The organism is Pacificoceanicola niger (assembly GCF_048553275.1).
Taxonomy (GTDB): domain Bacteria; phylum Pseudomonadota; class Alphaproteobacteria; order Rhodobacterales; family Rhodobacteraceae; genus Pacificoceanicola.
This window is the reverse complement of sequence record NZ_JBLZMW010000007.1, coordinates 57,378-112,401: the sequence shown is the minus strand read 5'-3', so window position 1 is coordinate 112,401 and position 55,024 is coordinate 57,378. Positions and strand designations below refer to the sequence as shown.

Below are 55,024 nucleotides of genomic sequence, written 5' to 3'. Positions count from 1 at the left end.
GCGGATCTGCGCGCCCCGGTGGTGCTTGATCCGGTGCTGAGGTCCAGCTCCGGCGGGACGCTCATGGCGGGGGCCTTGCCGTGCGCCTTGTTGGCGCTGAGCCGTGTGATCACGCCGAACCTGCCGGAGGCGGCCGCGCTCTCGGGGGGCGGCGCGGCGCGGGGTGACGCGCAGATCGCGCGTCAGGCGAATTGGTTCTTGGCCCGGGGGGCGCAGGCGGTGCTGATCAAGGGCGGGCATGCGTGTGGGGCGCGGGCGTCCGATCACCTGTTCGATCCCGGCGGGGCTGGCCGGCAGGTCTTTCACGCGGCGCGGCTTGGGGTGCAGCGGCGCGGCACCGGCTGCGCGCTGGCCACCGCGATTGCCTGCGGTCTTGCGGATACTGATTGTCTTTCGGTGGCCTGTCAGGCGGCGAAGGGCTTTGTTCAGCGCTGGCTGCGGGAGGGGGTTGCGGGGGCCGCCGGTTGATCCGCGCCGACATTCCGTAGGGCGGGGTTTTACCCCGCACTCCCCAAGGCATATGTCCGCGCCTTGGTCAGATCGTCGATCGCCCGCAGCCCTTCCAGGATCTGCCCGAGCCGTTGCACCGGCACCATGTTCGGCCCGTCGGAGGGAGCGTTGTCCGGGTCTTCATGCGTCTCCATGAACACCGCGCCACAGCCGATGGCCAGCGCCGCGCGGGCCAGCGGTTCGACATATTCACGCTTGCCGCCCGAGGAGGTGCCCTGACCGCCGGGCATCTGCACCGAGTGGGTCGCGTCAAACACCACCGGGCGGCCGGTTTCGGCCATGATCGGCAGCGACCGCATGTCCGAGACAAGCATGTTGTAGCCGAAGGAGGTGCCGCGCTCGCAGAGCAGGATATTCTCGTTGCCGGTGCTGGCGATCTTGTCCGCGACGTTGGCCATGTCCCACGGAGCGAGGAACTGGCCTTTCTTGACGTTCACCGCCTTGCCGGTCTCTCCGGCGGCCAGCAGCAGGTCGGTCTGGCGGCAGAGGAAGGCGGGGATCTGTAGCACGTCGACGACCTCGGCCACCGGGCCGCATTGGTGGGCGTCATGCACATCGGTGAGCACCGGCACGCCGAATTCGGCGCGGATGGTGGCGAGGATTTTCAGCCCCTCGTCCATGCCAAGCCCGCGCTTGCCTTTCAGGGAGGAGCGGTTTGCCTTGTCGTAGCTGGCCTTGAAGATCCACTGTGTGCCTGCGGCGGCGGCGGCCATGGCGATGCGCTCGGCGAGCATGCGGGCGTGATCGAGGCTTTCAAGCTGGCACGGCCCCGCGATCAGCGCGAAGGGTCGGTCGTTGGCGATGGTCACATCGCGTATGGTGACGGCGTTCATGCGATGCCTTCCTTTTTCAGAACGCCTTCGATGCGGCGCACGTCCACGGGGTTGTTCAGTTCCCAGAACACCCGGCCCTTGCCTTCGACCGGCACGCAGGTCACGTCCATGCCGTTCTCCAGAAAGCGCAGCTGTTCCAGCCCTTCGGCGCGTTCGATCGGCCCCTCGTCCCAGCCCATGTAGGACCGCAGCGCGGCGGGGCGGTAGGCGTAGACGCCGACATGGTGCCAGACCTCCGGCGGGGTTTCGAGATTGCCGACGTAGGGCAGCACTTCCTTGGAGAAGTAGATCGCCTTGCCGTCCCGGCGCATCACCGCCGTGGTGCCGCCGACGCGTCCGGCGTGGCGGTCGGAGACAAAGTTGGACAGGGTGTCCTTGTCACATTTCAGCACCGGCGTGGCCATGTGGACGCCGGGGTCCGCCATCGCGGCGATCAGGTCCTCGACGAACCACGACGGCGTCAGCGGCGCGTCGCCCTGCAGGTTGACCACCACGTCCGGCTCCGTGTCCAGCTGGGCTACGCCCTCGGCGCAGCGTTCGGTGCCGTTGCGGGCGTCCGAGGATGTCATGATCACATCCGCACCAAAGCCGCGCGCCGCCTCGGCGATGCGGTCGTCGTCGGTGAGGACATAGACCGCATCGGCGCCCTTCACGGTACAGGCCGCCTCCCAGCTGCGCTGGATCAGCGATTTGGCTACGCCGGTGGCGCCGGTCAGTTCGACCAGCGGCTTGCCCGGATAGCGCGACGAGGCGTAACGGGCGGGGATGAAGATGACCGCGCTCATGCCACACCCGCCCGCAGCGCGTCGTGGATATGCAGCAGGCCCACCAGCGTGTGATCGTCCTCGACCACCAGCAAAACCGTCCGTTTCGACATGTTCATGACTCCCAAGGCTTCGGTCAGTAGCGTATCGGGGCGGGTGACCAGCGGCGTGCGCGTGGCGACCTCGCCCGCGGTGCGGTCCATCAACCCGTCCATGTTGCGGCGCAGATCGCCGTCCGTGATGATCCCTTCGAGCCGCCTGCCCGCGACCAGCGCCGCGACGCCAAAGCCCTTCTGGCTCATGGTCAGCAGCACCTCGCTCATCGGCGTCTCGGCCTGCACCAGCGGCAGTTCGTCGCCGCTGTGCATCACCGCCCGCACGTGCAGCAATTGCGCGCCGAGGGTGCCGCCGGGGTGGAAGGCGGCGAAACTCTCGCGGCCAAAGCCCCGGTGCCGCATCATCGCCACCGCCAGCGCATCGCCAAGCGCCATGGCCATGGTGGTCGAGGTGGTTGGCGCCATGCCGATCGCGCAGGCCTCGGGCGCATCGGGCAGCAGCAGCACGTGGGCGGCGGCCTCGGCCAGCGTACTTTCGGCCCTTTTGGTCATCGCGATCAGCGGAATGGCAAAGCGGGTACAATGGGCGATCATATCGGCCAGCTCGCGGGTTTCGCCGGAGTTGGAGATCAGGATCACCGCGTCGTTGCGCGTGATCATGCCCAGATCGCCATGGCTTGCCTCGCCCGGATGCACCGTTTGCGCAGGCGTGCCGGTGGAGGCGAAGGTGGCGGCGATCTTGCCCGCGACATGGCCGGATTTGCCCATGCCGGAGACGATCACCCGCCCCTGCACGGCCAGAAGCTGCGCGATCACGGCGTCGAAACTGCCGGGCAGCTCGCTGCGCAGTCGGTCAAGCGCGGCGCTTTCGGTGCTCAGCACCTCGCGGGCGATGTCGGACGGGGTCACACTCATGGGGGCGCTCTCAAGCCTCGGATTGCAGCCTGTTACCGCGCCTTGGCCTCCGTGTCCAATGGCTGCGAGACACCGGGACCTCTGGCCGCGCGGCAGTTTTCCCGTGGAAGCTGTATGAGTTGTGTCCGATCTGCAACGCGCTGCCCCGTCAACCGCGTCCCGGTCCGCAGGGCGCGGGCAAGAATATTTCAAACGCGCCGTCCGTGGGTTAAGGTTTCTTAAAAGACTATTACAATTAAAGAGCAGGCATACAGGCATGGGAACGGGCTATCGGGGCACGTTCGTCATCTCCTGGTCACAGACGGAAATAGACGGCCTTAAGGCTGCGGCTCCGTCCTCTCTGACTGTCGGGGCAACGTGGTCCTGGCAGGGGGATGTTGTGCGGGTCGACGGTCCTTCGTCGATCCTCCAGCTTGATCAGGCGACGGGCGAGGCGCAATTGCGCAAACGCGCCGCACGGATGGTGCGGCGGCTGGTCGGTGCGGCCATCACGCAGACATCGGATCTGGATCCGGATCAGGCCGCGGTCGATCACCCGCTCGCCGACAGCAGTTTTGTCGTCACGGACGGCACCCGCAGCTTCAGCGTGACCGTGATCGACGTGAACACCGGCGCGCCGCCGCTGCTGATGTTCCTGAACGAGATGCCACCCGCGGGGCGCGATCTGTGGATCGTGCACCACAGCATGCAGCGGATGCGCGATCCGACCTCGGGCGAGCAGGCGGGCGGCGTGATCTGCTTTACCCCCGGCACATGGATCGCCACGCCCGCCGGCGCACGCCTTGTCGAGTCGCTGCGCGAGGGTGATCTGGTGCAGACCAAGGACAGCGGGCCGCAACCGGTCGAATGGATCGGCAGCCGGTTCATGACCGGCGCGCGGCTCTTTGCCATGCCGGCGCTGCGGCCGATCCGCATCCGCGCGGGCGCCTTCGGGATCGACCGGCCGGAAGAGGCGTTCCTTGTCTCGCCGGAGCATCGCATGGTCGTCAAGGGCGCGGTGGCGCGGGCGCTGTTCAACACGCCGGAGGTGCTGGTCTCGGCGCGGGATCTTGTGAATGGCGGCAGCATCAGCGTGGATACGACGGTGCGCGCGGTGACCTATGTGCATCTGATGTTGCCCCGGCACGAGATCGTCTTTGCCAACGGCATCGAGACCGAGAGCTTTCACCCGGCAAACACCGCGTTGACCACGTTGTCGGAGGGCGATCGCGCCCGTTTGTTGCAGCTGGAGCCGCGCCTGCGGGACAATCCGCACCTCTACGGCAGCTATGCCCGGCGCAACCTGTCGAAATCGGAAGCCGCGATCCTGCTGCATGATGCGGCGTGACGGGTGGCCATAAGCCGGGCTTTTGAAGGGCCGCTGCGGGTGCTTGACGCCCGTGTTCCGCGTTCGAAGCGCGTTAAATGACGGCGTCGGACAATTGGGACTGGCCAAAAAAGGGGCCCGCCGAAGTGGGCCCCAGTCTGCCGATCAACACGGATACGCAAGGTCAGTGAATGAGCGAGCCGCCGTTCACGTCGACTTCGGAGCCGGTGACATAGGCCGCGAGGTCCGACGCGAGGAAGAGGCAGCAGCCCGCCACGTCGGAGGCTTCGCCGGCGCGGCCCATTGGAATGCCTTCGAGGATCTGCACCATCATGTCGTCGGTGAGCATCCCGCCGGTGATGTCCGTGGCGATGAAGCCGGGGCAGACGGCGTTTGAGCGGATGCCGTCCGGGGCCAGCTCGCGCGCCATCGCCTTGGTCAGGCCAAGGATGCCCGCCTTGGCCGCCGAATAATGCGGCCCGCCGAAGATGCCGCCGCCGCGCTGGGCCGACACGGAGGAGATGTTGACGAAGGCGCCGGTCTTGCGCCCGCGCATGTGGGGGATGACCGCCTGGCTCATGTAAAGCGTGCCGCGCAGGTTCACGTCGAGCACCGCGTCGTAGTTCGCCGGTTCGATCGCCATCAGCTTCAGCGGCTGGGTGATCCCGGCGTTGTTAACCACGATGTCGATCTGGCCGAAGGTGCCGATCACCGCGTCCGCGGCGGTCTGACAGGCGGCTTTGTCCGTCACGTTGCAGGCCAGGCCGATGTGGCCCTCCCCCGGCAGATCGGCGGCCGCCGCTGCCGCCTGATCCGCGTCCAGATCGAGGATCGCCACGCGCGCGCCGTGTTCGGCAAAAAGCCTGGCGGTGGATTTGCCAAGCCCGCGCGGGCTGGCGCCACCGGTGATGATGGCGGTTTTGTCTTTCAAAAGCATCGCTTTACTCTCCGTCGGTGCATTTTGTGGCGTATCCGGTCAGGGCCTCGTAGGCACGGATGACGCAGGAATCGTCCAGTTTGCCAAAGCCCATCGCGCTGGCGGCCAGCATCATCTGATGGGCGGCGGCGCTGAGGGGCAGGGGGGTGGCACAGTCGCGTCCGGTCTGCAGCACAAGGCCCAGATCCTTGACGAAGATGTCCACCGAGGAGGTTGGCGTGGTCTCTCCGGCGAGGATGCGCGGTACACGGTCCTCGAACATCCAGCTTTGCCCGGCGCTGGTGCTGACGATCTCGAACAGCTTTTCAGGATCGCAGCCCGCGCGCGCGCCAAGGGCCATGACCTCAGCGGCGGCAACAAGATGGACCCCGGCGGCGAGCTGATGGACCACCTTGTAGGTCGCGCCGAGCCCGGGCGCATCGCCCAGCCGGTGAACCGTGCCCGCGATGGCATTCAGCACCGGCTCGGCCCGATCGTAGGCGGCCTCCGCGCCGGAGGTCATCAGCGTCAGCGTGCCCGCCTCCGCGCCGACCTGCCCGCCGGACACCGGGGCATCGAGCAGCCGGTGCCCGGCCTTCTCCAGATCTGCGGCCAGCGCGCGGACATCATCCGGCGCCACGGTGCTGCAGAGCATGACCGTACTGCCCGCCCCAAGCGCCTGCACCACGCCGCTGTCGAAGAGCGCGGCGCGGGCCTGTGCGGCGTTGACCACCATCAGGATCAGCAGATCACAGCCAGCGGCCGCCTCCGCTGCACTGTCGAAGGCGCGGCCCCCGGCCTCGGTAAAGCGCGCCCGCGCCTGCGGGGAGAGATCAGAGCCGCGCAGGTCCACGCCCGCCTTGAGGATGTTGCGGGCCATGCCAAGGCCCATGGCGCCAAGGCCGATCAGACAGGTCTCACTCATCGAGCCACTCCTTTACCTGCGCCGTGATGCGCGGAACGCTCAGGCCGTATTGGTCATGCAACGTCGGCAGCGCGCCGGCGTCGAGGAATTCGTCGGGCAGGGCGATCTGTCGGAACCGGGCCTGTACGCCCGCGCGCATCAGGCTGGCGCCGACCGCCTCGCCAAGGCCGCCGATGATCGTGTGGTTCTCCGCCGTCACGATCAGCCGACCGGTTCTGGCGGCCTCGGCGCGGATCGTCGCCTCGTCCAGCGGCTTGATCGTCGGCACATGCAGCACCGCGCAATCAATGCCGTCGTCCTTCAGCGCCTTGGCCGCGTCGATCGTGCGCATGGTCATGAAGCCCGAGGAGATGAACAGAACATCGGCGCCGTCGTGGATCAGCTTGGCCCGGCCCAGCTTGAACTCATAGCCGTATTCGCCCAGCACATTCGGAACCTTGCCGCGCAGCAGGCGCATGTAGGCGGGGCCGGGCGTGGCGCTCAGGGCATGGGTCGCCTGCATTGTCTCCAGCGCGTCGCAGGGATCGACAATGGTCAGGTTCGGCATGCCGCGAAAGATCGCGAGGTCCTCGGTTGCCTGATGGCTGGGGCCGTAGCCTGTCGTCAAACCGGGCAGGGCGCAGGCGATCTTGACCGGCAGGTTTTCCTCAGCGATGGCCATGCAGATGAAATCATAGGCGCGGCGCGAGGCAAAGACCGCGTAGGTCGTGGCCCAGGGCGTGAAGCCCTCCCGCGCCAGTCCGGCGGCGGCGGAGATCAGCACCTGCTCGGCCATGCCCATCTGATAAAAGCGGTCCGGGTATTTGGCCGCGAAGACATGCAGGTCGGTGTATTTTGAAAGATCGGCGGAGAGGCCGACGATGTCGTCTCTCTGGCTTGCCAACGCGCACAGCGCCTCTCCGAATGGGGCGGCGATGGTGTCGCGGCCCTCCGCGTCGAGGGAGGCGATCATGGCGCTTGTCGCCCGTTTCTCGTCCGGGACCGCGCGCGCGGCGTATTTCGATTTGCGGCGGGAATTGGGGCCGAAGGGGACGTCTTTCATTTTGAAGCTCCTTCCTGCGTGGGCCGGGTGTTTCTGGATATTTCTGCAGAGAAGAAGCAGGGGCGTGGTGTGCGGATCATGCGGGAATCTCCTGATCCAGATGAGCCAGCGCCTTGGCCCATTCCTCGGGTTCGACGCGGATGAAATGGGTCTTTTCGCGGGATTCGAGGAAGGGGACGCCCTTGCACATCGTTGTGTTGCAGATGATCACGCGGGGCTGTGGCCCGGTGTGGGTGCGGGCGACGTCGAAGGCGGCGCGCACGGCGTCGATGTCGTTGCCATCGACCTCCTGCGCGTGCCAGCCGAAGGCCTGCCATTTCGGGACCTCGGGTGTGGTGGCCAGCGCGTCGCGGCTTGGGCCGTCGGCCTGCTGATTGTTGAAGTCGACGACGCAGACCAGGTTGTCGAGCTTGTGCTGCGCGGCGGACATGACCGCCTCCCAGGTGGAGCCTTCGCCAAGCTCGCCGTCGGACATGAGATTGTAAACAAAAGCGGGGTTCTGCTTGCGCTTGAGGCCCATGGCGGCGCCCACGGCGATGCCGAGACCATGGCCCAGTGAGCCGCCGGTGATTTCCATTCCCGGCGTGTAGCTGGCCATGCCGGACATGGGCATGCGGCTGTCGTCCATGCCGTAGGTTTCAATCTCGTCCTCTGGCAGGATGCCTGCCTCGATCATCGCGGCATAGAGCGCGATGGCATAGTGGCCGATCGACAGGTAGAAGCGGTCGCGTCCGTCCCAGTCCGGATCGTCCGGGCGGTAGGACGTCGCGTGGAAATAGCTGACCGCCAGAACGTCCGCGACGCCGAGCGCCTGTCCGATGTAGCCTTGTCCCTGCACCTCGCCCATGCGCAGGGCGTGGCGGCGGATGGCCCAGGCGCGGCGCGCGAGGCTGACGTTCGATGCGGCAAAGGGGCTGTGATCGGGCATGACTCTCCTCCCAGATAGTCGATGCCCTTTTCTACCTGCCTCGCTCGGCCAGACAATTGAGTTTTACTAATTGATTTGTTTAGCACGGCTTATGCGTAAAGCCGCCGGAGCAGGATCGGGGTGAGGTACATCGGCAGTTGGTAGCAGCCTATGAAGGGCAGCACCTGGGCGGTGATGTCCGGCGGCAGCGAGACGAGGAACAGCGCGATATTGCGGTTTCCGGCGATGAAGGAAAGGGCGAGCGCTTCGTCCCTTGGCTGGCCTTTGGTGAAGGCCCGCGCCAGCGCCTGTGCCCCGAAGTTGGCGCCGAAGGCAATGGCCAGCCAGAACGCCAGAAGACCCCAGGAGTTCCGCGCGATCTCGACCACCGCCGGCATCAGCGCGACGACCACGACCACCAGGGCGATGGCGGAGGCCCCCTGCAGCCGGTCAAGAACCACCGGCCCCGGTTTCGGGAAGAGCATCCGCCGCGTCACCATCGCCGCCGCCGAGGTCAGCAGGATTGTCAGCAGAAGGCTCAGCGCGGCCAGAACCACGTCCCACACTCCGCTCAGCATCGGCGACAGGGCAAAGACCGGGATAACGGTCAGGGGCAGCAGCAGCGTGCCCGCCACCATCAGGCGCAAGGCCGGGTCAGGCGAGGCCCCCATGATCATCACCACGTTCGGGCTGCCGACGATGGAGGGCGCGGCGCTGACGAGGATGAGCGACAAGGCCACGGGGCTTGTCAGGGTGCCCGTGATCCACGCCACCGCCAGCACGACCAGCGGCACCGCCAATTGCATGAGCGCGACGGTGGGCAGCATCCGCGGCACCTCGCGCAGCGCCGCCAGCATTCCGGCTACGGACATGCGCAGCAGAGACACGTAAAGCAGCCCGATCACCAGCCAGGGCAGCCACGGCTTCAGCCCGGTGGCCAGCCCGGGCAACAGCAGGCCGAGAACCAGCCCGAAGGCCAGAACCCATTGCCCATGCCGTGCGATGAAACGAAGCGGATCTGTCACGAAGGCCTTTGCCGGATATTGTCGGGCAGCCATGTGGCCAGGTCCGGGAAGGCGATGAGCACGAAGACCATGACCACCATGATCAGGAACATCGGGATCGCGGCGCGGGCGATAAAGCCCATCTGATGTTCGGTCATGCCCTGCAGGACGAAGAGGTTGAAGCCGATGGGCGGCGTGATCTGGGCCATTTCGACGACCACCACGATGAAGATCCCGAACCAGATCAGGTCGATGCCTGCTTCACGGATCATCGGTTCGACCACCGCCATGGTCAGCACCACGCTGGAAATGCCATCAAGGAAACAGCCGAGGACGATGTAGAAGACCAGCAGCGCCATGAGCAGTTCGAAGCGCGACAGATCCCAGCTTGCGATCAGATCCGCGAGGCCCCGGGGCAGGCCGGTGAACCCCATCGACAGCGACAGGAAGGCCGCGCCCGCAAGGATCAGGGCGATCATCGCGCTGGTGCGCACCGCGCCCATGAGGCTCTCGCTGAAGGTGCTCCACGACAGCGAGCCCTGCGCCGCAGCCAGCACCAGCGCGCCGATCACGCCGAAGGCGGCCGCCTCTGTTGCGGTGGCGAAGCCGAGGTACATGGAGCCGATCACGACGAGGATCAGCAGCATCACGGGGATCAGGAACCGCGAATTCCTGACCTTTTCCATGAAGGTCATCTCGGGGTCCGGCGTCGGGTTCCATGTCTTCGAGGTGAAGGAATACACCGCGACATAGGCCATGAACATCAGCGCCAGCACAAGGCCGGGCAGGATGCCGGCAAAGAACAGCTTGGTGATGCTTTCATTGATCGTCACGCCATAGACGATCAGCGTCAGCGAGGGGGGGATCATCAGGCCAAGCGTCGCAGCCCCGGCCAGCGTGCCGATGACCATCGGTTCGGGGTAATTGCGTTTGCGCAGCTCCGGAATGGACATCTTGCCCACGGTGGTCAGGGTCGCGGCGCTCGATCCGGAGACGGCGGCAAAGACCGTACAGCCGACGATGTTGGTGTGTACGAGGCCGCCGGGCAGTTTGGCCATCCATGGGCTGAGTCCGCGAAACATGTCTTCGGAGAGCCGCGTTCGGAACAGGATTTCCCCCATCCAGATGAACAGCGGCAGCGCCGTCAGCGTCCATGACGAGGAGGAGCGCCAGACCACGGTGATCATGGCATCGCCCGCCGGACGCATGGTAAACAGCTCCATGCCGACCCAGGCCACGCCCATCAACGCAAGGCCAACCCAGACGCCGCTGCCGAGCAGGGCAAAGAGCACGAAGAGGAAGATGATGATCGGGGCGAATTGTTCCATGATCCGTTACTCCGCGTGGCTCTGGTCCACGAGATCATCGCGGACGTTGGTGCTGCCCGTGACGAGCAGTCGGATCAGGTTGTCCCAGAAGGCAATGGCCAAAAGGATGGCGCCGACGACCATGACGATCTGCGGAATCCACAGCGGCGTGGCGTCCTGCCCCTGGCTCACATCCTTGAATTTGTAGCTTTGCATCATGTACTTCCACGCATAGCGCGCCACAAAGGTGGTGACTGCCGCGCCCACGGCAAAGCAGAACGTCTCGCCCCAGCGCCGGTATTTGCCCATGGCGGAGAGTGCGAGCGTCACCCGGATGTGCGCCCCGTGGTTCAGCGCATAGGCGAAGGCGAAAAAGCTGGCCCCGGCCATGCAATATCCGGCGTAATCGGCGGCGCCGGGGAATGTCATCCCGGTCCAGCGCGCCAGCATCTGCGCCACGATGATCAGCAGGATCAACACGGTGAAGACGGCGGCAATCACACCCCCGGCCAAGTATAGCGTATCGAGCACGCGGCGGATCGCGGTCATGGGTCAGCCCTGCTTTGGAGAACGGTAAAAACGGCCCGCCACACTGGGGGCGGGCCGTGAAAGGAGCCTGACCTCATGCTAAGGTCAGGCGCGGCGTCACTGCATCGCCTTGTAGTCGTCGACGATGGCCTTGCCCTGGTCACCCGCGCTTTCGAGCCACTCGGCAGTCATCGTCTCGCCGATCTCTTTCAGCTCACCAACCAGCGTATCGCTGGCCGGACCGACTTCCATGCCGCCCTCTCTCAGACCATCCAGCGTCAGCTGCGTGTAGTCCTTGGACATCTGCAGGCCGCGGGTCTTGGCCTCTGTGGCGCAGTCGGTCATGGCCGCCTGCTGCGCCTCATCCAGCGCGTCCCAGGCGTCCTTGTTGGCAAAGATGATGTTGCGCGGCAGCCAAGCGTCGACTTCGTAGAAATGCGTCAGATGCTCCCAGACCTTGCGGTCATAGCCCGTCGCCCCGGATGAGATGAAGCTCTCCGCCACACCAGTCGCCAAGGCCTGCGAGAGTTCCGCCGCCTCGACCTGTACCGGCAGCATCCCGGTCAGCTCCGCCATGCGCGCCGTCGCGGTCGAGTAGGAGCGGAACTTGATGCCTTCCATATCGGCAACGCTCTCCACCGGCTTCTTGAAGTACAGACCCTGCGGCGGCCACGGCACGGAGTAGAGATAGACAAGGTTCTGATCCGCCAGCACCTCTGCGATCTTCGGCCCGGCCACCTCCCACAGCTTTTCATGCGCGTCGAAGGAGGTCGCGAGGAAGGGAATGCTGTCGATCCCGAACAGCGGGTTTTCGTTCTGATGTGCCGAAATCAGGCGCTCGCCGACCGGAGCCTGACCGGTCTGAACCGCGCGCTTGATGTCGTTGCCCGCAAACAGCGAACCGGACGGATGGGTGACCATCTCGATCGCGCCATCGGTGGCGGCGGTCACGCACTCAGCGAACTGTGCGGCATTCTCGGAATGGAAGTTGGTCGCCGAATAGGCCAGCGGCATGTCCCACTTGTCCGCCATTGCGGCGCTTGCGGAGACGGCGGTCAGCGCCGTCGCGGCCAGAAATTTCGTCATGTTTTTCATTTTCTTCACTTCCCTTGTTGGTTTTTTGGAATCGCGCTGCGGTTGGCCCGCGGCTTTTTATGCCTGTTTTGCAAAGCGTGACGGAGAATAGGGGCTCACGTCAATGTTCGGACTGCGTCCGCCAATCATCTGGGCCAACAAACGCCCGGTTTTCGGCCCCCCGGTCAGCCCGACGTGGTGATGGCCAAAGCCAAGCCACGCGCCGCGCACCCCCGGAGCCTCGCCGATCGCCGGGATGCTGTCCGCCGGAGCCGGGCGATGGCCCATCCATTCGACCTCGCGCTGCCACGTCAGGCCGGGCATCGCCGCCTTGATGTTCTCGCGCAGCAGATCGAAGGGCGCGCTGGACGGCGGCGCCTTCAGCCCGCCGAATTCGACGATCCCGGCCAGCCGGATGCGCCCGTCCATCGGCGTGGCGACGAACTTGCCGCTGGCAACCATCACCGGCGCCTTGGGCATGATGTTCGGCTCCCACAACTCAAGGTGATAGCCGCGCTCGCTCTCCAACGGCACATCCAGACCAAGGCTGTCGGCCAGACCTTTGGACCATGCACCCATGGCCAGAACCGCCGCGTCGCAGGCAATCGTCTCGCCCCCGGCGCGCACCCCGGTGACCCGGCCTCCGGACTGCACCAGCCCGGACACTTCGGCCTTCAAAATCTGACCGCCCTGCGCCTCCACGTGCCGGGCGAGAGCCTTTACATAGGCACCGGGATCGGTGATCCGGCCATGATTGCCAAAGCGCGCGGCAAAGCCGATGGCCTCGGAAAACGCGCCATCGTAGGCCTGCCATGCTGGCCCCTCCAGCTCATCCCAGTCAAAGCCCATCTCGCGGCGCACGGCCCAGCCAAAGGCATCCGCCTCATAGGCGGCGCGATCCTTGTAGAGATAGACATAATCGGAGGGCACCACGTAACGCTCCGCCCCGGTTCCGGCGCTGAGCGCCTGATGATCGGCAAGGCTGTCGCCGATGACGCCGGTCAGCGCGGCAGCGATCCGCCTGACATCCTCCGCATTGCCATGGCGCAGGTATTTCACCAACCACGGGGCCAGCTTTGGCAGGTAGCCCCACTTCAGGAACAACGGCTGTTTCGGATCGAACAGCATCTTCGGCGCCTTCGCCAGAAGACCGGGCACCGTCACCGGCACCACCGAACAGCTCGCCAGAACGCCGCCGTTGCCATGGCTGGCGCCCTCTCCGGGGTCCAGCCGGTCGATCACGATGACCTTGTGCCCGTCCCGTTGAAGCCAGAGCGCGGTCGAGACACCGACGATCCCAGCCCCGACAATGGCGATGGTCTTGCTCATTTGATGCAATGCTCCCGAGGTTTCAATGACCCTGCCGTGCGCGACACATCATTTCAAATACAAAAAATTGAAGAATTCATCACTTCAGGTTATGCCATTGGAAATGTCCTTGCGATTCCGACAACTTCAGGCCTTTCATGCCATCATCGAAACCGGCACGGTCACCGCAGCCGCCGCGCAACTGGGCATTTCCCAGCCCGGACTCTCCAATCTTCTGGCCCAGCTTGAGCGCGAGGTCCGCTTCCGCCTCTTCGAACGACAGCGCGGCCGACTCGTGCCGACGCCGGAGGCACAGATGCTCTACCGCGAGGTCGAGACCGTGGTTCGTGGCCTCGACCACGTGCAGCAGGCGGTCACCGACCTGCAGAACAAACAGGCAGGCCAGCTTCAGATCGCCTCACAACACTCGATCAGCTTTACCTATCTGCCGCGCCTCATCGCGCGCTTCGCCAAGGATCGTCCGGACATGGCGATCACCTTCCAATCGCAGTATTCGTCCAAGATCCAGGAATGGATCGCCTCCGGCCTGTTTGAAATCGGCATCTGCGAACGCCCGATCCTGCAGGATTCCTTCAACATCCACCCCTTCCACTTCGAGACCCGGATCGCATTGCCCCTGGGCGATCCTTTGGCGCGGCACGCGGTTCTCACCCCGGATTTGCTCGACAACCACCCGTTCATCGTCATGGGGCCGGATCACATGACCCATCGCCGCCTGCGCGCCGCCTTTGCCGAGGCGGGGGCGAGGCTGAACACGCGGGTGCACTCGCATCTTTTCCGCAACCTTTTGGGGTTCGTGCGCGAGGGCATGGGCGTGGCGCTGCTCGATCCCTTTGCCCTCGAAGAGGAAACCCGGGGTGGTTTCGTCTCCCGTCCGTTCCTGCCGCGGATCGAGATGGACATGGTAGTCATCACCTCCCGCGCCCGGCCGCTGTCCTCGGTCGGCAGTGCCTTTCTCGACAGCCTGCTGGAAGACCTCGGCAAGATTGCGGTCAATCGCCCGCTCTGAGCCGGGCGATGTGCTGTCGTTGCCTTTCAGGGGCGAATGCCGCTGAAGTCCTGACGGGCCGCCGTAGGCGTCTGCGGTGGCGAGTCCTGAACGGTTTCGGCAAAGAATCGTACCAAACGCCGGATCAGGCCCCGAGCGGGCGTCCTGCGCTTATCCCATCCACCGCATGACAGGGGCATCACTTTCTTCAAGCGCCTGGCACATGACATCAATCAGCGTCGGCCCCTCATGCGCCAGCGCCGCTTGCAACACCCGCTCCAGATCCGCCGGGTCCTCCACGGTCCAGGATTTCACTCCGAACCCCTCAGCCACCTTGGCGTTGTCGGTCCGGCCGAAGTCCACGTTGTAATACCGCCCGCCCTTGTCGTCCTTCTGACTGGCCTTGATCCAACCATAGCTGGCGTTGCTCAAGACGATGAAGGTCACCGGAACGTTATACCGAACGGCGGTCTCCAACTCTCCGCAGGTAAAGCCGAAACTGCCGTCGCCCATCATCGCGACGACCTTTGCGTCCGGTCGCCCGAACCATGCGCCGATGGAGGCGCCGAGTGCATAGCCAAGCGCCCCATGCGCGCGGTTGGTGATAAAGCTGCGCCCCGCCTTGGGCCGATGTCCAAAGGCGTTGTAATAGGGACAGGACGTGCCGGGATCGCTGACAACCACGGATTGCTCCGGGAGCAACCGGTTCAAGGCATCAATCAGCCGCTCTGGCCGCATCGGGGTCTCGGCACTTGAGGCAAGCTTCTGAAACCGGGCGAATTTCCGCGCCTTTATCCCGGCGACGCGCGCCGCGCCGCCAAATTGCGGAAGGTCGGCCTTGCCGTCCAGAACAGCGTTCATCGCGTCCAGAGCCAGCCGCAGATCGCCAACCACGCCGACCTCCGTCGGGTAGTTCGCGCCGATCACCATCGGGTCGCTGTCGATATGCAGCACCCGCGTTCCCGGTTTGGGCGCGGTCCAGCGCGAAGTCGTCGTGGACCCGGCGCGACAGCCAAGAAACAGAACAAGGTCCGCGTCCTGCATCATCTCCCAGGTCTCAGGCGTGCCGCCGTTCGACCCCACCACCCCGAGGCTTTGCGGGTGGTCGTCAGAGAGCGATCCCTTGCCGGAAATCGACGTGGCCACGGCGATGTCCAGCCGGTCCGCAATTCGGGCCAGCGCCGCGCAGGCGCCGGAAATGATCACCCCGCCGCCGCAGACGATCAAAGGCCGCTCCGCCGTCAAGAGCGCCTCTGTCGCCGCCGCGACGCGGGCGGCTTCCGGCGCGCCGGGATGGGCCGGATAGGCGGAAAAAACCATGTCGCCCCAGACGTCTGACGGATCGACGGAATCGTATTGGATGTCATAGGGCAGGCCCAGATGCGCCGCGCCCGCACGCCCCGAGGTCATCGCCCGAAACGCGGCGCGGACCATGCGCGGGATATGGGCGGCCTGCTTGATCACCGTGTTGTATTTGGTCAGCGGGCGCATCAGGGCGTCCTGATCCACCTCCGTCAGCGGGAACTTTCCATAAGATCCAACGGAAATATCCGTGGTGATCGCCAGCACCGCATAAGAGCTTTCGTTCGCCTCGATCAGCCCCGGCAGGATATAGGTCGCGCCGCCGCCCGATGGCCCCTCGCAAACACCCACACGGCCGGTCACGCGGGAAAACCCGTCGGCCATATAGGCCGCCGCGCGTTCGTCCCGGGTCAATACATGGGTGATGCCATGATCCAGACCCCGCATGGCGTCATAAAACGGCAGGGTGGTGTCGCCGCAGAGGCCGAAGATATGGGTAACCCCCTGCGCCTCCAGCATTCGGACCATCGCTTCGGCGCCGTTCATTTGATTGTCTTGAGCCATGCCAATCCCCTTTGCAGCGCCACCATTCGTTGGCAGAGTGAATCCGAAATCAGTCGAATTGCAAGGTGAACGGGCGATGACACACACGGATTGGATCGCGCAGGGCGGCAAATCCATCTACGGCGCCTCCGTGGGCATCCTGATGCTTGACGCCGAATTTCCGCGCATTCCCGGCGACATGGGCAATGCCCTGACGTGGGATTTTCCGGTGCTGTACCGAATCGTGCGCAAGGCTTCGCCGGACCGGGTGGTGCGTGGCGGGGCGCAGGGCTTGCTGCCTGCCTTCCTTGATGCGGCGCGTGATCTGGTCAGGGACGGGGTGGATGGGATCACCACGAACTGCGGATTTCTCTCGCTTTTTCAGGAGGATCTGGCGCGGGCGCTGCCGGTGCCGGTTCTCACCTCCTCGCTGATGCAGGTGGAGATGGTCAACCGCATCCTGCCGCATGGCAAGCGCGCCGGGGTTCTGACGATTTCCGCCTCGACGCTGACGGAGGCGCATCTGCGCGGCGCGCGGGTGCCGGAGGGCACGCCCATTGGCACCACCGAAGGCGGAACGGAATTCACCCGCGCGATCCTGGGCAACGAGCGCCAGCTCAACGTCGATCTGGCGCGGCAGGACAATGTCGATGCGGCCCTGGCGCTTCAGGCGGCGCACCCGGATTTGGGGGCCTTCGTGCTGGAGTGCACCAACATGTGCCCCTATGCCGCCGATATAACGGCGGCCACGGGCCTGCCGTGCTACAGCATTGTCAGCCTTGTTTCGTGGTTTCAGTCCGGCCTGGTGCCGCGCGTATATCCACAATAAATCAAGCCCGGCGCGGAAAAACCACGCCGGGCAAGACAGGGAAACGCCTTTGGATTGGGTCAGGCCACGTGTTCGAGTTTGACCTCGGGTGTAACGCCAAGGGCAAAGCACACGTCACGGGTCAGTTCGGGGCGGTTGAGCGTGTAGAAGTGCAGCTTGTCGACGCCGCCCTCGATCAGATCGGAGCACAGCTCGGTGCAAATGGCGGTGGCGAGCAGGTCCTCGCGGCCATCACGCTCGGCCTTTTCAAAGGCTTCGATAACCCAGGCCGGGATCTTCGTCCCGGTGGCCTCGGCAAAGCGGCGGGCGCCTTTCCAGTTTTCGATCGGCAGGATGCCCGGCACGATCGGCGCGTCGATCCCGGCCTTTTCGCAGGCGTCGCGGAAGCGGAAGAAGGTTTCCGCCTCGAAGAAAAACTGGGTCAGAGCCTCGGTCGCGCCGGCGTCGATCTTGTATTTGAGCCATTCCACGTCGGATTGCAGGTTCGGCGCTTCGGGGTGCTGATCGGGGTAGGCGCCAACGCGGATGGTGAAATCGCCGGTTTCCGCAAGCGCTTCGATCAGCTCGATAGAATTGGCGAAACCTCCGGGGTGCTGCTGGAAGCCGTTGGACCCCTTGGGCGGATCACCGCGCAGCGCGACGATGTCGGTCACCCCTGCGGCGGCGAAATCGCGGGCGATGTCCATCGTTTCTTCGCGCGTGGCGTTGACGCATGTCAGATGCGCGGCGGTGCGCAGGCCGGAATGTTTGTGAATGGCAGAGACCGCATCGCGGGTCAGTTCGCGCGTCGTGCCGCCGGCACCGTACGTGACAGAGACAAACCGCGGGTCGAGCGGTGAGAGCACCTGAACGGTGTCCCAAAGGCGGAATGTCGCCTCGATGTTGCGGGGCGGAAAGAATTCGAAGGAAACGTCAGGGCGGATCATCGCAGCATACCTCGTTGAGTTGTCCCCTTGTCGCATGTTCAGCATTGTGAGACAAACTCATAAATCTCATCAACGTTATGAGCCGGACATGCATATCGAGTTTCGTCACCTGCGTACGATCAAGGCCATCCACGATTGTGGCGGGTTGGCGCGGGCCGCTGATCAGCTTCACATCACGCAATCCGCCCTGTCGCATCAGATCAAGGGTCTGGAAGATCAGGCGGGGGTCGAACTCTTTATCCGTCGCTCCAAGCCGATGCGGCTTTCGGCGGCGGGGCTGCGGCTGTTGCGGCTGGCCGAGCAGGTGCTGCCGCAGGTGGAGGCGCTTCAGGATGAATTCATCGGGCTGCGCGACGGAAAATCCGGCAGGCTGCACATCGCCATCGAATGCCACGCCTGTTTCGAATGGCTGTTTCCTGTGCTGGAGAGCTTTCGCAAGACATGGCCCGATGTGGATGTGGACATTCGCCCCGGCCTTGCCTTCGACGCGCTGCCCGCGTTGATGAAGGAGGATGTGGATGTAGTGATCTCGTCGGATCCGGAGAACCTGCCCGGGGTGACTTTCACGCCGCTTTTCGATTACAGCCCGGTTTTTGTCGCCGCCGCCTCTCATCCGCTTGCGCAGAAAGCGTTTATCGAGGCCGAGGACTTTCGCGGCGAGACGCTGATCACCTATCCGGTGGAGCGGTCGCGGCTGGATGTGTTCAATCAGCTTCTAACCCCGGCCAAGGTGGAGCCTGGCGCGATCCGGCAGGTGGAGCTGACGGCGGTCATCCTGCTGCTGGTTGCGTCGAACCGCGGGGTTTCGGTGCTGCCCGATTGGGTCGTGCGCGAGGTGAAGTACAATTCCGATTATGTGACCCGCCCCCTGACGGCGGCGGGCCTGACCCGGCGGCTCTATGCGGCGACACGAAGCGAGGATCTTGAGAAGGGCTATATGACGGATCTGATCCGTCTTGCCGGGATCGAAGCGAAGAAGCTGCAGACGAGCTGACGGCGCGGCCCGGTCAGCCCTCCGCACCGATCAGCGCGGTCAGGACGGCCTTGGCCTCCTCCGACGACCAATCCGCATCGCCGGTCAGACGGCCGACTTCCTCTCCTTCGGGATTGAGAATGACCGTAACCGGCAGCCCGAGGATTCCCATCTGACGGGCAAGCGTGGACTTGGGGTCGCGGTGCAGCGGCAGGTTACTGACGCCGATTTCCTCGAAGAAGGCCTTCATCTTGGCGGGTGGATTGCGTGACGTGGCGATTGTCACGACCTCGAAGGTGTCGCCACCGAGTTCGTCCTGAAGCGCCGAGAGCATTGGCATTTCGTGACGACACGGCGCGCACCACGTCGCCCAGAAGTTCACAAGCGTCCATTTCCCCTGCCAGTCGGACAGGTTCAGAGGCGCGCCTTCGAAGGTGATGAAATCGGCCTCGCCGGCCGGTTTGGCCTCGGAATGAAAGGTCAGCTTCTTCATGTCGCCTGCGCGCGCGGCGTCGGCGGCGGCCGTGTCGGCGAGCGCCGGATTTGCAAGCGCCACAGAGGCGGTATAGAGCAGCGCAAGACCAAGAGTTTTCATATTCCCTCCGAAGGACAGCGTGATGTCGGACAAATCCTCGAACCAGATGTGGGGCGGCCGCTTTGCCGCCGGGCCGGATGCGATCATGGAGGCGATCAATGCCTCGATCGGATACGATCAGCGGATGGCGGCACAGGATATCGCCGGCTCAAGGGCCCACGCCGCGATGCTTGCCGCGCAGGGTATCATTAGTGATAGCGACGCAGAGGCCATTCGGGAAGGTTTGCTCACGGTCTTGTCAGAGATCGAAGGCGGAACGTTCGAATTTTCGACGGCGCTGGAAGATATTCACATGAACGTGGAGGCGCGTCTCAAGGAGGTGATCGGGGAGCCTGCCGGGCGTCTGCACACCGGACGGTCCCGCAATGACCAGGTGGCGACCGATTTCCGGCTCTGGGTGCGCGATCAACTGGACGCTGCGGAGAGCGGTCTTCTGGCGTTGATCAAAGCGCTGCTTGGGCAGGCGGAGGCAGGGGCCGATTGGGTCATGCCGGGCTTTACCCACCTGCAAACCGCGCAGCCGGTGACATGGGGTCATCACATGATGGCTTATGTCGAGATGTTCGGGCGCGATCTGGGCCGCGTGCGGGATGCGCGGGTGCGGATGAACGAGTCGCCCCTCGGGGCGGCGGCGCTGGCCGGGACGGGCTTTCCGATCGACCGGCACATGACGGCGGAGGCGCTGGGCTTTGATCGGCCGATGGCGAATTCGCTGGATGCGGTATCGTCCCGCGATTTCGCGCTGGAGTTCCTCAGCGTGGCGAGCATCAGCGCGATGCACCTGAGCCGCTTTGCCGAAGAGCTGGTGATCTGGTCATCGGCGCAGTTCCGCTTTGTGACGCTGTCGGACCGGTTCAGCACCGGGTCGAGCATCATGCCGCAGAAGAAGAACCCCGACGCCGCAGAGCTGATCCGGGCCAAGATCGGACGGATCTTCGGGGCGAATGTGGCTTTGATGATGGTCATGAAGGGATTGCCGCTAGCCTATTCGAAGGACATGCAGGAAGACAAGGAACAGGTCTTCGACGCGGCGGACAACTGGATGCTGGCGCTCGCGGCGATGGAAGGCATGGTGCGTGACATGACCGGCAACCGCGCGCAGCTTGAAGCCGCTGCATCGTCGGGTTTTTCCACCGCGACCGACCTTGCCGATTGGCTGGTGCGGGAAACCGGGCTACCGTTCCGCGAGGCGCATCATGTGACGGGCGCTTTGGTTGCGATGGCCGAAAAGCGTGGCTGCGACCTGCCCGATTTGTCGTTGGAGGACATGCAGGGGGTCAATGGCGCGATCACGGAAGGGATCTTCGACGTGCTGACAGTGCAGAAATCGGTGGCTTCGCGCATGAGCTATGGCGGCACGGCACCGGAACAGGTGCGTGCGCAGGTCAAGCGCTGGAAGGCGGCTCTGGGATGAGGGCCTTGCTGGTTGTGATGATCCTGGCCCTGGCGGCCTGTGGCGCGGACGGCGAACCGGTCAAGCCCGGCAGCGAAGAGGCGGGACCATGAGCCTGCGGTATCTTTGGCTGGTGCTGGCGCTCTGGGGCGCGGTGCACCCGATGTACTACTTCGTCACTTTCCTCAGTCAGAACGGATGGGACTTCGGACTGATGATCGACGCGTGGTACGTCAACGCATCGACCACCGGGCTGACATGGGATCTGACGATCGCCGCCATAACGCTGACGTTGTGGATTCTCGCGGAGGTGGCCGTGCGGCGCAATCTGCTGGCGCTTCTGGCCATTCCCGCGACGTTCTGCATCGGCGTGAGTTGTGGGCTGCCGCTCTATCTTTATTTTCGGTCCAGGCCTCTCTGACGGGCCGGGGTCGGAGGCCCCTTTCCCCTTCGGCCACTCTGGGCTACATCGGCGCGGGTTTCGCGCAGGAGGCGGCTTTGGATCATTTTCTTTATCGTGATGGCGCGCTTTACGCCGAGGATGTGCCGCTGAGCGAGATTGCGGTGCAGGTGGGCACGCCGTTCTACGTCTATTCGACTGCGACGTTGCAGCGGCATTTCCGGCTGTTCGACGAAGCGCTCAGCTGGGCGCCGGACCATTTGATCTGCTACGCGATGAAGGCGGCCAGCAACCAGGCGATCCTCAAGACCCTCGCGGCGGAGGGCGCCGGCATGGACGTGGTGTCCGGCGGTGAGTACGCGCGGGCGAAGGCGGCGGGCGTGCCGGGGGAGAAGATCGTTTTCTCCGGCGTCGGCAAGACCCGGGAGGAGATCCGCACGGTTCTGGAGGGCGGCATTCGGCAGTTCAATGTCGAGAGTGAGCCGGAGATGCGGGCGATCTCGGAGGTGGCCTCTGCCATGGGAGTCGTCGCGCCGATCACCATTCGCGTGAATCCGGACGTCGATGCTAAGACCCACGCCAAGATTGCCACCGGCAAGTCCGAGAACAAGTTCGGCATTCCGATTGCCTGGGCGCGGGAGGTCTATGCCGAGGCGGCGAAGCTGCCGGGGCTGAAGGTTATCGGGATCGACGTGCATATTGGTAGCCAACTGACGGACCTCGAACCCTATGAGCTGGCCTATCGCAAGGTTGCCGAATTGACCGAGACCCTGCGGGCCGATGGTCACGAGATCCGTCGGCTCGATCTTGGTGGCGGGCTCGGCATTCCCTATACCCGTTCGAACGAGGCGCCGCCCTTGCCGTCCGATTATGGTGCGTTGATTGAGCGGACGGTTGGGCATCTGGGTTGCGAGATCGAGATCGAGCCGGGGCGCTTTATCGCGGGCAATGCCGGGCTGCTGGTCAGCGGCATCATCTACGTCAAACAGGGCGATGGCCGCAGCTTCATGATCCTTGATGCGGCAATGAATGACCTCATCCGCCCGGCCATGTATGATGCACATCACGAAATCGTGCCTTTAATTGAGGCAGACGCCGGTGTGGATCTTCTGCCCTATGATATCGTCGGGCCGGTCTGCGAGAGTGGCGATACATTTGCCAAGGGCCGCCTCATGCCGCCCATGAAGGCCGGGGATTTGCTGGCATTTCGCAGTGCGGGTGCCTACGGCGCGGTGATGTCGAGCGAGTACAACACCCGTCCGCTTATCCCGGAGGTGCTGGTCAACGGCGATCAATTCGCTGTCATCCGAAAACGTCCTACCTTTGACGAAATCATAAACCGCGATACGCTACCTGAATGGTTATAGCACCCCGGCGGGGGTGCGCCCCCAACCGGAGCCGTGCATGACCGATCAAAAGCAGCCCCTCAGTGAAGTGATAAGCCGGACCCGTGATGCGCTCACGCTGACGTGGCTCGGCATGATGGCCGAGCAGGTGGTGCGGGCGTTCTGGCCGCTTTGGACGCTGTTGATCACTGTGCTCGCCGTGCTGATGCTTGGCTGGCAGGATGCGCTGTCTTCCGGGGTTTTGCTTTTCGGTGGAGCGCTGGCCTTTGTCGCGGCTGCGGCGCTTTTGTGGCTCGGGCTGCGCCGTTTCGAGGCGCCGACCCGCGTTTCAGCGCTGGAACGCATCGACGCGCAGATGCCGGGGCGGCCGATTTTCTCGCTACTCGACAGTCAGGCGACAGGCCAGGAGGACGCAGCGTCGCGCGCGGTCTGGGCGGCGCATCGGCGGCGTATGGAAAACGCGTTGGACGGGGTCCGGGCCGAAGCGCCTGATCTGCGGCTGTCGCGACAGGATCCTTTTGCGCTGCGCTATGTAGGGTTGCTGTTTCTGTCGGTGGCGATTCTTTTTGGCTCTCTGGTGCGGGTTGGTTCCGTGACCGGCATGGGGGCTGGTGGGCCTGATCTGATGCAGGGGCCAAGCTGGGAAGGCTGGATGGCGCCGCCGCCCTATACCCGCCTGCCGTCGATCTATCTCAACGACATCACTGCTCCGTCCCTGCAGGTGCCCGAGGGCGCACAGATCACCCTGCGTATGTACGGTGAAGTGGGCGCGCTGAGTGTGCAGGAAAGCATTTCCGGACGGCCCCTGCCGGAAGACGGCGGCATCGCGACCGCGCAGGATTTTGAGGTTGTGCGCTCTGGGGAGCTGGCGATCGACGGGCCGGGCGGGCGGCTGTGGCAGGTCGCGATGATCCCGGATGCGCCGCCGAGCGTGGTTCGCGACGGCGAGGTCGAGGTGAGCTACGAGGGCGAGGCGCAAATTCCCTTCAAGGCGTCCGATGATCATGGCGTCGAAAGCGGAATGGCGGTCTTTACGCTGGCGCTAGATGAGGTGGACCGGCGGTATGGTCGCGCGGTGACGCCGGAGATGCGCCCGGCGATCGAAGTGCCCCTGCCGATGCCGATTTCCGGCAACCGGGCAGAGTTTACCCAAGAGTTGGTCGAGAATTTCTCGTTGCATCCGTGGGCGAACCTGCCGGTGAAGCTGGAGCTGAGCGTGCGGGATGCGCGCGGACAACAGGGGCTTGCGGAGCCGGTGGTGATGACCCTGCCGGGCCGGCGCTTCTTTGATCCAGTCGCGGCGGCGGTGATCGAACAGCGGCAGGCGCTGCTGTGGAATCGCGACAGCGCGCGCGAGATTGGCCAGATCCTGCGGGCGGTGAGCAACAAGCCGGACGCGGTGTTCCGCAAGGAGGCATTGGCCGACGAGCTGCGCACGCTGTTGCGCCGGATCGAGGATCAGGCCCGGAGCGGGATCACGGACGAGACGCAGGCAGAGCTGGCGCAGGCGATGTGGGATCTGGCGCTGGAGTTCGAGGAGGGCGACCTGGAGGATGCGCGCCAACGGCTGAAACGCGCGCAGGACCGGCTTGAAGAGGCGATGAAGAATGGCGCCTCCGACCAGCAGATTGCCGAGCTGATGCAGGAGCTTCGCGAGGCCACGGACGACTACATGCGGCAGCTGTCGCGGGAGCAGCGTCAGCAGGCCGAGCAGAACCCGGATGGCCAGCAGCCGATGGATCCGAACAATACGATGGAAATGTCGCAGGACGACATCCAGCGGATGATGGACCGGATTCAGGAACTGATGGAAGAAGGCCGGATGGCCGAGGCCATGGAGGCGATGCGCCAGCTTCAGGAGATGCTGGAGAATATGCAGATTACCCAAGGCCAGGGTCAGGGCGGCCAATCCCCGGGCGAGCAGGCGATGGAAGGTCTGTCGGAGACACTGCGCGATCAGCAAGAATTGTCGGATGATTCGTTCCAGGACCTTCAGGAGCAGTTCAACCGCGGCCAGCGGCAGGACGGCCAGCAAGAGGGTCAGCAGCAGGGCCAACAGCAGCAGGGCGAGGGGCAGCAGGGCCAAGGCCAACAGCAAGGTCAGCAACAGGGCCAGGGGCAGCAACCGGGCCAGCAGCCCGGCCAGGGGCAAGGCCAGGCACAGAACGGCCAAGGCCAGCAGTCCCTCGAAGAAGGGCTGGCGGACCGGCAGCGGGCGCTGCGTGACGAGTTGAACCGGCAGCGGCAGAACCTGCCGGGTCAAGGCACGGAGGCCGGGGACGACGCCGCGGAGGCGCTTGGCCGAGCCGAGGGCGCGATGGACGGGGCCGAAGAGGCGCTGCGTGACGGCGATCTCGCGGAAGCGATCGACCGGCAGTCCGAGGCGATGGAAGCGTTGCGCGAGGGGCTGCGCAATCTTGGCGAAGCCATGGCGCAGCAACAGCAGCAGGGTCAGGGTCAGCAGGGCTTTGCCGAAGGCGGTGATCCGCAGCAGCAACGTGATCCGCTCGGCCGTAATCCGGGCAACACCGGACAGACCGGCACCGAAGAGGGCATGTTGCAGGGCGAAGATGTGTATCGTCGCGCGCAGGAGCTTTTGGATCAGTTGCGCGAACGGTCCGGTGAAATGGAGCGCCCGCAGGCGGAGCTGGATTACCTGGAGCGGCTTCTCGACCGGTTCTGACACGCGGGGGGGGATCCTGAATGGAGCGCCTTGCGACCCGTTGCGTATTCGTCGTCGGCCTGTGGCCTTTTCTCCTCGGGCATGGGGGCTTTGCCCCCGTCGCCTGCGGCGACTCCCCCGAGTATTTTGAAAGAGAAGAAGAGCGCGGTTTGGCCTTTGGCGGGCGGTGCCGCGGTTAGGTCGAGGGGTCGATCTTGCCACGCAGGGCTTTGACTTCGCCGCGTTCTTTCTTGGCCTTGATGCGGCGCTTTTTCGAGCCGAGCGTGGGTTTTGTCGGGATGCGGCGTTTGGGTTTGACGGTGGCCTGGCGGATCAGCTCGGCGAGGCGTTCCCGGGCGATGTCGCGATTGCGGGCCTGGCTGCGGGTTTCCTCGACCTGAATGATCAGCGCACCCTCCTTGGTCCAGCGCCGTCCGGCAAGGCGGCGCAGGCGGGCTTTGACCGGGCCGGGCAGGTTCGGGGAGCGCTCGGCCTCGAAGCGCAGTTCGACCGCCGTCGACACCTTGTTGACGTTCTGGCCGCCGGGACCTGAGGAGCGAACAAACTGCTCGGTGAGTTCCCAGTCTTCGATCGTGATGGTGTCTGTGATGCGCATGGGATTGAGGCTTAGACGGAATGGCACAAAAGGCAAATGGTGCGTGGCGATTTGTGCCGCACGAGATGCAAAAAGGGCCGCCTTCTGTGGGCGACCCTTCGAGAATATAGGAGGCGGGGCCGGTTAGGCTGCTCGCCAGATTGGGGAAATTCGCCCCAGGGATTGCCCTAGGTTGCCTTTCCTCGCACTGTTCCGACACCTCTCTCCAATGTTTCTCTGACCACTGGATCACCTCCTTTCAGCTGTTAAAACGCGTGAGGCGCTGGCCGATATGGGGTGTCCCGTATTGCCGCCCTCAAGATGATGGTGGCACGGCTTTTAAAATCCGCAAAGCGTTTTTTTCCTTCAAATGGCAACACCGGGGCGTGTTGCCTTTGAAACGATCACTTTGAACGGCACCAATGCGATCAGCGCGAGGGTCAGTTTGACCAGCCAGTCGGCGAAGGCGAGGCTGACCCAGAGCGGGACAACGGGACCTGCATTCATGAAAGGCACGCCCTCCCAGGCCCAGTTGATCGCACCATCGGCGTTTGCGCCGAAACGGGTGATCGCAGCGGAAAATGCGACGGTGAAGAAGATCGCCGTGTCGAGCGCGGAGCCGATCAGCGTGGAAATCAGCGGTGCGCGCCACCAGCGACCGGCGCGAAAGCGGTCAAAGACAGTGATGTCGGCCATCTGTGCGACAAGAAAGGCCAGGCCCGAGGCCACAGCGATCCGGAGCGGCACGGCGGCGTACTCATAGCCATCCCCCTGCAGCATGATCTGCGATCCGATCAGCGAGCAGATCACGCCGGTGACAAAGCCGGCCAGCACCACCTTGCGGGCGGCGGGAGCGCCGTAGATGCGGTTCATCACATCGGTGACGAGGAAAGCGAGCGGATAGGTGAAGGCACCCCAGGTCAGGAGGCCGTCAAATATCAGGAATTGGACGAGGATGTTCGAGGCGACCACGATGGCGGCCATGGCAAGAATGCCGGGAATATGCGTGCGCGTCATTGTTGGACCCGTTTTAGCAAGGTTGCGGGGACTTGGCCCGGCGGCATGCCGGACGGGCGGGCTTTATCGGGTCTGGGCGTGCCACGCAAGGGGGAGGGCGTGGAGCTGACGCGCGTGCGTCACTCTACGACGCGATATTCCACGACGTTGGTTTTCAGCACAGCGTTGAAATTATCGTCGGAGATCATGGTTAGGCGGATGGCGCCGGAAGGGTCGCGCCAAGTGGCGATGCCTTCGAGATTGTCGTGCTGCCAGAGGCCGGTTTCCAGCAGGGTTTCGTCGGCAGTGATACGGTTCTCCTCGAATGAGAACCGGCGGATGCGGCTGCGGAACCCCCAGCCGGAGAACACCCGTTCGAGCGTGTAGAGCTTTCCGTCCGGACCGAAATCCGCGCCGACCATGAGAAACCCGCCGGATCGCGGCAGATCAAACCGGTGGTGCCACGTGCCGTTCTCCAAACGCCAGACGGGGAAGGGGCGGTTGAGCGCGCCAGAGCGTTCGGGAATGGCGACCAGCCGCCCCTGCGGATCCATGGCCAGTGCCTCAAGGCCGGAGTTGCTCTGCAGGCGCTTGAAGGCTGGGGAGGTGAGCGTTTCGACGGCCTTTCGCGGGCTGTCATAGCCCCAGATCAGGTTCAGCCCTTCGAAGGACACGTAGAGCCGACCGGAAGAAGAGACAGCAAGCCCCTCCGGATCGTAGCGTTCCTTTGGATGCAGCTTGCCCGACGTGTCGCGCAGCATTTCGGGCTTTGTGGCGGTGATGCCGGCAATGCGGCCCGTGTCCGGATCGCGGATGAATTGGCCAAACGTGATTGGCCCACGGTCGGAGACGGCCGTGAAGCGCTGGCCGTCATCGCTGACTTCGATGGCGGAAAACCCGCCGGAGCGGTGTTCGGCCGTGGGCCATTGGAAGCTGCCGAAGTAATCAAGCTGTGCGTCTGCGGCGGCGGCAAGGCCGGGCAGGCACAGCGCGAGCGCAAGAAGCCCGCGGACCGGCATCAATCGTTGCATGGCACAAAGATCACTGTGCGGAGAGCACGGCGGCGCATTGGTTCGGCAGGTCCGCCATTGTCAACTCGCGGCGCGGCTTGGGCGGCGGCGCGTTTGGATCCGGCGGGGGCGGGTTGAGGATATTCCTCACCCACTGCTCTGCATCGGCGCAGCCATCGCCCGCAGGCGGCGGGCTTTGGTCGACACAGCTTTTGTCGCCTTTCGGACAGTTCAGACGAACGTGGAAATGATAGTGGTGGCCCCACCAGGGGCGAATTTTGCGCAGCCAGGCGCGGTCGCCCTTCTCATCCTTGCACATTTGCACCTTGGCGCCTGGAAAAACGAAGATGCGCGCGACCCGGGGGTCGGAGGCGGCGGCCTTGAGAATTTCGTGGTGGGCGCGGGTCCAGTTGTTGTTGGTATAGGCGCCGGAGGAGCGCCGCATGGAAATCGACGAAATGTTCTCGCGCTGCGCGGCCGTAAGGGTGAGGTCGTCGGCGGGCAGCATCCAGATATCGGCATCAAGCCCGGTCTGATGGCTGCGGTGGCCGGTGAGCATCGGTCCGCCGCGCGGCTGGCTCATATCGCCGACATAAAGACCGTTCCAACCGGGTTGCCCGGCGGCCTTGCGGCTCAGGTCCTGGATATAGTCGATCAGTTCCGGTTGTCCCCAGTTGCGATTGCGCGACAGGCGCATGGCCTGCCATGTGGGGCCGGTTTCCGGCAATTGTACCGCTCCGGCCTGACAGCCCTTGGCATAGGAACCGATGGAATGTGGCGATTGCGGCGAGCCTGTGGATTTGGCCCCGAAGAGTTGCTTGGCCTGTTTGGAGGACAGCACCGGGTCAAGCTTGACCGTTGCCATGCGCTCGCCGGAAATGTCGCGACCACCGCCACCGGAGCAGGCGGCCAGGGTTGCGATTAGAAAAGCTGAAAGGACTGCGCGTCTCATGCGGATCGTTCTCCGTCTGGTTGCACCCAGCGTAGCAGAAAAAGCCCGATCAGGAAAAGGAAGATCACCGGCAGAAATGCAAGTTGGTTGGAATTCGTGAGAATGCCGAAAACGGTGATCAAAGCAGGAGCAAGAAAGGCAGTGGCCTTGCCCGCGAAGGCAAAGAGGCCAAAGGCCTCGCCCGGGTGTTCGGGGTCCGTGTGGCGGACCATCATGGAGCGCGAGGCGCTGTAGAGCGCGCCGCCCGCGCCACCGATGGCCGCGCCGCAGAGATAGAAGAGAATGTCGGGAACGGCGGACCCTTCGGCCAGCGGAATGCCGAAGACATGCTCGCGCGACATGCCGACGATGATGCTGCCGACGCCGATAAGGACCCAGATGCAGGCCTTGATCACCGGGCGGGGGCCGAACTTATGGTCGGCAATGCCGCCGATCCAGCTGATTATGGCGGCAGCGATGGCGGCGATGATGCCAAAGACGCCGATCTGGATGGTCTGCCAGTCGAGCACCTGCCGGGCATAAATGCCGCCGTAGGCATAGAGCGCGGTGAGCGCGTCGCGATAGAACAGCGAGGACAGCAGGAAGGCGCGGGTGGATGGCTTCTTGCCGACACGGCAAATGGAAATCCAGAGGTCGGCCAGAACGGCATTGAAGCTCGGGCGTTGGCGTTTGATCGCCGGATTGTCGCGACTCCACAGGATGAACGGGATCAGGAAGACGGCGAACCAGAGCGCGATGAACGGTCCGACAAAGCGCGTGCCTTCGCGGGTTTCAGGATCGAGGCCGAACGCCGGGGCGAGGTCGATCAGGGTCTTGCCGGTCTCGTTCTCGGCAAAGAACAGCAGCATGAGAAACAGCGAGACCACGCCGCCCCAGTAGCCAAAGGCCGTGGCGGTTCCGGATATGCGCCCTACCTCGTCGTTTGTGCCAAGGTCTGGCAGGAAGGCGTTATTGAGGTTGAAGGCCATTTCCGAGAAGACAAAGCCGGTCCAGAAGGCGGCCAGCATGAGCATGAGGTTGCCGCCGTCCGGGGTCAGGTTCCACAGCATCGCGGCGCAAACGATGGCGAGCAGAGAAAACAGGAGGATCCAGGGGCGTTTGCGCCCCGCCGCATCGGCCCAGGCGCCGAGGAAAGGCGCGGTGAAGGCGATAACAAGCCCGCCGATGGTCTGGGCCGATGACCACATGGTCTGGGCGTCGACCTTGGCATCGGCGAGATCAGCGCCCTGAGCGACAAGCGCATCGGTGGCGACGGCGGCGAAATAAGGGGCGAAAATGAATGTCAGCCCGAGGGTGGCATAGGGCTGCTGCGCCCAGTCGAAGAACATCCAGCCCCAGATGCGTTTTCGGTTCGGTAAAGTCGCCATGAATGCCCCCATCTGTCCGGGGGGATATGACAGCGCGGCGCAGGAAAGGGCAAGCCCTGCGCGCCGCTTGGCGTATCGGTCGGGGGTGTGCGGCGTGTTGAACAGGGGCTTGTCCGTCCGAGGGGCCTGCTGTGTCGACGTCTTCAGGCAAAAGGCCCCGGACCATCTCCGGGGCGCTTTGGTTTCAAATCGCTGTCAAGAACAGGGGTCCCTGTCGGTGCCGGGTTATTTGATCCCGTACCGCTTTTCGTCGATCTTGTCGCCGACGCGGGCCAGCGCCGGGTCCACCCTGCGCGCCCAGAAGCGATTCCAGCGCACGCGGATCGCCCAGAACAGGGCAAAGAGGGTCACCAGGATGATGATGTTCAGCCAAGGGATAATGCGCACGTCGGGCGTGTCCACCGGGCGCACCGAAATGGCGTTGGGGAAAATTGTCATGAATTCGTTGCGCCAGCCGTAGTGTTTGATCACCGCCCACTGCGGGTTGTCGGCGGTCGAGCGCAGATCGGCGGCCTCCGCCTGCAGGTTCGAGGTGTCGAACTTGAAGTACGGCGGCCAGCCCCAGCCGGTGTCCTCGTTGCGGTAGACCATGACGTCGCCGTCTTCCTGCCGGGTCTGGATGAAAAAGACATCGCGGTTTGGCACGGTGCCATCGGTGCCCACGTCCGCCTGCGCCCAGAACCATCTGTTCTCGCCCGGATCAATGCGTTTTTCATAGGTGTCGGTGATGCGCGCAATGTCATGCTGCGGCAGCGTGTAGTGCAGGAAGGCTGCGACCAGCAGCCAGAAGGTCGCGATGAAGACCCATTTCACATAGACCATTCCGGCCCCCTTAGTGGAAGTTCGTCAGATAGATGATAGTGCCGATCACGAGGATTGGAACCACGTAGACCCCAAGGATCAGCTTGCGACGCAGCGATCCATCATAATCGCGCAGCCCGTCTTCGACATAGGTGTCCCGATCGCCTTCGCGGCCCTCATCGTTCCATTCGTTGATCAGCCGGGCGCGGCGCACACGGCGCGACCAGATGGACAGGGCCACGTAGACCACCGTCAAGGCCGCGAAGCCGACCACCAGAAGCTGAATAAGCGCGAACATGTGAGCCTGATCCCTTTGCTATCCCCTGACGGGTTGCGGGGTGAAAATCAAGGGCTTCGCGAGGATCACCAGATGTTGTGCCGCCAGCGGCGCGGCGCGGTGGCAACGGTGATGCCGACCATGGGCACCCACAGCAAGGCGGACTGCAGCCCCACGCCGGTCATGTGACGCACGCCGCCGGCCTCGCCGAACACGGCGTCCAACGGCGCGCCGCGCCAGTGGTAGATCAGCATGAAGAGCACAGTGGCGAGTGCCCAGAGAATGAAGAAGGAGATAATGGCGTTGAGAGCGAGACCAAACACGGTCTCCGGCGTGAGCCGTTCCAGGGCGCGCGACACCAGCACAGCGGTCAGCATCAACAGGGCGGCGGGTATGGCGAGGCTGATCAGCATGGTTCCAGATTGCCGGGTTTTCAGACTGCGTCAACAACCATGAGGCGCTGGACATGGGGTTGTCGGGAATTCCCCACTTGCTTCTGACACGGGCCTTCGCACAGGGTGCAATCATCAAAATGAAAGGAGATTTCATGACCCGCATTATAGCCCTCATCGCAGCCCTTGGCGCGGCCTCCCCAATCCTGGCGGATGAGGTGACCGATACGTTGAAATCGGCCATGACCGCCTATGAAGAGGGGGACATTCAATACGCGCTCGATGAGCTCGAATTCGCCAAGCAAGCGCTCCTGCGGATGAAAACCGACAGCCTGGGCGCCTTCCTGCCGAAGGCTCCTGACGGATGGAGCGTCGAGGTGAATTCGGACATGAACACGGGCCTCGCCATGATGGGCGGCGGTGTCGGTGCCGAGGCCAACTACACCGGTCCGGATGGTCAGGATATCAAACTGACCTTGATGGCGGACAATCCGATGGTGGCGTCGATGAGCGCGATGGTGACGAACGCCGCCGCCATGGGCATGAAGGTCGAACGCATCGGGCGTCAGCGCTTTGCCGTGCAGGATGGACAAATCCTGGGTCTGATCGGTAATCGCGTTCTGGTCCAGACGGAAGGTGAGATCGAAATGGCCAAGACCTTGCTCGAGACCATGGATTTCGCGGGTCTGGCCAACTTCGGCCTCTGAGGCGACAGCGAAAGACCGTCGCGGGCCGATCAGGCCCGCGAACCCCCGCAACCGGCGTGGATGCGGCGTCACGGCGGCGGGCAGGAGCCGAGGCAGCCTGAAAAAGCGGTGCCTCGCGCCCGGCTTATTTGTTTCTGATACCGAAGTAAGGGGCGGGGCCGCGCACAAAAGTCAAACTTGTCATTCCCGGCAAAGGGCGGAGCCCGCCAACGCAGGCAGGCTCTCCTCTTTTGTCAGCCGACCACGTTGAACCCCGGCCCGTAGGGGTAGCCCGTGATGTTTTCGTTGCCTTCCTTGGTGATGACAAGGATGTCGTGCTCGCGATAGCCGCCTGCGCCGGGGTGGCCCTCCGGAATGGTCAGCATGGGCTCCATGGAGATCACCATGCCGGGCTCAAGCACGGTGTCGATGTCTTCGCGCAACTCAAGTCCTGCCTCGCGGCCATAATAATGCGACAGCACGCCGAAGGAATGTCCGTACCCAAACGTGCGATATTGCAGCAGGTCGCGCTCCGCAAAGAAGGCGTTGATCTGTTCGGTCACGGCGGCGCAGGAGACACCGGGTTTCAGCAGGCTCATGCCATACTCATGGGCGGCGACGTTGGCCTCCCAGATCTTCAGGGAGGCCGTGTCGACCTCTCCGACAAAAAGCGTGCGTTCCAGCGCGGTGTAATAGCCTGAAATCATCGGGAAGGTGTTCAGAGACAGGATGTCACCGCGCCGCAGTTGCCGGGCCGTGACAGGGTTGTGGGCGCCGTCGGTGTTGATGCCGGACTGGAACCAGACCCAGGTGTCGCGATATTCGGCATCGGGGAAACGGCTGGCAATTTCCCGCTCCATGGCATCGCGGCCCGCCATGGCGATATCAATCTCGCGCGCACCTTCCCGGATCGCATCGCGAATGGCATAGCCGCCGATATCGGCAACCTGGGCCCCATGCCGGATAAGGGCGATTTCCGCAGGGGATTTATGCATCCGCTGCCGCATTGTGACAGGCGCGATGTCAAGCGTAACAGAGGGCTTCAGAAAGTCCTCCAGCAGGTCGCGTTGCGTCAGGGTCAGATGATCGGCCTCGAAGCCGATGGCCTTGCCCGTGCCGATGACCGAGGCAATGGCCCGCCAGTAGTTGTTCCGCTGCCAATCGGTGTAGGTGATGTTGTCACCATGACTGCGCCGCCACGGCTGTGCCGCGTCGATCCCGGCGGAGATGGTAACACTGTCGGTTTCGGTGACGACAAGCCCGTAGGGACGACCGAAGCTGCAATAGAGAAAGCCCGAATAATAGGCAATATTGTGCATCGAGGTGAAGACGCAGGCGGCGACACCGGCGTCCTCCATGGCCGCACGCAACCCGGCAAGACGTGCGTCATATTCCTCGGAGGCAAAGGGCAAGGTTTTCTGCCCTTGGTGAAAGCGGTACTGTTGGGGACGTTCCATGGTTATGAACCCTCCTTTCGCGACGGACCCGGCCCGCCGCGTGGCAAAGCAAGGTCCCGGCGTGCAGGACGGAAGCGGGCTTGAAAACATGACGACGCCATCGTCAGCCCATGACAGCAGATAGCGCTGGCCCGGGCGTTTTGGCAAGAGCTCTTTGGACGGCGCACTCTGTGTGTGCCAGCTTTCCGTCCCAAAGCGCATCGCTGTCGTAGGGCGGGGTTTTACCCCGCATCCCCGGCCGGTTTGAGCCAAAGCTTGTACTGCAGGCGCGCCCCGTTCTTGCGGGCCAACTGGATCTTGCGGCGCAGCAGGTCCATGGCGCGTGAGGGATCTTCATGGTCGAGCCAGTTTTCGCCCGGATGATCGGCACCGACGATTTCCCATCCGATGTCGGAGACGGGCTCGCGGAACTGCGGTGTCACGGCCTCCATCAGGGCGACACCTTCGTGCGTGACCAGCGCATGACGCGCAAGGGCCTCCGCTTCATGCGCCCAGAGCCATGGCGAGCCATCGCCGGTCCGAGCCTGTGCGGCCCACGCGTCGAGCACATCGCGCGGCAGCAGCGGTTCCGGTGCAAGAAAATCGTCACTCAAAGCGGCCATCCTCCGGCTTTCAGCGCGGCGCGGATGCGGGCTGGCGCATCGGGGCGGCTGTCGTCGATGGCCATATCTCGGAAGAACCACCAAAGAAAGGCGGCGTAGTCGGGGCGCATCTCCGGCGCGCGGGAAATTGCCTCCTGCAGACCGAGATCCGCGACGTTGGCGGCGATGTGGTGAAAGTCGATCCGGCCAAAGAGCACGGCGGGTTTTTCCAGAAAAAATCCACGCAGCGCGACGGATGAGTTCATCGTCGCCACATAGTCGCAGGCAGGCAGCAGGCGTTCCGTTTCGCCGGTGCCATAGCTGAAGCGGGAAGACGTCGCGAGCCGGTCCAGCGCCGCGATCTCCTGCGGGCCATAGCGTTCCTTGGGGTGCAGCGTTGCATGAACTCGACGTTTCGGCTCGTTGTGCAGCAGCGCCTCCAGCATCTGGATGGGCGTGCAGGTCTGAAAGCTGCGCCGTTCGAGCAGGCGTCCCTGCAATGCCGCAAGCACAAAGCCATCCCGCGTGGGCCGGGCGAGGCCTGCGAGGTGCCTGTGGCGCATGTTTGCGACAAAGCGCTGGGCTTTGTGGGGTTGGATCGTGGCCGGATTGAAGCGCGCTTTGGCCACCGGCCAGTTCCACCGCTCCGCAACCCGTTCGATATGCCAGAACGGCGGGAAATACGTCCGCCGGAACGTCAGCCCGTTCGCGTTGGGCGGAGCGATCATCCGCACGAGGCTGTAACCGGAGCGGCCCCGCGCCTCGCGCAGTTCCTCGGGCGTGTCGCCGCGCAGGTAAACCTCCCAGCCCTCGCTGCGCAGCAAGGTGACGAGAGTCGTCAGAAACCCGCGCCGCCCGGCTTCCACCCGGCGGCGCAGGTCGGGATAGAGATAGAGCCGGGCGATGCGCGGCTCCGTCATGTCAGACACTCATGCAGAGGTATTTCATTTCGAGGTAGTCCTCGATGCCGTGACGGCTGCCTTCGCGGCCAAGGCCGGACTGTTTCACACCGCCAAAGGGCGCGACCTCGGTCGATATGATGCCTGTGTTGATGCCGACGATGCCATACTCCAGCGCTTCTGCGACCTTGTACACTCGGCTCAGGTCCTTGGCATAGAAGTAGGAGGCGAGGCCAAAGATGGTGTCATTGGCCATCTCGATCACCTCGTCCTCGTTCTCGAACTTGAACAGCGGCGCGAGCGGGCCGAAGGTTTCCTCGGTGGCAAAGGTCATGTCCTGCGTCGCGCCTGTGACGATGGTCGGGGGCAGGAAATGCCCGGCGCGGTCCATGGGCGTGCCGCCACCGAGGATGACCTTGCCGCCCTTGGACGTGGCATCGGCGACGTGTTCCTGCACCTTGTCGATCGCGTCCGCGTTGATCAGCGGGCCAAGGTCCGTCCCGTCCTCAAGCCCGTCGCCGACTTTCATCTCGCTCACCCGCTTGGCCAGCTTTTCGGCAAAGATGTCATAGACGCCGGCCTGCACGTAAATGCGGTTGGCGCAAACGCAGGTCTGGCCGTTGTTGCGGAACTTGCACAGGATCGCGCCCTCGACGGCGGCGTCCAGATCGGCGTCGTCAAAGACGATGAAGGGCGCATTGCCGCCCAGCTCCATGGAGCATTTCATCACCTGATCGGCGGCCTGTTTGAGCAGGATGCGGCCCACTTCGGTGGAGCCGGTGAAGGTTAGCTTGCGCACCTTGGGGTTCTCGCAGAATTCCTTGCCCACTTCGGAAGACGAGGAGGAGCAGACCACGTTGAAGACCCCCGCGGGAATGCCCGCACGCTCGGCCAGAACGGCCATTGCCGTTGCCGAGAGCGGCGTTTCCTTGGCCGGGCGCGCGACGAAGGCGCAGCCTGCGGCAAGGGCGGGCGCGGCCTTGCGGGCGATCATGGCGTTGGGGAAATTCCACGGTGTGATGGAGGCCGCAACGCCGATGGGCTGCTTGATCACGGTAATGCGCTTGTCGCGCTGGTGGCCGGGGATCGTCTCTCCGTAGACGCGCTTGGCCTCTTCACCAAAGAACTCCACGAAGGACGCACCATAGGCGACTTCGCCCTTGGCCTCGGCCAGCGGCTTGCCCTGTTCGGCGGTCATGATGATGCCGAGATCGTCCTGATTGTCCATCATCAGATCGAACCATTTGCGCATCACGGCGGCGCGCTCCTTGCCGGTCCATTTGGCCCAGTCCTTCTGGGCGGTGTAGGCGGCGTCGATGGCGCGGGCCACCTGTTCGCGGGAGAGGTCGGTCATCTGGGCGATGACATCGCCGCGCGCGGGGTTGGTCACGTCGAAGGTTTGCGCGCCTTCGATCCATTCGCCGTTCACGTAGGAACGCGGCTCCAGAAGGCTCGGGTCCTTGAGGAGGCTTTTGAGGTCTGTTGCCTGATCGAGCATTGGATTTTCCCTGAGTCTGACATAAGTGGATGCCCGCCGATGCGGTCTTGGCAAAAGGCAGAGCATTTGCTGAGATGAAAGTATAGAGCTTCCGGAGGGAATTTCATGGAGCTGGACGACGCATACGCCAATGCCCCCTATATCGAGGGTGCCGCGGACTACCCGCCCCGCTGGGCCGAGGCCGCCGATGCATTTCGAAAACGGATGTCGGTTCTGGGCAAGGCGCGGCTTGGCGTGATGTACGGGCACGGCACGCGGCAGGCGATGGATCTGTTCCTGCCGGATGGGACGCCGAAGGGGTTGCTGGTGTTTGTGCACGGCGGCTACTGGATGAAGTTCGACCGCTCCGATTGGTCTCATCTGGCAACGGGGCCGCTGGCGCAGGGGTGGGCGGTGGCGATGCCGTCCTATGATCTGTGCCCGCGGGTGCGGATCTCCGATATCACCCGGCAGATCGCGAATGCCGTAAGCGTTGTGGCGCGTGAAATCGACGGGCCGGTGCGGCTGGCCGGGCATTCGGCGGGCGGCCATCTTGTGGCGCGGATGGCGGAGCCGGGCGTTCTGCCGGATGCGGTGCGCAGCCGGATCGCGCGGGTCATGCCGATCTCGCCGGTGGCGGATCTGCGGCCCCTGATGAAGACCTCGATGAACCGGGATCTGAAGATCGACGAAGCAGAGGCCGAGGCCGAAAGCCCGTTGCTGCATGAAGCACCGGGGGTGCCGGTGACGGTTTGGGTCGGCGCGGATGAGCGGCCGGCCTTTGTAGAACAGGCCGAGGGGCTGGGGCAGGCTTGGGGCTGTGAGTGCGTCGTGCAGCCAGGCAAGCATCACTTCGACATCATCGACGCGCTGGCCGAACCGGAAAGCGATATGGCGGCGAGGCTTTTGGGTTGACGGTTTCGCCGGGCTTGCGCCCGGCGACCGAAGACGCGCCCTGACGGGCGCGGCGGGGGCTCTGCCCCCGGACCCCCGAGGGTATTTTGAGACCAAAGAAACGCGGGCGCGCGTCTGCCTCGGCGTGGCGTGGCCGGTGTCTAGACGCGTTCGATGGCCAGTGCGATGCCCTGGCCGCCGCCGATGCACATTGTGATCAGCGCGCGTTTGCCGCCCGTGCGTTCCAGCTCGTAAAGTGCCTTGACCGTGATGATCGCACCGGTCGCGCCGACCGGGTGGCCAAGCGCGATGGCGCCGCCATTGGGGTTCACCCGTGCAGGATCGAGGCCGAGCTCTTTGCTTACCGCGAGCGCCTGCGCCGCGAAGGCCTCGTTGCTTTCGATCACGTCGAAATCCGCGCCGCTGAGGCCGGTCCGTTCGAACAGGGCGCGGCAGGCAGGCACCGGGCCGATGCCCATGACCTCCGGACGCACACCCGCGTGGGCATAGCCAAGGATACGGGCGCGCGGTTTCAACCCTGCGCGCTCGGCTGCCGAGGCGCGGGCAAGGACCAGCGCAGCGGCCCCATCGTTGATCCCCGAAGCGTTGCCCGCCGTTACGCTGCCATCCTTCTGGAAAGCGGGGCGCAGACCGGCGAGGGCCTCCGCGGTGGTGGCCTTGGGGTGCTCATCAGTGTCGAAGGCGACCATTTCGCGTTTGCGCCGCACGTCGACCGGGACGATCTGCTCGGCGAAACGTCCTTCGGCAATGGCCTTGGCGGCGCGTTGCTGGCTTTCGAGGGCAAAGGCGTCCTGTGCGGCGCGGCTGATGTCATGCTCGCCCGCGACATTCTCGGCGGTGATGCCCATGTGGCCCGTGCCGAACGGACAGTTGAGCGCGCCGAGCATCATGTCGAGCGTGCGCACGTCGCCCATCTTCGCGCCCCACCGCTGATCGGGGATGATGAACGGGCTGCGCGACATGTTTTCGGCACCGCCGACAAGCGCGAAATCCGCGTCGTCCAGCATCAGCGACTGCGTGCCGGACACGATCGCCTGAGCGCCGGAGCCGCACAGGCGGTTGACGTTCATCGCCGGTGTGCTGTCCGGAATGCCCGCCTGCATGGCGGCCACGCGGCTCAGGTACATGTCCTTGGGCTCCGTATTGATGACGGTGCCAAAGACCACATGGCCGATCTGGCCGGCTTCGACCCCGGCACGGTCCAACGCTGCCCTGGCGACGATGGCGCCGAGTTCGGTGGGCGGTGTGCCAGCCAGCGCGCCGCCAAAAGTGCCGATGGCGGTGCGCGCGCCGCTGAGAATGAAGATGTCTTCGCTCATGATTTCCTCCCTCAGGAATGCTGTGGGCACTATGAAAGCCCAGTTCCGACTTGTCAGCCTGAACGTTCCGTCATGGTTTTGCGCATTCTGTGTTAGGCTGATCTGACAGGATGCACAGGGAGAGACAAAATGGGTGCGACACTTCAGGTTATTTACCCGGCAACCGAGGGCAGCCGGTTCGACATGGACTATTACACCGAAACGCATTTGCCGATGGTCGGCACACATTGGGGGCCATTGATCGCAAGCACTCTTGTGACCAGGGGCCTTTCTGGTGGGCCGGACGTGCCTGCCGGGTTTCACGTCATCGCGAGCATAGTCTTCAAGGATGCCGATGCGCTGAAAACGGCGCTTGAGACAGGCGGGCCGCTGATCGAGGACATCGCGAATTTCACGGATTGTCCGGTGCAGATGCTGATTGGTGAAGCGATCGGATAACGGCGAGGGACGCCCGCGAGGCGCCTGTGGCCTCGCTTGACACCGCGTCGTCCCCGGAGCAGCGTGATGACATGATCCTGCCCTCCGTCATTGATGCGATTGGCGGCACGCCGCTTGTCGATCTGTCCCGGGTGGTTGCGCATCTCGGGCTGGAGGGGCGCATTCTGGCCAAGCTGGATTACCTCATGCCCGGCTTCTCCAAGAAGGATCGCGCCGCGCGGGGCATCATCGAGGCTGCGCAGGCGGATGGATCGCTGTTGCCGGGGCAGACGGTGGTCGAATTGACCTCTGGCAACATGGGGACCGGACTTGCCATTGTCTGCGGCGTACTTGGGCATCCTTTTGTGGCGGTCATGAGCGCCGGAAATTCGGTTGAGCGCGCACGTATGATGCGGGCGCTTGGCGCCGAGGTCGTGATCGTGCCGCAGAACCCGGGTGGCACGCCGGGGCAGGTCTCCGGTGCCGATCTGGCGTGTGTGGAGGCGGCGGCTCAGCGGATCACGGCGGAGCGCGGGGCCTTTCGCGCAGATCAATTCGCCCATGCGGCCAATCCGGCGGCGCATGAAACCGGCACGGGGCCGGAAATCTGGGATCAGTCCGACGGTGTGGTCACCGCCTTTTGCGACTTTGCGGGGTCGGGCGGCACGCTCGGTGGGGCGGCGCGGTTTTTTGCGCGGCATGGGGTGCGCTGCTATGCGGTTGAGCCGGAGGGCGCAGAGGTGATCGCCGGCGGGCGGAGCGACCGGCCCGATCATCCGATTCAGGGGGGCGGCTACATGATGGCGGATCTCGACCATCTGCGTGGCGCGCCCTTGGCGGGACATGTGACAGTCAGCGGGGCGCAGGCCCGCCTGCATGCGCGCCTTCTAGCACAATGCGAAGGGATTTTCGGGGGCTATTCGTCCGGGGCAAATCTTTTTGCCGCCGCCGCGCTGTTGCGTGAGAGAGAGCGCGGCGGCTGCGTGGCAATCGTTATCTGTGACAGCGGGTTGAAGTACCTGTCCACCGACTTGTGGGACGACTGACAGGGCCGCATAGGGTCGTTACCGCGGGATGCTCCGGGCGCTGATCGGTTGCCGGGGCGTTGGACCGGTCCGGCGCGGCCGAAACTTTGCGACCAGCCGCATCAGAAGGGGTGTCGGGGCCGTGTACGGCCCCGTACCGCGATTTGGAACGTGCGGTTCCGTGCCCATATCGCGATATCGCAGGACGGGGTCATTCCATGTCTTGGGTTTGTGAGCATCGAAGTCTGACATGGCCGCACTTTGCCGCGCACCACTTACCAAACACTTAATGAATCCAGTCAGTCCACAGCTTTTTGCGAGCGGGCGGCGCCTTTGTCCGGGATCGGCGTGTCTTCTGTGCCGCCGAGCATTCGAACCTCGCGCTGCGGGAACGGAATCGCGATGTCATTGGCCTGAAACGCATCCCAGAGCGCAAGGTAGACATTACCACGGATATTGGTCAGGCCCCCGGTGGGGTCACTGATCCAGAAGCGCAGGATGTAGTCCACAGAGCTGTCGCCAAATCCGACGATGTGACAGACGGGCGGCTTGAAGCTGAGCACTCGGTCCACGCTTTTTGCGGCCTCGATGGCGATCTTGCGGACCTTGTGCGGATCATCGCCATAGGCCGTGCCGAAATAGATGTCGAGCCGGACGAATTCATTGGAATGGGACCAGTTCACCACCTGCCCGGTGATCAGATCCTCGTTCGGGATCAGGTATTCCTTGCCGTCGCGGGTGACGACAGAGACGTAGCGAGCGCCAAGGCTCTGAATCCAGCCAAAGGTCTCGCCAAGGCTGATCACGTCGCCCGGTTTGATGGATTTGTCGAGCAGGATGATGATGCCGGAGACAAGGTTTGACACCACCTTCTGCAGGCCGAAGCCAAGGCCGACGCCGATGGCACCGGAGAGGACGGCGAGGCCGGTGAGGTCGACGCCGACGAGTTTAAGCCCGATGAAGAAGGCGCTGCCGAAGAGCACGACCTGAAGGAACTTGATCGCCAGCACCTGCATCGAGGGGCTGATGTCCTTGTTTCTGCGAATGCTGGCCGCGCTGGAGCTGGCAACGATGCGCGCCACGGTGATCAGCAACCCAAGCAGCACCACGGCCTTTATCATGATCCAGAGGGAAAGGCGGGACTCGCCGATAGTGACGGCGATCGAATCGAAAACCGCCTGGGTTTCGTCGGTGACGCCCAGAATCGACAGCGTAACCCAGGTCCAGGCCCCGTAGCGGACAAGCCCGCGCACAAAGGCATTGGAGATCAGGCGTGTGGCAAAGGCGATGAACAGCCACGCGGTGGCGAGATTGGCAGCAATGGCCAGAAGATACGACCGCGAGGGCCAGGTGATCTCCCGCATCAGCCAGACGATCAGCCAGATGCCGAACACGAAGAGGATCATACGCAAGCGGCGCTGCACGATCAGGCCAATGCGCAATTGCCACTTTGACCATCCTTCGCGCGCGCGCAGCCAATCGCCGACTTTCGGTCTCAGCCAGAGCGCGGCGAGATGGACGCAGGCGAAGAGGGCGAGAATGATGACAAGTTGGTAGCCGATCCACGGGCGGAACAGGCTGCCGACAACGGCTTCACCCTGATCGATCAGGCTTCCGACCTGTGCCTGCAGCGGGCCGAGGGCCTGTTCGAGTGATGTCTGGTCTGGTTCCATGCCCGCTCCGTTTTCTGGGATGGTACACCGGAGAGACCATTGGGCAAGCGTCCCGAGGCCTGCGGGCGTCCGCTGTCATTGTATTGAAACGGATGGGGCGGTGATGGCCTGGCCTTGTTCGGCGTGCACGGTCAGCGCCGCGACGCCCAGCACCGCGATAAGGATCACGTTCACGATGTTGAGGGGGCTGCGCATGTGTATACCCATTGGCCCGGTTGACAGATGGGACAAAAGAAGGCTTCCGAAGCGCCTTTTCAAGAGGACAAAACCGCCGCACCCCTCTGCCAGAAGGTCGCAGGGGGCGGCGCTTGGGGCGATGCAGTGGTCAATTAAGAAAATTGCCTCCCTCGAAACTATCCGGCTTCCAAAATAATTAATGCCGTGCAAAAAAATGAAGGTTCTTATCCCGAGACTACTCCAAAAAACTGTCGTTCACTGATATTCAAGAAAGTTGACTACATGGTTCGTTCTCTCTCTCTCGTCGCGGCCCTTCTCATTGCCTGCGTCAGCACCCAATCCTCCGCCGCAACTCTGGTCACCGATGGCGGTGGCTTTCTGACCGGCGCGAACGGCGTTGCCTTCAACGGTGTCAGTTACGACGTTTCCTTCCTCGACCTGAACTGCACGGTGGACAGCTGCGCGACACCCTTCTCGAACACTGGTACCGCTCCCACCACGCTGACCCTGTTTGCCCAGGCATTGCTGGATCAGGTCTTTGCGGCCGGAAGCTTCTTCGATTTGAACACCCAACTGATCCGTGGGTGTGAAGGTACCACCTCCCAATGCCAGATTCATATGGGGGGAAGCACCACCCTAAGCGGTGTTCGGGCGACCGTCATCGAGGGCGCTGTGACGAATGTGGTGTCTAACGTCAGCGCAATTAATATGAATACAATTCCTTTGAACTATATGACGATCGCGCGCGTCGATCTTTCCGCGGCGTCCGCAGTGCCGCTGCCCGCATCCTTGCCGCTGCTGGCCGGTGGCCTCGGCCTCATTGCCGCGCTGCGCCGTCGCCGCAAGGCCTGAGCGCATCGGCCATTTGGACCGAAAGGCCGTCCGGTTTGGGCGGCCTTTTTTGATTCGGCTATCGGAAGTTGATTGCCCTGCGCGGATTGCAATTCCAAATCGGCACGATTTCGATGATGGCGCTGAATTTCGATCGGGAATGTCGTTTTTTCTACGCCTCAAACATATTCCTGCTAAGTTTAGTTATCCTTTCCGCCAGGCGTTCGGTTCCGGATCGGCTCGAAGATTAACGATGATTTGACCCCGAAAGACCAAACCATGCTCCGATTGCTCTCCCTGCTCGCCGCGCTGACCTTTTCCGGCCTCGCCACACAGACTTCTGCCGCCACAGCGGTCACGAACGGGAGTGGAGCGCTGATCGGCGCGACCGGGGTCGAATACAATGGCAAGTTTTATGACGTCTCGCTTGAGTCAGGAAGCTGCATCGATGTCTTCGGCAGCTGTGCGGTGGGAGATACATTCCTGTCATTCGACGATGTTACGTCTTACCAGTTTGTGGGCGATTTCATCACTCAGGTTATTGCCGGCACTGTTTTCGATGCTGACCCATTCCTGATCTCCGGCTGCAGCTCAACATCGTGTTCGTATTTTTTGCCTTACAGGGTATCGGATCAGGGCAAAGGAAACTTCGCCGTCGACGCTTCGCGTTGGAACATCCGGGCACCCGCCGTGAGCTCGGACAGTGCGAGCTATGGTAGGTATGCGGGCACGCCAAGTTCGACCAATTTGTACATGGTGGCGAGCTATGCCAGCACCGCCGAGGTGCCGCTGCCCGCTTCGTTGCCGCTCTTGGCCGGTGGGCTCGGCCTGATCGCTGCGCTGCGCCGTCGTCGCCGCAAGGCCTGAGCGAACCGCGGCGATCAGACGCGAAGGCCGCCGGATCCTGGCGGCCTTTTGTGTTTCTGGGCCGACGCGAAGCATACCCTTGATAGACTCAGTCAAAGGGCGTATCTGCGAGGCTATGAGCAAGATCATCAATCTCGGCGACCGCGCCCGCCTGCGCGAACGCTTTTACGGTGCGACGCACACCGTGCTTGCCCGCCTATAAGGCGCGCGGACGTGCCTGCACGTCTCTGTCACCTGCCTTATTGCCAGCTTTACATCACAAAACGGGAGTGGACCGATGTCCCCCAAGACGCTCTATGACAAGATCTGGGATGCGCATGTCGTATCCGAAGACGCGGACGGCACCTGCCTCCTTTATATCGACCGCCATCTGGTCCACGAAGTGACCAGCCCTCAGGCTTTCGAAGGTCTGCGTATGGCGAACCGCAAGGTGCGCGCGCCGGATAAGACCATTGCTGTTCCGGATCACAACGTGCCGACCACGGCAGGCCGCGAAGATCCCAAGAACATGACCGAAGATTCGGCGATTCAGGTCGCCGCGCTCGACAAGAACGCCAAGGACTTCGGCATTCATTATTACCCGGTGTCCGACGTGCGTCAGGGCATCGTGCACATCGTTGGCCCGGAGCAGGGCTGGACCTTGCCGGGCATGACGGTCGTCTGCGGCGACTCGCATACCGCGACCCACGGCGCATTCGGCGCTCTGGCGCATGGCATCGGCACGTCGGAGGTGGAGCATGTGCTCGCCACGCAGACGTTGATCCAGAAGAAGTCCAAGAACATGAAGGTCGAAATCACCGGCAAGCTGCGTCCGGGTGTGACCGCCAAGGACATCACCCTCGCCGTGATCGGCGAGACCGGCACCGCCGGTGGCACTGGCTATGTCATCGAATATTGCGGTGAAGCGATCCGCGATCTGTCGATGGAAGGCCGGATGACGGTCTGCAACATGGCCATCGAAGGCGGCGCGCGCGCCGGCCTGATCGCGCCGGATGAAAAGACATTCGAGTATGTCAAAGGCCGCCCGCACGCGCCCAAGGCAGGCCAGTGGGAAGCCGCCATGGATTGGTGGAAGACCCTCTTCACCGACGAAGGCGCACGTTTCGACAAGATCGTCACGCTCAAGGGCGAAGAGATCGAGCCGGTCGTGACCTGGGGCACCTCGCCCGAGGACGTGCTGCCGATTTCCGCCGTGGTTCCCGCGCCGGAAGACTTCAAGGGTGGCAAGGTCGAGGCCGCCAAGCGCGCGATTGAATACATGGGCCTTACCCCGGGCCAGAAGCTGACCGACATCGAGATCGACACGGTCTTTATCGGCTCCTGCACCAATGGCCGTATCGAAGACCTGCGCGCCGCGGCGAAAATCGTCGAAGGCAAGAAGATCAAGGTTGGCCGCGCGATGGTTGTGCCGGGCTCCGGCCTCGTGCGGGCGCAGGCGGAGGAAGAAGGTCTCGACAAGATCTTCACCGACGCGGGCTTTGAATGGCGCCTCGCGGGGTGCTCCATGTGCCTTGCCATGAACCCCGATCAACTGTCCGAGAACGAGCGTTGTGCCTCGACCTCGAACCGCAACTTCGAAGGCCGTCAGGGCTACAAGGGGCGCACGCACCTTGTCTCTCCGGGCATGGCTGCAGCTGCTGCGCTGACCGGCAAGCTCACCGACGTGCGCACCCTGATGACCGAAACCGCAGCCTAAGGAGCCACGCGTATGGAAAAGTTCGAGAAACTCACCGGTATCGCGGCGCCCATGCCGTTGGTCAATATCGACACCGACATGATCATCCCCAAGGTCTTCCTGAAGACCATCAAGCGGTCCGGCCTTGGCGTGAACCTCTTTGACGAGATGCGCTATGATCGTAAGGGCAACGAGATCCCCGATTTCGTGCTGAACCAGCCGCAGTACCGCGAGACGGAGATCCTCGTCGCCGGGGATAACTTCGGCTGCGGCTCCTCGCGCGAACATGCGCCCTGGGCGCTGAAGGATTTCGGCATCAAGTCGGTTATCTCGACCAGCTTTGCGGACATCTTTTACAACAACTGCTTCAAGAACGGCATCCTGCCGATCGTTCTGCCACAGGAGGCCGTGGACGTTCTGATGAAGGACGCCGAGAAGGGATCCAACGCGCGGATGATCGTGGACTTGGAGAACCAGACGGTCTCCAGCTCGGAAGGTGAGACGTTCCCCTTCGAGGTGGACCCGTTCAAAAAGCATTGCCTGATGAATGGTCTGGACGACATTGGCCTGTCGTTGGAGAAGGTCGCCGCAATCGACAGTTTCGAAGAGCAGGCCGCGCAGGCCCGTCCCTGGGTCTGATCGCGATCACACGGCAGACACGCCCGTCATGCAAATGGCGGGCGTTTTTCTTTCTGCGCGGGGGGCTTCGGGGGATGTCAGGACTGAGGGCGGCTGAACGGCATGCGCGGGTCATGCGCCTCACGGTAGACCGCTTTTCGTTTTCGTCTGCCACGGATGGCGAAAACGGCGTTGATCAGGATCAAGAGAATTCCCGACAGTTCAAGCAGCCAGTTCATCCGTACACCGCTGACCTCCATTCTGATGAACGCATCGAAATGGTGCATTCCCACGGCCCGGACCGCAACGAAGGTCAGCATCAGGCCAAATCCGATCAAAGCGATGCCGACGCGGTGAATCGCCCGCCGCATGCGGTAGAGGGTCACCGACAGGATCAGCAGGCTGGCCGCCAGCAAACCGAGAATGAACTTGAACTGAAAGGCGCGGCGCTCTTCGTACCAACCCTGCAATTGTGAAACACAGCGGCCCGCCGCTGTCAGGGCCGATTGCAGATCCAGCTGTTTGTTGATCCCGAAGAGGACCAGCAGCAAGCCAAGCACCAGCCAGAACCTACGGTCCCGCCGACGCACCATGCCCGCCCGAAGGCTGAGAACGGCGGCGATGAGATAACAGAAAACGGTCAGCCATCCCATCACACTCGGGTCGCCGATGGCCGGTGACCAGCGATTGGTGATGCAGCTCAGCAGGGCGTTCACAGAAAGGGTGTCCATGGTCGACTGTCCGTATTGTTCCAGTGCGACACTGGTCGGTGATCAAGAATGCCTTTTGGCGCGGCACCAGATACCCCGCTTTGACCCGGTTTTGTAAACTATTTCTTAACACTCGAGAGCGCCTTTGTGACGGCTGCTTGTGTGTACACTAGAGTGCAATCCCAATATATAGTTTGATTACATAGACTTGCCGCACTCTTGCCGTGAGATTGATGCAATCCCGCACCACTGCTTCCGTTAAATCGCCCAAAAACAGGTGATCCTGTCGAGCCTATATTGTCGGGCCATGTGAAAAGGGGCAAAACTTGGGCAATAATGAGGCAAGCCGTCACAATCGGCGGAGACATCAGTCAGGAACAAGGGCGCGGCATCGTATCGCTCCCGTCCGTGCTGAAAGGGCAGATTCAGTGATAAAAAGAATGGTCAGTGCAGGCGCACGGGCGTTCCTGGTGGCATTGGTCATCGCCATGCCGGCGATGATGTTGCCTGGTGTGACGGTCGACAATGCGCAGATGGTTGCTTTGCTGGCGCTGGTGGCTGCGGTGCTGACGTTCGTCGAGTACTTCTCCGTCTACCCCTCGCTGCTCGAGTTCCGCGATGCGCCGCCGTACAACCGGATGCGTTTCCTGGCACTCTTCGTGACCATTTTCGTAATGTGCCTGATCACCCGGGGGCAGATGTTCCCGACGACACTCACCGAGTTGCTGACGCGGATCGGAGGCACGGTCGGGACTGCGATGGACTTCCCGTTCTCGCCGGTGCATCTGATGGTGCTGCTCGCGCACGAGGATGCGCCGATCGAGAAGATCAACCTTCTGAGAACCTCGGCCGGTTTGGCCTATGTGGTGTCCTTGCTGGCGCTCTTGGTTTTCGTGGTCTTTGTGCGGCTGTTGAACTGGCCGATCCGCCATGGGGCCTTCAACTTCTGGGTAAACCTTCCGCTGTTCGATCCGACGGCGGGCGGCGATATCCTCAATCGTCTGAAGCGCGATTCCCACGTTAACGTCGTGTTAGGGTTTCTTCTGCCATTCCTGATCCCGGCGATCCTGAAGAGCGCCACGGTCTTCGCGTATGAAATTCCGCTGACCGATCCACAGACGTTGATCTGGACAATGAGCGCATGGGCCTTTCTGCCGGCAAGTCTGATCATGCGGGGCGTCGCATTGATGCGCATCGCAGAATTGATCGAGGAGCGGCGCCGCCGCGCCTACGCGCAGGCGGACTTGCACGCGCCTGCCTGATCCTTGTCGTTTTGCTGACCGGCTGGCCCGCCCTGGCGGAGTCGTTTCGTGTGGCCACCTATGCCGGGGATTTCAGCCGCAAGGGGCCCGGTCTTCTGCTCCGCGATCTTCTGAAGGAAGAGCCTGTGCCGGGGGTGCCGACGATTGCCGCTGCCAGGCCGGATGTGCTGCTGTTGACCGATGTGGATTTTGATGCCGGTCTTGCAGCCCTGTCGCAGTTGCAGCGGCGCTTGAGAGAGGTCGGGCTTGATCTTCCGTATGCGTTTGCCGCGCGGCCGAATACCGGCCTGCAGACCGGGCGTGATCTTGACGGTGATGGGCGCCTTGGCGGACCGCGCGATGCGCAGGGCTATGGCTGGTTTTCGGGGCAGGCCGGTCAGGCGGTGCTGTCGCGCTGGCCGGTGGAGCTTGTGACGAGCCACTCGGAAATGCTCTGGGAGGCGGTGCCGGACAGCGCCATCCGGCGGGACGATCCGGGCAAGGGCTTGCAAAGACTGTCAAGCTCGGCGCATTGGGCAGTGCGGGTCCGGACGCCCGGCGGGGCGGTACAGTTGTTGACCGTCGGAGCGACGCCGCCGGTGTTTGACGGCCCGGAGGATCGCAACGGACGGCGCAACCGCGACGAGGTTCTGCTTTGGGCGCATGTGCTTGACGGCAAACTTGGGCCGGTGCCCGAGGGGCCGGTGGTGCTGTTGGGCAATCTCAATCTCGACCCGGCGCGCGGTCAGGGTATCCGGGAGGCAGTCGACATTGTCTTGCGCCATTCCCGCCTGCAGGACCCTTTGCCGGATCAGCCCACCGTCGCGTGGGAGACGGCGGGCGAAATGCGGGTCTCCTATGTTTTGCCGTCGAAAGCTCTTGAGATACATGATGCCGGGATCAGCCCGCCCGAGCCGGACGCGGGACCGCATCGGCTTGTTTGGGTTGACCTTCACTGGCCGGATTGAGCACGGGTGCGATGGCTCGGGCAATGGCCTCCTGCGGCGCGGTGGACCTGAAGTCCGGCAGGATCGCCTCAAAGGCCGTACCGTCGAGGCGATGGGGTTTGTTCCAGAGATACCGCATCTCAAGCAGGGTCCGCGCCATACCCCCGAACGGCGCGGCAAGGCGCAGCGGCAGCCAGTTCATCGGTTTCGCCGTGATGCTCCGGCCAAGCACTTCGGAGCAGAGCGCAGCCATTTCCGCGCCGGTGAGCGTGTAGCCGGGGAAGGCGATATCCGCATATCCGGGCAATTCCGCGCGGCGCTCGGCCAGCATCACAGCCGCCGTCGACAAATCCGGAAGGAAGGCCCAGGCATGGGGACGGTCCAGCGCGCCGGGATAGGTCAGCACGCCGCGCCTCAGCGTCGGGGCCATCACCCGATCGAACCAGTTGCCGGAGGCTTCGGTGTCGAAAAAATCTCCAGCGCGCAGCAGGATGGTCTGTACCCCGGAGTCGCGATAGGTCGCTTCCATGTCACGCCGTAACCGGCCCAACGGATTCTGCGCCACATGCGGGGTCTGATCGCTCCAGATCTCCGGGGCCTGCGGGCCGTAGACGTAGACGTTGCCGGGAAGCAGAACCGTGGCACCGGAGGCGCGCCCGGCCGCGATCACCTGCCGGGTGAGATCGGGCAGTTCCGCCGCCCAGCGGGTGTATGGCGGGTTCCAGCCATTCACGATGACATCCTGGCCCTCGGCGGCCCGCATGAGATCGTCCTTGGTGCGGTCGAAGAGCGTGACACGCCATCCGGCATTCCAGAACGCCTCTGCCGTGTTGCGTCCAAAGCGGCCCGTGCCGCCAAGTATCAATGCTGTTCCCGTCATGGCGAACTCCTTCATTCATCTGTTGAAGGCAGAATGCGCCATTCTTCAGAATTCCGAAATTGCATGAATTCGCAGATCCTGTATTCATCCATGAATGGATGTGCTGGCAAAACTTGACTGGTCCCTGATTCAAAGTTTCCTCGCGGTGGCCGATGGTGGCTCCTTATCGGAGGCGGCGCGGCGGCTGGGAACATCGCAGCCTACCGTGGGGCGGCAGGTGCAGCGCATCGAGGAGCATCTGGGCCTTACGCTGTTTGATCGCCGTGCGCGCGGGCTGTCGCTGACCGAAGCGGGGCGGGCGTTGCTGCCGCATGCGCAGGCCATGGCGGAGGGGATGCGGGCGCTGTCGCTGACGGCGGCGGGGCGCTCCGATGCGCTGTGCGGGCCTGTTCGCATCACCGCGAGCGTCTTTACCGCGCATCATCATTTGCCGCCGATCCTGGCCAAGCTGCGCCGGGAGGAGCCGGAGATCAGCGTCGAGTTGGCCCCGTCGGACACCTCCGACAATCTCCTCTACCGCGAGGCGGATATCGCGGTGCGCATGTACCGTACGGAACAGCTTGATATCGTGACGAAACATCTTGGCGAACTGAGACTCGGCATCTACGCAGCGAAGTCCTACCTGACACTGAAAGGCAGGCCGCAGTCCTTTGCCGAGGTCTGGGACATGGATCTTGTCGGCTACGACCGCTCCGATCTTCTCTTGCGGGGGATGCGGGACTTCGGGCTGGAGGCAACGCGGGAGTGGTTTGCCACGCGCTGCGATCATCATGCCGTCTATTGGGAGCTGGTTCGGGCGGGGTGCGGCGTCGGGTTTGCGCAGGCCTGTCTTGGGGACAGTGATCCGACCGTGGAGCGGCTTTTTCCGGAGGTGCCGTTGCCGAGTCTGCCGGTCTGGCTCGCGGCGCATGAGGCGATGCGCACGACGCCGCGCATCCGGCGGGTCTGGAACGCGCTGGAGGAGGGGCTGAAAGCGCACCTTTCTTGACCATTCCGCCCGGCTTGGGTAGGCGATGCGCAAGACATCTTCCTTAAAAGGACAGCCCCAATGACCAACCCCTCGCTTCTTATCCTTCCCGGTGACGGCATCGGCCCCGAAGTCATGGCCGAGGTTCGCAAAGTCATCGACTGGTACGGTGCCAAGCGCGACCTGACTTTCGACGTGAGCGAGGATCTGGTGGGCGGTTGCGCCTATGACAAGCACGGCACGCCGCTGCACGACGACACCATGGCCAAGGCGCAGGAGGTCGATGCCGTCCTGCTCGGCGCCGTGGGTGGCCCGAAATACGACAGCCTCGATTTTAGCGTGAAGCCCGAGCGCGGCCTGCTGCGTCTGCGCAAGGAAATGGACCTGTTCGCGAACCTGCGCCCGGCGCAGTGCTTTGACGCGCTGGCGGATTTCTCGTCCTTGAAGAAGGATGTGGTCGCGGGTCTTGATATCATGATCGTGCGCGAACTGACGTCGGGGATCTACTTCGGCGAGCCGCGCGGCATTTTCGAAGAGGGCAACGAGCGTGTCGGCATCAACACCCAGCGCTATACCGAATCCGAGATCGACCGCGTTGCGCGCTCCGCCTTCGAGCTGGCCATGCGTCGCGGCAAGAAGCTGTGCTCGATGGAAAAGGCCAATGTCATGGAATCCGGCGTGCTGTGGCGCGAGGTCGTGACCGAGGTGGCCAAGGACTATCCCGAGGTCGAACTGTCTCATATGTACGCCGACGCGGGCGCCATGCAGCTTTGCCGCTGGCCCAAGCAGTTCGACGTGATCGTCACCGATAACCTCTTTGGGGACCTGCTGTCCGACGCGGCCGCCATGCTGACCGGATCGCTCGGCATGCTGCCCTCTGCTTCGCTGGGTGCGCCGATGGCCAATGGCCGTCCGAAAGCCCTCTACGAGCCGGTGCACGGCTCTGCCCCCGACATCGCCGGTCAGGGCAAGGCGAACCCGATTGCCTGTGTGCTGAGCTTCGCCATGGCGTTGCGCTATTCCTTCGATCTGGGCGACGAGGCGACCCGCCTTGAACAGGCTATCGAAAAGGTTCTGGCCGACGGCTATCGCACAGCGGACCTGCTTGGCGAAGAGGGCAAGCAGCCGGTGTCGACCTCCGAAATGGGTGATGCCATCGTGGCGGCGCTCGACGCCAGCCTGTAAAAGCCTTTTTCATCGTATCATTGGAATGGGGCGGCGCCACAGGGTGCCGCCCTTGACGTTTCGGTAAGGTCAAAACGGGTACATCTGCAGCAAGATCCGTCAAATTCATGCTCTTTGCAGGGAAAATTGCCGGCCTCGCCTTTACTCTGCGGCGGACTGGATATTGTCTGTGTCCAACATAACAAGGTTCGACTCATGGGACAGAATGCTCAAGGGGCAGGCTTCGCTTTGCTTGCCTTTGCAATCTTTGCGACTCACGATGTGGTCATCAAATTCCTCGGGGCAAGCTATTCCCCGTTTCAGGTGATCTTCTTTTCGACGTTGATGTCCTTTCCGCTGGTGAGCTTCATGCTGATGCGCGACGCGACCCAGGGCAACCTGCGGCCGGTGCATCCGTGGTGGACGGCGCTCCGGACTGCCTGTGCGGTCGTCAATGGCATGTGCGCGTTCTATGCCTTCTCGGTGCTGCCGCTGGCACAGACCTATGCGATTCTCTTTGCGGCGCCGCTGCTGATCACGCTGTTGTCGATTCCCATGTTGGGCGAGCGCGTTGGCCTGCATCGCGGCGCTGCCGTCGTTGTCGGCCTGATCGGCGTGTTGGTCGTGCTGCGTCCTGGGTCCGCGCCGCTGTCCTCCGGGCATTTCGCGGCGATGGGCTCGGCGGTCTTTGGCGCGACCGCGTCGATCATCGTGCGCAAGGTTGGCCGGGAGGAACGCTCGGTCGTACTTCTGCTCTATCCGATGGCGGCGAATTTCGTGCTGGTCGGCGGGCTCATGATCCCGGTCTACAAGCCGATGCCGCTGCAGGATCTCGGCGGTGCCGCGCTCATTTCATTGATGGGATTTGTGGCCGGGCTGTGCCTGATCGTGGCCTACAAGCGGGCAGAGGCCGCCATGGTCGCGCCGATGCAATACTCCCAGATCATCTGGGCCTCGGCCTATGGGTATTTCATCTTCGGAGAGAGCATCGACACGCCCACGTTCATCGGGGCCGGGATCATCATCGCATCCGGGATCTACATTGTCGCGCGCGAAGCAGGCAAAGGCGATGCCTCGCAAACCCCGGTGCTTCGGACCCGTTCACGGGGCTATGGATCGTCTTTCCGCATTTCTCCCTTCCTTCGGGCAAGAAAAGCGGGAAACTGACCTTGCCAAAGCCGCGCGGCTGGGCTAATCCGCGCGGCACGGTCGGGCTGTAGCGCAGTCTGGTAGCGCACCTGCTTCGGGAGCAGGGGGTCGGAGGTTCGAATCCTCTCAGCCCGACCAATTCAGCAAATATTCCCCGTGTTTCGGCCACGCCTTCCTTTCGGCGCGCGGGAGCCTGAACGCGCAACAAACGGCGTCACACCGGTATCTTGCCGGTGTGTTTGATCCGCCTGAGGGCAAAGAGCGTCGACGTGCCCGCAACGCAGTCCAGCTCAAGCAGTCTGCGCATCAGAATATCTTCGAAATCCGCGATGTCGCGCACCACCATGTGCAGCATGTAATCCCAATCCCCGCTGATCGAGTAAACTTCGGTGATCGCTGGCTCCGCGTCGACCGCCTGTTGAAAGGCGCTGCGGGCCTGCGCATCCTGCGATTTCATCCGAACCTGGCAGTAGACGTCCATACCGCGGCCGATCTTTGCCGGATCGACCCGCCGGACCGGCGGTCCGATCACGCCCCTGTCTTCAAGGCTGCGGATGCGGCGCCAGACGGTGGCGGGCGAGCTATTGATGGCCGCCGCCAGATCCGACACGCTGAGCGAGGCGTCGTCCTGAAGGAGTGAAAGCAATTTCGCCTCGGTCTGCGAGAGTGGATCAGACTCTTTCAATTTCATCACCTTTGTGAAATTTTCAAATCACATTATGCCGAGTCATGCGTTAGATTGAAATCCTATTTCATCGAAAGTGGAATAGAGTCGTCATCATGCTTCCCCTAACGTTGTGAAGGCCCCGATGACCGATCAAACGCCCATTTTGAAGGACTACGCACTCAGCGACCGATACACCAAGACGCGCGGGCGCGTGTTCATGACGGGAACGCAGGCCATCGTGCGGATCGTTCTGGATCAGGCACGGCGAGACAGGCTGCGGGGGTTGGATACACGGGGTTATGTTTCGGGCTATCGCGGCTCTCCGGTGGGCGGGATTGATCTTGAAATCGGCCGTCACGCGCAGATCGTGCAAGAGGCCGGCGTGACCTTTCTGCCTGCGGTGAACGAGGAATTCGGCGCAACCCAGATGATTGGCACGCAGCAGGTTGAGACGGACGCGCACAAGACCTGCGAGGCGGTTTTTGGCCTTTGGTATGGCAAGGGGCCGGGCGTGGACCGGGCCGGGGACGCGCTGAAGCACGGCAATGCCTATGGGTCTTCTCCGCATGGCGGGGTGCTTGTGGTGGCGGGGGATGATCACGGCTGTGTCTCGTCCTCCATGTCGCATCAGTCCGACGTCGCCTTCATGAATTTTTTCATGCCGACGCTCAATCCGGCCAGTGTCGCCGAATTCCTGCCGTTCGCGGAATGGGGCTATGCGGTGTCGCGGTTTTCCGGGATGTGGGTTGGCTTCAAGGCGATTTCAGAGACGGTGGAATCCGGCATGTCGTTCGATCTGCCGCCGGACCGGACCTTCACCACGCCGGATTTCACGCCGCCGGAGGATGGTCTGCATTACCGCTGGCCGGATCTGCCGGGTCCGCAGATCGAGGCGCGTCTGGAGCACAAGAAAAATGCC

At 63.3% G+C, this 55,024-nt stretch carries 55 protein-coding genes and 1 tRNA gene (2 of these 56 only partly in view); 24 read left to right on the top strand and 32 right to left on the bottom strand.

Going from position 1 to position 55,024, the window contains the following annotated elements; genetic code table 11:
• Positions 1-468: the 3' portion of a bifunctional hydroxymethylpyrimidine kinase/phosphomethylpyrimidine kinase gene (gene thiD, locus ACN2XU_RS11055; RefSeq protein ID WP_419410498.1), read on the top strand. The gene continues 276 nt to the left of window position 1, outside the view; only the last 468 of its 744 coding nucleotides appear in the window; the start codon falls outside the window, past its left edge; it ends in the stop codon at positions 466-468.
• Between the two features lie 29 nt (positions 469-497).
• Here thiD and kdsA read toward each other — a convergent pair whose 3' ends face one another.
• Genes kdsA through ACN2XU_RS11040 form a run of 3 tightly spaced genes read right to left on the bottom strand, consistent with a single transcriptional unit; the run spans position 498 to position 3,078 of the window.
• The gene (gene kdsA / locus ACN2XU_RS11050; RefSeq protein WP_419410497.1) at positions 498-1,343 is read right to left on the bottom strand and encodes a 3-deoxy-8-phosphooctulonate synthase; all 846 of its coding nucleotides are present in this window, start codon (positions 1,341-1,343) and stop codon (positions 498-500) included.
• Entirely contained in the window at positions 1,340-2,128 is a 789-nt protein-coding gene (locus ACN2XU_RS11045) for a 3-deoxy-manno-octulosonate cytidylyltransferase (RefSeq protein WP_419410496.1), read from the bottom strand. Before ACN2XU_RS11045 ends, kdsA begins: the two co-directional genes overlap by 4 nt.
• A complete protein-coding gene (locus ACN2XU_RS11040; RefSeq protein ID WP_419410495.1) occupies positions 2,125-3,078 on the bottom strand; it encodes a KpsF/GutQ family sugar-phosphate isomerase in 954 nt (317 codons plus the stop codon). Before ACN2XU_RS11040 ends, ACN2XU_RS11045 begins: the two co-directional genes overlap by 4 nt.
• 256 nt (positions 3,079-3,334) lie before the next feature.
• Between ACN2XU_RS11040 and ACN2XU_RS11035 the strand changes: the two genes are divergently transcribed.
• Positions 3,335-4,405 (top strand): Hint domain-containing protein, encoded by a 1,071-nt coding sequence (locus ACN2XU_RS11035; RefSeq protein ID WP_419410494.1) that lies wholly within the window; start codon positions 3,335-3,337, stop codon positions 4,403-4,405.
• A 163-nt stretch (positions 4,406-4,568) separates the two neighbouring features.
• Here the strand turns inward: ACN2XU_RS11035 and ACN2XU_RS11030 are convergent, their stop codons facing one another.
• The 9 genes from ACN2XU_RS11030 to ACN2XU_RS10990 form a co-directional block, all read right to left on the bottom strand.
• Entirely contained in the window at positions 4,569-5,321 is a 753-nt protein-coding gene (locus ACN2XU_RS11030) for an SDR family NAD(P)-dependent oxidoreductase (protein WP_419410493.1), read from the bottom strand.
• Between the two features lie 4 nt (positions 5,322-5,325).
• Complete coding sequence (gene ltnD / locus ACN2XU_RS11025) at positions 5,326-6,225, bottom strand: L-threonate dehydrogenase (protein WP_419410492.1); 900 nt, start codon at positions 6,223-6,225, stop codon at positions 5,326-5,328.
• On the bottom strand, positions 6,218-7,267 hold the full coding sequence (locus ACN2XU_RS11020; protein ID WP_419410491.1) for a transketolase family protein: 1,050 nt from the start codon (positions 7,265-7,267) through the stop codon (positions 6,218-6,220). The genes ltnD and ACN2XU_RS11020 overlap by 8 nt, the downstream gene beginning before the upstream one ends.
• A gap of 76 nt (positions 7,268-7,343) precedes the next feature.
• Positions 7,344-8,195, bottom strand: a complete 852-nt coding sequence (locus ACN2XU_RS11015) for a transketolase (protein ID WP_419410490.1) — start codon at positions 8,193-8,195, stop codon at positions 7,344-7,346.
• Between the two features lie 89 nt (positions 8,196-8,284).
• Positions 8,285-9,232 (bottom strand): hypothetical protein, encoded by a 948-nt coding sequence (locus ACN2XU_RS11010; protein WP_419410489.1) that lies wholly within the window; start codon positions 9,230-9,232, stop codon positions 8,285-8,287.
• Positions 9,196-10,506, bottom strand: coding sequence for a TRAP transporter large permease (locus ACN2XU_RS11005; RefSeq protein WP_419410488.1), 1,311 nt, complete (start codon positions 10,504-10,506; stop codon positions 9,196-9,198). Before ACN2XU_RS11005 ends, ACN2XU_RS11010 begins: the two co-directional genes overlap by 37 nt.
• A 6-nt stretch (positions 10,507-10,512) precedes the next feature.
• The gene (locus tag ACN2XU_RS11000) at positions 10,513-11,034 is read right to left on the bottom strand and encodes a TRAP transporter small permease (protein WP_419410487.1); all 522 of its coding nucleotides are present in this window, start codon (positions 11,032-11,034) and stop codon (positions 10,513-10,515) included.
• Between the two features lie 96 nt (positions 11,035-11,130).
• The gene (locus tag ACN2XU_RS10995) at positions 11,131-12,108 is read right to left on the bottom strand and encodes a TRAP transporter substrate-binding protein (protein ID WP_419410486.1); all 978 of its coding nucleotides are present in this window, start codon (positions 12,106-12,108) and stop codon (positions 11,131-11,133) included.
• A gap of 57 nt (positions 12,109-12,165) precedes the next feature.
• Entirely contained in the window at positions 12,166-13,416 is a 1,251-nt protein-coding gene (locus ACN2XU_RS10990) for an NAD(P)/FAD-dependent oxidoreductase (protein ID WP_419410485.1), read from the bottom strand.
• A gap of 103 nt (positions 13,417-13,519) precedes the next feature.
• On the opposite strand from ACN2XU_RS10990, the gene ACN2XU_RS10985 reads away from it, so the two are divergent.
• Positions 13,520-14,425 (top strand): LysR family transcriptional regulator, encoded by a 906-nt coding sequence (locus tag ACN2XU_RS10985; RefSeq protein ID WP_419410484.1) that lies wholly within the window; start codon positions 13,520-13,522, stop codon positions 14,423-14,425.
• A 150-nt stretch (positions 14,426-14,575) separates the two neighbouring features.
• On the opposite strand, the gene ACN2XU_RS10980 is transcribed toward ACN2XU_RS10985, so the two are convergent.
• Entirely contained in the window at positions 14,576-16,270 is a 1,695-nt protein-coding gene (locus tag ACN2XU_RS10980; RefSeq protein ID WP_419410483.1) for a thiamine pyrophosphate-binding protein, read from the bottom strand.
• A gap of 76 nt (positions 16,271-16,346) precedes the next feature.
• Here ACN2XU_RS10980 and ACN2XU_RS10975 point away from each other — a divergent pair, with 76 nt between their 5' ends.
• The gene (locus ACN2XU_RS10975; protein WP_419410482.1) at positions 16,347-17,078 is read left to right on the top strand and encodes an aspartate/glutamate racemase family protein; all 732 of its coding nucleotides are present in this window, start codon (positions 16,347-16,349) and stop codon (positions 17,076-17,078) included.
• A 59-nt stretch (positions 17,079-17,137) separates the two neighbouring features.
• Here the strand turns inward: ACN2XU_RS10975 and metF are convergent, their stop codons facing one another.
• Positions 17,138-18,004 carry a methylenetetrahydrofolate reductase [NAD(P)H] gene (metF, locus tag ACN2XU_RS10970; protein ID WP_419410481.1) on the bottom strand — a complete coding sequence of 289 codons (867 nt, stop codon included), beginning with the start codon at positions 18,002-18,004 and terminating at the stop codon, positions 17,138-17,140.
• A gap of 88 nt (positions 18,005-18,092) precedes the next feature.
• Here metF and ACN2XU_RS10965 point away from each other — a divergent pair, with 88 nt between their 5' ends.
• Complete coding sequence (locus tag ACN2XU_RS10965) at positions 18,093-18,998, top strand: LysR family transcriptional regulator (RefSeq protein WP_419410480.1); 906 nt, start codon at positions 18,093-18,095, stop codon at positions 18,996-18,998.
• A gap of 13 nt (positions 18,999-19,011) precedes the next feature.
• Here ACN2XU_RS10965 and ACN2XU_RS10960 read toward each other — a convergent pair whose 3' ends face one another.
• Positions 19,012-19,572, bottom strand: coding sequence for a TlpA family protein disulfide reductase (locus ACN2XU_RS10960; RefSeq protein WP_419410479.1), 561 nt, complete (start codon positions 19,570-19,572; stop codon positions 19,012-19,014).
• Positions 19,573-19,594: 22 nt separating this feature from the next.
• On the opposite strand from ACN2XU_RS10960, the gene argH reads away from it, so the two are divergent.
• The 4 genes from argH (at position 19,595) to ACN2XU_RS10940 (ending at position 25,394) form a co-directional block, all read left to right on the top strand.
• Complete coding sequence (gene argH, locus ACN2XU_RS10955) at positions 19,595-20,986, top strand: argininosuccinate lyase (protein ID WP_419410478.1); 1,392 nt, start codon at positions 19,595-19,597, stop codon at positions 20,984-20,986.
• 88 nt (positions 20,987-21,074) lie between these two features.
• A complete protein-coding gene (locus ACN2XU_RS10950; protein WP_419410477.1) occupies positions 21,075-21,386 on the top strand; it encodes a DUF2834 domain-containing protein in 312 nt (103 codons plus the stop codon).
• Positions 21,387-21,463: 77 nt separating this feature from the next.
• Positions 21,464-22,732, top strand: coding sequence for a diaminopimelate decarboxylase (lysA, locus tag ACN2XU_RS10945; RefSeq protein WP_419410476.1), 1,269 nt, complete (start codon positions 21,464-21,466; stop codon positions 22,730-22,732).
• Between the two features lie 37 nt (positions 22,733-22,769).
• Positions 22,770-25,394, top strand: coding sequence for a DUF4175 domain-containing protein (locus tag ACN2XU_RS10940; protein WP_419410475.1), 2,625 nt, complete (start codon positions 22,770-22,772; stop codon positions 25,392-25,394).
• A 175-nt stretch (positions 25,395-25,569) separates the two neighbouring features.
• Here the strand turns inward: ACN2XU_RS10940 and arfB are convergent, their stop codons facing one another.
• The 8 genes from arfB to ACN2XU_RS10900 form a co-directional block, all read right to left on the bottom strand.
• Complete coding sequence (arfB, locus tag ACN2XU_RS10935; RefSeq protein WP_419410474.1) at positions 25,570-25,989, bottom strand: alternative ribosome rescue aminoacyl-tRNA hydrolase ArfB; 420 nt, start codon at positions 25,987-25,989, stop codon at positions 25,570-25,572.
• 345 nt (positions 25,990-26,334) lie between these two features.
• Positions 26,335-26,985 carry a queuosine precursor transporter gene (locus ACN2XU_RS10930; RefSeq protein WP_419410473.1) on the bottom strand — a complete coding sequence of 217 codons (651 nt, stop codon included), beginning with the start codon at positions 26,983-26,985 and terminating at the stop codon, positions 26,335-26,337.
• Between the two features lie 119 nt (positions 26,986-27,104).
• Positions 27,105-27,995: an esterase-like activity of phytase family protein gene (locus ACN2XU_RS10925; protein WP_419410472.1), complete on the bottom strand. Its 891-nt coding sequence runs from the start codon at positions 27,993-27,995 to the stop codon at positions 27,105-27,107.
• A 10-nt stretch (positions 27,996-28,005) separates the two neighbouring features.
• The gene (gene mepA, locus ACN2XU_RS10920) at positions 28,006-28,839 is read right to left on the bottom strand and encodes a penicillin-insensitive murein endopeptidase (RefSeq protein WP_419410581.1); all 834 of its coding nucleotides are present in this window, start codon (positions 28,837-28,839) and stop codon (positions 28,006-28,008) included.
• 83 nt (positions 28,840-28,922) lie between these two features.
• On the bottom strand, positions 28,923-30,293 hold the full coding sequence (locus tag ACN2XU_RS10915; protein ID WP_419410471.1) for an MFS transporter: 1,371 nt from the start codon (positions 30,291-30,293) through the stop codon (positions 28,923-28,925).
• 225 nt (positions 30,294-30,518) lie between these two features.
• Positions 30,519-31,115 (bottom strand): DUF1523 family protein, encoded by a 597-nt coding sequence (locus tag ACN2XU_RS10910; protein ID WP_419410470.1) that lies wholly within the window; start codon positions 31,113-31,115, stop codon positions 30,519-30,521.
• A 10-nt stretch (positions 31,116-31,125) separates the two neighbouring features.
• Positions 31,126-31,392, bottom strand: coding sequence for a hypothetical protein (locus tag ACN2XU_RS10905; protein WP_419410469.1), 267 nt, complete (start codon positions 31,390-31,392; stop codon positions 31,126-31,128).
• A 65-nt stretch (positions 31,393-31,457) separates the two neighbouring features.
• Complete coding sequence (locus ACN2XU_RS10900; protein ID WP_419410468.1) at positions 31,458-31,784, bottom strand: hypothetical protein; 327 nt, start codon at positions 31,782-31,784, stop codon at positions 31,458-31,460.
• Between the two features lie 134 nt (positions 31,785-31,918).
• Here ACN2XU_RS10900 and ACN2XU_RS10895 point away from each other — a divergent pair, with 134 nt between their 5' ends.
• The gene (locus tag ACN2XU_RS10895) at positions 31,919-32,470 is read left to right on the top strand and encodes a hypothetical protein (RefSeq protein WP_419410467.1); all 552 of its coding nucleotides are present in this window, start codon (positions 31,919-31,921) and stop codon (positions 32,468-32,470) included.
• A gap of 233 nt (positions 32,471-32,703) precedes the next feature.
• Here ACN2XU_RS10895 and ACN2XU_RS10890 read toward each other — a convergent pair whose 3' ends face one another.
• From ACN2XU_RS10890 to ACN2XU_RS10875, 4 genes are all read right to left on the bottom strand, one after another.
• Positions 32,704-33,906, bottom strand: coding sequence for a M24 family metallopeptidase (locus tag ACN2XU_RS10890; protein WP_419410466.1), 1,203 nt, complete (start codon positions 33,904-33,906; stop codon positions 32,704-32,706).
• A gap of 221 nt (positions 33,907-34,127) precedes the next feature.
• A complete protein-coding gene (locus tag ACN2XU_RS10885) occupies positions 34,128-34,499 on the bottom strand; it encodes a hypothetical protein (RefSeq protein WP_419410465.1) in 372 nt (123 codons plus the stop codon).
• Positions 34,496-35,407 carry a hypothetical protein gene (locus ACN2XU_RS10880; RefSeq protein WP_419410464.1) on the bottom strand — a complete coding sequence of 304 codons (912 nt, stop codon included), beginning with the start codon at positions 35,405-35,407 and terminating at the stop codon, positions 34,496-34,498. The genes ACN2XU_RS10885 and ACN2XU_RS10880 overlap by 4 nt, the downstream gene beginning before the upstream one ends.
• Position 35,408: 1 nt before the next feature.
• On the bottom strand, positions 35,409-36,884 hold the full coding sequence (locus tag ACN2XU_RS10875) for an NAD-dependent succinate-semialdehyde dehydrogenase (RefSeq protein ID WP_419410463.1): 1,476 nt from the start codon (positions 36,882-36,884) through the stop codon (positions 35,409-35,411).
• A 105-nt stretch (positions 36,885-36,989) separates the two neighbouring features.
• On the opposite strand from ACN2XU_RS10875, the gene ACN2XU_RS10870 reads away from it, so the two are divergent.
• Positions 36,990-37,778, top strand: coding sequence for a hormone-sensitive lipase (locus ACN2XU_RS10870; RefSeq protein WP_419410462.1), 789 nt, complete (start codon positions 36,990-36,992; stop codon positions 37,776-37,778).
• 140 nt (positions 37,779-37,918) lie between these two features.
• Here ACN2XU_RS10870 and ACN2XU_RS10865 read toward each other — a convergent pair whose 3' ends face one another.
• Positions 37,919-39,097, bottom strand: coding sequence for an acetyl-CoA C-acyltransferase family protein (locus ACN2XU_RS10865; protein ID WP_419410461.1), 1,179 nt, complete (start codon positions 39,095-39,097; stop codon positions 37,919-37,921).
• Positions 39,098-39,226: 129 nt separating this feature from the next.
• On the opposite strand from ACN2XU_RS10865, the gene ACN2XU_RS10860 reads away from it, so the two are divergent.
• Both ACN2XU_RS10860 and ACN2XU_RS10855 read left to right on the top strand, forming a co-directional pair.
• Complete coding sequence (locus ACN2XU_RS10860; protein ID WP_419410460.1) at positions 39,227-39,535, top strand: EthD family reductase; 309 nt, start codon at positions 39,227-39,229, stop codon at positions 39,533-39,535.
• A gap of 26 nt (positions 39,536-39,561) precedes the next feature.
• A complete protein-coding gene (locus ACN2XU_RS10855) occupies positions 39,562-40,560 on the top strand; it encodes a PLP-dependent cysteine synthase family protein (protein ID WP_419410459.1) in 999 nt (332 codons plus the stop codon).
• Between the two features lie 278 nt (positions 40,561-40,838).
• On the opposite strand, the gene ACN2XU_RS10850 is transcribed toward ACN2XU_RS10855, so the two are convergent.
• Positions 40,839-42,212, bottom strand: a complete 1,374-nt coding sequence (locus tag ACN2XU_RS10850; protein ID WP_419410458.1) for a mechanosensitive ion channel family protein — start codon at positions 42,210-42,212, stop codon at positions 40,839-40,841.
• Positions 42,213-42,671: 459 nt separating this feature from the next.
• On the opposite strand from ACN2XU_RS10850, the gene ACN2XU_RS10845 reads away from it, so the two are divergent.
• From ACN2XU_RS10845 to leuD, 4 genes are all read left to right on the top strand, one after another.
• Positions 42,672-43,241, top strand: a complete 570-nt coding sequence (locus ACN2XU_RS10845; RefSeq protein WP_419410457.1) for a VPLPA-CTERM sorting domain-containing protein — start codon at positions 42,672-42,674, stop codon at positions 43,239-43,241.
• Between the two features lie 258 nt (positions 43,242-43,499).
• A complete protein-coding gene (locus ACN2XU_RS10840) occupies positions 43,500-44,087 on the top strand; it encodes a hypothetical protein (RefSeq protein WP_419410456.1) in 588 nt (195 codons plus the stop codon).
• Between the two features lie 277 nt (positions 44,088-44,364).
• A complete protein-coding gene (gene leuC / locus ACN2XU_RS10835; RefSeq protein WP_419410455.1) occupies positions 44,365-45,783 on the top strand; it encodes a 3-isopropylmalate dehydratase large subunit in 1,419 nt (472 codons plus the stop codon).
• A gap of 12 nt (positions 45,784-45,795) precedes the next feature.
• On the top strand, positions 45,796-46,401 hold the full coding sequence (gene leuD, locus ACN2XU_RS10830) for a 3-isopropylmalate dehydratase small subunit (RefSeq protein ID WP_419410454.1): 606 nt from the start codon (positions 45,796-45,798) through the stop codon (positions 46,399-46,401).
• Positions 46,402-46,478: 77 nt separating this feature from the next.
• On the opposite strand, the gene ACN2XU_RS10825 is transcribed toward leuD, so the two are convergent.
• The gene (locus tag ACN2XU_RS10825) at positions 46,479-47,111 is read right to left on the bottom strand and encodes an isopropylmalate isomerase (protein ID WP_419410453.1); all 633 of its coding nucleotides are present in this window, start codon (positions 47,109-47,111) and stop codon (positions 46,479-46,481) included.
• A gap of 407 nt (positions 47,112-47,518) precedes the next feature.
• Here ACN2XU_RS10825 and ACN2XU_RS10820 point away from each other — a divergent pair, with 407 nt between their 5' ends.
• Both ACN2XU_RS10820 and ACN2XU_RS10815 read left to right on the top strand, forming a co-directional pair.
• Positions 47,519-48,352 carry a hypothetical protein gene (locus tag ACN2XU_RS10820; RefSeq protein ID WP_419410452.1) on the top strand — a complete coding sequence of 278 codons (834 nt, stop codon included), beginning with the start codon at positions 47,519-47,521 and terminating at the stop codon, positions 48,350-48,352.
• Positions 48,353-48,402: 50 nt separating this feature from the next.
• Positions 48,403-49,299, top strand: a complete 897-nt coding sequence (locus ACN2XU_RS10815) for an endonuclease/exonuclease/phosphatase family protein (protein WP_419410451.1) — start codon at positions 48,403-48,405, stop codon at positions 49,297-49,299.
• On the opposite strand, the gene ACN2XU_RS10810 is transcribed toward ACN2XU_RS10815, so the two are convergent.
• Positions 49,232-50,158 carry a Rossmann-fold NAD(P)-binding domain-containing protein gene (locus tag ACN2XU_RS10810; protein WP_419410450.1) on the bottom strand — a complete coding sequence of 309 codons (927 nt, stop codon included), beginning with the start codon at positions 50,156-50,158 and terminating at the stop codon, positions 49,232-49,234. The two genes, ACN2XU_RS10815 and ACN2XU_RS10810, sit on opposite strands and share 68 nt — an antisense overlap.
• Positions 50,159-50,252: 94 nt before the next feature.
• Here ACN2XU_RS10810 and ACN2XU_RS10805 point away from each other — a divergent pair, with 94 nt between their 5' ends.
• From ACN2XU_RS10805 to ACN2XU_RS10790, 4 genes are all read left to right on the top strand, one after another.
• Positions 50,253-51,146, top strand: a complete 894-nt coding sequence (locus tag ACN2XU_RS10805; RefSeq protein WP_419410449.1) for a LysR family transcriptional regulator — start codon at positions 50,253-50,255, stop codon at positions 51,144-51,146.
• A 60-nt stretch (positions 51,147-51,206) separates the two neighbouring features.
• Positions 51,207-52,310, top strand: coding sequence for a 3-isopropylmalate dehydrogenase (gene leuB, locus ACN2XU_RS10800; RefSeq protein WP_419410448.1), 1,104 nt, complete (start codon positions 51,207-51,209; stop codon positions 52,308-52,310).
• Positions 52,311-52,505: 195 nt separating this feature from the next.
• On the top strand, positions 52,506-53,456 hold the full coding sequence (locus ACN2XU_RS10795; protein ID WP_419410447.1) for a DMT family transporter: 951 nt from the start codon (positions 52,506-52,508) through the stop codon (positions 53,454-53,456).
• Between the two features lie 43 nt (positions 53,457-53,499).
• A tRNA-Pro gene (locus ACN2XU_RS10790) sits at positions 53,500-53,576 on the top strand.
• A 76-nt stretch (positions 53,577-53,652) separates the two neighbouring features.
• Here ACN2XU_RS10790 and ACN2XU_RS10785 read toward each other — a convergent pair.
• Positions 53,653-54,129, bottom strand: a complete 477-nt coding sequence (locus ACN2XU_RS10785; RefSeq protein WP_419410446.1) for an Lrp/AsnC family transcriptional regulator — start codon at positions 54,127-54,129, stop codon at positions 53,653-53,655.
• Positions 54,130-54,247: 118 nt separating this feature from the next.
• On the opposite strand from ACN2XU_RS10785, the gene ACN2XU_RS10780 reads away from it, so the two are divergent.
• Positions 54,248-55,024, top strand: partial view of an indolepyruvate ferredoxin oxidoreductase family protein gene (locus ACN2XU_RS10780; protein ID WP_419410445.1) — the 5' end (the start) only. It continues 2,655 nt past the right edge of the window; only the first 777 of its 3,432 coding nucleotides appear in the window; its start codon is at positions 54,248-54,250; the stop codon falls past the right edge of the window.

Bases quoted from the DNA above. Each gene is read 5' to 3' on its own strand.
- kdsA (WP_419410497.1), bottom strand. From the start codon at position 1,343: ATGAACGCCGTCACCATACGCGATGTGACCATCGCCAACGACCGACCC.
- ACN2XU_RS11015 (WP_419410490.1), bottom strand. From the start codon at position 8,195: ATGCCCGATCACAGCCCCTTTGCCGCATCGAACGTCAGCCTCGCGCGC.
- ACN2XU_RS10965 (WP_419410480.1), top strand. From the start codon at position 18,093: ATGCATATCGAGTTTCGTCACCTGCGTACGATCAAGGCCATCCACGAT.
- ACN2XU_RS10840 (WP_419410456.1), top strand. From the start codon at position 43,500: ATGCTCCGATTGCTCTCCCTGCTCGCCGCGCTGACCTTTTCCGGCCTC.
- ACN2XU_RS11010 (WP_419410489.1), bottom strand. From the start codon at position 9,232: ATGGCTGCCCGACAATATCCGGCAAAGGCCTTCGTGACAGATCCGCTT.
- ACN2XU_RS10960 (WP_419410479.1), bottom strand. From the start codon at position 19,572: ATGAAAACTCTTGGTCTTGCGCTGCTCTATACCGCCTCTGTGGCGCTT.
- ACN2XU_RS10915 (WP_419410471.1), bottom strand. From the start codon at position 30,293: ATGGCGACTTTACCGAACCGAAAACGCATCTGGGGCTGGATGTTCTTC.
- ACN2XU_RS10985 (WP_419410484.1), top strand. From the start codon at position 13,520: ATGTCCTTGCGATTCCGACAACTTCAGGCCTTTCATGCCATCATCGAA.
- ACN2XU_RS10895 (WP_419410467.1), top strand. From the start codon at position 31,919: ATGACCCGCATTATAGCCCTCATCGCAGCCCTTGGCGCGGCCTCCCCA.
- ltnD (WP_419410492.1), bottom strand. From the start codon at position 6,225: ATGAGTGAGACCTGTCTGATCGGCCTTGGCGCCATGGGCCTTGGCATG.
- ACN2XU_RS10850 (WP_419410458.1), bottom strand. From the start codon at position 42,212: ATGGAACCAGACCAGACATCACTCGAACAGGCCCTCGGCCCGCTGCAG.
- ACN2XU_RS10875 (WP_419410463.1), bottom strand. From the start codon at position 36,884: ATGCTCGATCAGGCAACAGACCTCAAAAGCCTCCTCAAGGACCCGAGC.
- ACN2XU_RS10880 (WP_419410464.1), bottom strand. From the start codon at position 35,407: ATGACGGAGCCGCGCATCGCCCGGCTCTATCTCTATCCCGACCTGCGC.
- ACN2XU_RS11005 (WP_419410488.1), bottom strand. From the start codon at position 10,506: ATGGAACAATTCGCCCCGATCATCATCTTCCTCTTCGTGCTCTTTGCC.
- ACN2XU_RS10905 (WP_419410469.1), bottom strand. From the start codon at position 31,392: ATGTTCGCGCTTATTCAGCTTCTGGTGGTCGGCTTCGCGGCCTTGACG.
- leuD (WP_419410454.1), top strand. From the start codon at position 45,796: ATGGAAAAGTTCGAGAAACTCACCGGTATCGCGGCGCCCATGCCGTTG.
- ACN2XU_RS10910 (WP_419410470.1), bottom strand. From the start codon at position 31,115: ATGGTCTATGTGAAATGGGTCTTCATCGCGACCTTCTGGCTGCTGGTC.
- ACN2XU_RS10995 (WP_419410486.1), bottom strand. From the start codon at position 12,108: ATGAAAAACATGACGAAATTTCTGGCCGCGACGGCGCTGACCGCCGTC.
- metF (WP_419410481.1), bottom strand. From the start codon at position 18,004: ATGATCCGCCCTGACGTTTCCTTCGAATTCTTTCCGCCCCGCAACATC.
- ACN2XU_RS10825 (WP_419410453.1), bottom strand. From the start codon at position 47,111: ATGGACACCCTTTCTGTGAACGCCCTGCTGAGCTGCATCACCAATCGC.
- leuB (WP_419410448.1), top strand. From the start codon at position 51,207: ATGACCAACCCCTCGCTTCTTATCCTTCCCGGTGACGGCATCGGCCCC.
- ACN2XU_RS11045 (WP_419410496.1), bottom strand. From the start codon at position 2,128: ATGAGCGCGGTCATCTTCATCCCCGCCCGTTACGCCTCGTCGCGCTAT.
- ACN2XU_RS10975 (WP_419410482.1), top strand. From the start codon at position 16,347: ATGACACACACGGATTGGATCGCGCAGGGCGGCAAATCCATCTACGGC.
- mepA (WP_419410581.1), bottom strand. From the start codon at position 28,839: ATGGCAACGGTCAAGCTTGACCCGGTGCTGTCCTCCAAACAGGCCAAG.
- ACN2XU_RS10795 (WP_419410447.1), top strand. From the start codon at position 52,506: ATGGGACAGAATGCTCAAGGGGCAGGCTTCGCTTTGCTTGCCTTTGCA.
- ACN2XU_RS11000 (WP_419410487.1), bottom strand. From the start codon at position 11,034: ATGACCGCGATCCGCCGCGTGCTCGATACGCTATACTTGGCCGGGGGT.
- ACN2XU_RS10870 (WP_419410462.1), top strand. From the start codon at position 36,990: ATGGAGCTGGACGACGCATACGCCAATGCCCCCTATATCGAGGGTGCC.
- ACN2XU_RS10865 (WP_419410461.1), bottom strand. From the start codon at position 39,097: ATGAGCGAAGACATCTTCATTCTCAGCGGCGCGCGCACCGCCATCGGC.
- ACN2XU_RS10990 (WP_419410485.1), bottom strand. From the start codon at position 13,416: ATGAGCAAGACCATCGCCATTGTCGGGGCTGGGATCGTCGGTGTCTCG.
- ACN2XU_RS10785 (WP_419410446.1), bottom strand. From the start codon at position 54,129: ATGAAATTGAAAGAGTCTGATCCACTCTCGCAGACCGAGGCGAAATTG.
- ACN2XU_RS10925 (WP_419410472.1), bottom strand. From the start codon at position 27,995: ATGCAACGATTGATGCCGGTCCGCGGGCTTCTTGCGCTCGCGCTGTGC.
- ACN2XU_RS10940 (WP_419410475.1), top strand. From the start codon at position 22,770: ATGACCGATCAAAAGCAGCCCCTCAGTGAAGTGATAAGCCGGACCCGT.
- ACN2XU_RS10890 (WP_419410466.1), bottom strand. From the start codon at position 33,906: ATGGAACGTCCCCAACAGTACCGCTTTCACCAAGGGCAGAAAACCTTG.
- ACN2XU_RS11020 (WP_419410491.1), bottom strand. From the start codon at position 7,267: ATGAAAGACGTCCCCTTCGGCCCCAATTCCCGCCGCAAATCGAAATAC.
- ACN2XU_RS10980 (WP_419410483.1), bottom strand. From the start codon at position 16,270: ATGGCTCAAGACAATCAAATGAACGGCGCCGAAGCGATGGTCCGAATG.
- ACN2XU_RS10950 (WP_419410477.1), top strand. From the start codon at position 21,075: ATGAGCCTGCGGTATCTTTGGCTGGTGCTGGCGCTCTGGGGCGCGGTG.
- ACN2XU_RS11035 (WP_419410494.1), top strand. From the start codon at position 3,335: ATGGGAACGGGCTATCGGGGCACGTTCGTCATCTCCTGGTCACAGACG.
- ACN2XU_RS10860 (WP_419410460.1), top strand. From the start codon at position 39,227: ATGGGTGCGACACTTCAGGTTATTTACCCGGCAACCGAGGGCAGCCGG.
- ACN2XU_RS10900 (WP_419410468.1), bottom strand. From the start codon at position 31,784: ATGCTGATCAGCCTCGCCATACCCGCCGCCCTGTTGATGCTGACCGCT.
- ACN2XU_RS10805 (WP_419410449.1), top strand. From the start codon at position 50,253: ATGGATGTGCTGGCAAAACTTGACTGGTCCCTGATTCAAAGTTTCCTC.
- leuC (WP_419410455.1), top strand. From the start codon at position 44,365: ATGTCCCCCAAGACGCTCTATGACAAGATCTGGGATGCGCATGTCGTA.
- ACN2XU_RS10810 (WP_419410450.1), bottom strand. From the start codon at position 50,158: ATGACGGGAACAGCATTGATACTTGGCGGCACGGGCCGCTTTGGACGC.
- ACN2XU_RS10930 (WP_419410473.1), bottom strand. From the start codon at position 26,985: ATGACGCGCACGCATATTCCCGGCATTCTTGCCATGGCCGCCATCGTG.
- ACN2XU_RS11040 (WP_419410495.1), bottom strand. From the start codon at position 3,078: ATGAGTGTGACCCCGTCCGACATCGCCCGCGAGGTGCTGAGCACCGAA.
- ACN2XU_RS11030 (WP_419410493.1), bottom strand. From the start codon at position 5,321: ATGCTTTTGAAAGACAAAACCGCCATCATCACCGGTGGCGCCAGCCCG.
- argH (WP_419410478.1), top strand. From the start codon at position 19,595: ATGTCGGACAAATCCTCGAACCAGATGTGGGGCGGCCGCTTTGCCGCC.
- arfB (WP_419410474.1), bottom strand. From the start codon at position 25,989: ATGCGCATCACAGACACCATCACGATCGAAGACTGGGAACTCACCGAG.
- ACN2XU_RS10845 (WP_419410457.1), top strand. From the start codon at position 42,672: ATGGTTCGTTCTCTCTCTCTCGTCGCGGCCCTTCTCATTGCCTGCGTC.